Raw genomic sequence first — 49,378 nt, 5'->3', positions numbered from 1 at the left:
CTTCGAACACCTCCCCCAACGGCACAGGAGCCTCGTGCGTTGCGCACACCACCAGCGTCACCCGATCAGTGGCCGCGCTGAAAACACTCACTGACTGGCTGGCGAAGATCGAGACCGGTCGCAGGAAGCCGCCCCGCATCGACATGCTCGCGGAGCTGTCGCGCATCCTGCGAGTGCCGCTCGGAGATCTGCTCGGACAGACCGTCCTCGTGGAGGACGAGCGTCAACAGGACGACGTCCCCGCCGTGCGCGACGCCCTCATGAGCCCGCGTCGGCTGTCCCGTCTCCTCTTCGGGCCGGACGCTGAGGCTCAGCTCCCGACGCCTGTTCCTGTGGCCATGCGCGTGGAGCATGCGTGGAACGACTACCAGGGCGGTCGGCTCGGCAGCGTCATCGCTGCACTGCCCGCCCTGCTTCAGACGGCTCAGGAGCTGGAGGAACGAGCGGCGCGCCGTGGCGATGACCGTGGCGACTGCTGGGCAGTGTCGGCCCGCACGCACCACCTTGCGGCTACGACACTCGCCAAGATCGGCGAGTCGGACATGTCGTGGCTCGCTGCCGAGCGTGCGATGCGAGCCGCTGACGAGTCGGACGACCCGCTCGTGCTGGCGTCCGCCGCACGATCGGGTACGCACGCGCTGCTGGCCAACGGGCGCTATGACGATGCCCTCGAACTGGGCAACACGGCCGCAGCCTGGCTGTCGTCTCAGGTAACCGGTCACAACCCGGCGGCACTCAGCCTGCTGGGAATGATCCACCTGCGTGCAGCCGTCGCGGCGGCGCGCCATCAGGACCGGCCCACCGCAACGGCCCTGCTGAACCGTGCCGAGGAGCTCGCGGACGATCTCGGCTCGGATGAGAACTACTGGCAGACCGGCTTCGGGCCGACGAACGTGCTGCTCCACCGACTGTCCATCGAGCTGGACCTCGACAACGTCTCGTATGTGGTGGAGCGCGGTCGGATCAACGTCGACCACATGCCGCAGGAACGCAGCGTCTCGCACCGTATCGACTTCGCCCGTGCCCTGTCTCTCGCTGGGCATGGTGATGATGCCTTCGCAGAGCTGCGTACGGCAGAACGCACGTCGCCGCAGCTCGTACGCAACAATCCGAGGGTGCGCGAGACGCTGCGAGACCTGATCAAGCAGTCCCCAGTGACGGGCGGCTCGCGTTCGTCGGACGTGTTCGCGATGGCTCAGCGGTGCAGGGCGGTGCAGTGAGTTCAGGCAATCGTGGGGTTCTGGGAGTCGTCGGCTCGGCGGCCGGCGGCGTAGAAGCGTTGCGCACCGGTCTCGTAGAGCCCGCCATGGGCCGCGGATGGCGGGTGGCCGTCACGCTCACGCCAACCGCAGGTCAGTGGCTGCGCACGAGCGGCGAGTGTGAGCGGTTGGAGCAGCTGACCGGCCTGCCCGTGCGTGATGAGCCGCGCGTTCCCGGCGAGGCTCGGCCGCATCCGCCGGTTGAGTGCTATGTGGTCGCTCCCGCGTCCGCCAACATGGTCGCCAAGCTGGCGACCGGCCTCATGGACAACCAGGCGCTGACGCAGGTTGGCGAGGCCATCGGGACTCTCGGTCTCCCCGTCGTGGTCTTCCCGCGGGTGAACGCGGCGCACGCTCGCCACCCCGCGTGGCAAGGCCACATCGACGCTCTCAGGGCGGGAGGGGTGCATCTGGTCTACGGCCCGGATGTCTGGCCGCTGTACGAGCCGAGGGATGCGCCGGCTGGGCGTGAACTTCCATGGGCTGCAGTGCTGGACGCCGTGGATGAGGCCACCCAATGATGGGTCGTCAACCGGCCTGAGCTGCAAGGGAAGAGGACCCGGACAGTCTGTCCGGGTCCTCTGCTGCTTCCGGCTGCATGCTCATTGGCATGTCAGGGATCAATGAGCGAAGCGGTGAGTCGGGCGGCCTAACCGCTGCCGAACTCGCCACGATCAAAGTGAGTATGTGCCGGGCGCGCGTCACGGCTGAACGACTGCTGAGGCGCGCGGACAGGCTCACGGAGCGGGTGGAGTCTCGTTGCCGACGAGGCGTTCAAGACGATCAAGCCGCTCGCCGAGCGTATGAAGCGCGTCGTGAATCGCGCTGAGCTCAGCGGAGAGCGCAGTGAACGCGGGGCTACTGCCCGGCTCGGTGCCGAGCGGCACCGACGGGTCGCGGACGAAGGTTCCGCGGCCCTGCTGGGTAAGCACGAGCCCCTCGTCGCGGAGCTGCCCGTATGCGCTCTGCACGGTCATGAGCTGCACGCCGAGGTCTTTGGCGAGCCTGCGAGCCGCGGGCAGCTGATCGCCCGGTTCGTACGAGCGGTTCGGACCCGTGATCTTCGCGCGGAAATCGGCGGCGATCTCTTTGGCCGTGGGCGTCTGCTTCGGCGCTTCTGGGCTCTGCTCCATGGCTTCGAGAGTAGCTGGACCTAGGTCAATCTCTGTTCTCCCGCCGCCCCTCCTTGACAGGCAGATTGACCTAGGTCAATCTAATCCCGCGGCGCTGGGACTCCCCAGCAAGGTCGCCCACCGCCGCAGTTCTCCCTGCTCCTTCGACTCAGGAGAGCACCATGCGCACCTACATCGGCCATCAACAGGCCATCTCAGCCGAGGACTTCGTGGAACTGGCCCTTGGCACCCCGGTTGAGCTGTGGCTCGGGGTGGAGGGCGAAACCGAGATCGAGCGCGCGGCCCGCCTGGACGCGGCGCGCCACATCCTCGCCGAACCCGAGTACCGCAGCCTGCCGGACGACGTGGCCCGCATCGCCGCCGAGGTGATCGAGGCGCACGCCCCGGAGCTGTTCAACGTCATCCCGCTGGCGCGGCCGGCGAGGCTCCGCCGGTCCTCCCGGAAGGGGGCGGCAGCATGACGTCTGCAACTGAAATGGCGCGGCCGGCGGTGCCGCCGCTGACGAAGCCGGAGATGGGTCTTGCCGGACTAGGCGCGTTAGCAGCGGCCGGTGTGGGTGCCCTGGGGCTGATCGCGTCCTTCGATGCGGTCTCGTCTGCTGCTGCGCGGTGGGGCTTCGGCGAGCCGTGGATGCTGCCGCTCGGGATCGACGTGGCCATTCCGGTGTTCACCGTGGCCAACCTGCTGCTGATCCGGATGGACATGGCGTTGGTTTGGGTGCGGTTCGTGCCCTGGGCGCTGACGCTGGTCACTTGCGGGCTGAACATCGCCGCCGGGCACACGCTGTGGGCCAAGGTCGCGCACGGCACGATGCCGCTGCTGTGGGTGGTGTTCTCCGAGATCGGCGCCCACGTCTACGCCGTACGGATCGGCGCCGCCATCGGCCGGCGGATGGAGAAGGTGCGGTTCTCCCGCTGGATGCTCGCCCCGCTGTCGACGTTCGCCCTGTGGCGGCGGATGACGCTGTGGGAGATCACCTCCTACTCCGAGGCGCTGAAGCGGGAACGTGAGCGGCAGCTGGCCCGCGCCCGGCTGCGGGAGCGGCACGGCCTGCGGTGGCGGTCGAAGACCCCGCGTCCGGAACGCGTGCTGCTGAAGCTGGGCGAGCTGGCCCCGGTGAGCGATGACCTGCCGTCCGTGCCGCAGCAGCCGATAGAGGAGCCGAAGCCGGAGGCACCCAAGGCGCCGCGCAAGCGCCCGGCCGGTGCCAAGGGCAAGACCAAGACGGCCAAGGCGCCGCGGACCCCGGCGGAACTGCTGGCCGAGGCGCGTGAGGCCACGGCCGATTGGGCCGATGACGCGATCAACGCGGAAGCCATCCGGACAACGCTGCACTGCTCGGCTGCCAACTCCCGCGTGCTGCGTGACCTGCTGCTCAGCGAGCGGGCCGAAGGGCGACGCCTGCATTCCGTCGACGGCGACGACGGCGAGACCGAGGGGGCTGCGGCATGAACACCTGGCTGAGCATGCTGGCTGCGGCGGCTCCGGTCGCGTCCGGCTGGACGGCGCACACGCTGTGGCTGCGGCGGCGCCTGAACGTCGCCCGCCGTGACCCGCTGACCGGGCTGCGGACACGGGAGGCGTTCACCCGCCGCGCTACCGCTCTGCTGCGGGACCCGCGGGCGGTCGTGGTGCTGGCCGATGTCGACCGCTTCAAGCAGATCAACGACACCTTCGGCCATGCGGCCGGTGATGCGCTGCTGAAGGCGACCGCGCACCGCCTCGCCCACCACGTCGGCGGTTCCGGCGTGGCCGGGCGGCTCGGGGGCGATGAGTTCGCTGCCGTCCTGATCGATGACCACGGCACCGCTGGTGATCTGCTCGCCGTGCTGCACGGGGTGCTGGCTCGCGCAGTCGACGGCCAGGACCCGGCGGTACGCACCACGGTCTCTCTGGGCTGGGTACGTGCCGCGGACTTCCCGGGCGAGGACCTGTCCGCTCTGCTGCGGCGGGCTGATGAGGCGATGTACGCGGCCAAGCAGGCGCGCGCAGGGGCCCGCCGGGCGGGGCTGGGGTGGCTGTTCGCCACGGTCACCGGGCGGCGCGCCGGCCGCGCCGGGGCCCGGACCGATGCTCCGGTCGTGGGGGTGGCGGCCTGATGTCCGCCTACGGCAAGTGCTTTGACCCGTCCGGCGCTCGGTTCGGGGTCCCCACGTACCCGTGGCGGCTCGCCCCGGACGGCTACGCCACCCGCCGTCAGCTGCGGGCGGCCGGCCTGCGGCCGGGCGGGCAGCCGGTGGCGGCTCAGGTGATGCGCCGCCACCGGGGCCGCAAGTCCGGCTACCAGGTCGCCTACCTCTACCGCGTCGACTGCGCGAAGCCGGTGCGGCCGATGACCTCCCGCAAGTGGGGTGCGCTCGCTCTGGCGATGCTCGCCCGCCGCACCTGCCCCAAGTGCCAGATCACCTACAGCTACTGCATACCGACCTCACTCGGGGTGTGCGTCCTTTGCGCCTACCCCGAGGAACAGTGCGCCGCCTGACCTGTACGGGGCCCGGTCTCAAACCGACCAAAGCAGCGGCCGGGCCCCGCCGTCCCTCTTGAGAGAAGGAACCCTCAGTGAAACACCCCGACGACGACAACGAACTCTTCAACCGGCTGGAAGCCGAGATGGCCGCCGACTCCGACGGGCACGTGGTCGACCTGGACAAGGCTCGGTCGGCTCGCACCGCGTCGGCCGACCGCGCGTCCGACGCGTCGCCCGACTCCGGGGCCGACCGGTCGGCCGACCCGAGCGAGGCAGGGTTGGACGACTCCGGCCCGACGCTGGTCGACCGTCCGGCCCCGGCACAGTCGGGCCCCGGTCTGATCGACCGCATCCGCGACTCCAAGCGGCTGGACGTCCTCCCGGCGTGGGTGAAGTCGGGCCCGGAGTTCGCTGAGGCGATGCGGTGGCTGGCCGGGCACGTCTGGCACACCATTGCTTTTCACACGGTCCGCGTGCCGTTCCTGTACGTGCCCAAGCTGATCTGGCGCTCGCCGCGCGGACTGGCCAACACACTGACGAGGATCGGCCGGTGGGCGGTGGACGCGGAGGGCGAGCCGCTGCGGCAGGCCGAGGCACGTCGGGAGAACTCCGAGCTGTACCTGAAGCTGTCCCGCCAGCGTGACCGCCGGGTGAGGTTGCGGATGCTCCTGACCATCCTCGGGGCCCTGTTCACCCTGGCCATGGGCCTGTACCTGGTCTACGGCGCCGAGCCGAGCACGCAGGTCATCGCCGCCACGATCACCGTGCTGACGCTGGGCTGGCTGGGCGCGCCGGCGGATGCTCCGCTGGCCACCCGCGCGGTCATCAAGACCGAGGTGCAGAAGCTGACCAGCGACATCGTGGTCAAGGCCATGGCGTCCATCGGCATCGGCCAGATCACGTCCGCGGTCGCCAAGGGCCAGGACGGCATCAAGTTCGTCGCCCCGATCACCCGCGAGGGTCCCGGCTGGCGCGCGGACATCGACCTCCCCTTGGGCGTCACGGTCGCCGACGTGGCCGACCGGCGCGCCCGGCTCGCCTCCGGCCTGCGCCGCCCGCTGGGCTGCGTTTGGCCCGACGCCGACCCCAGCGAGCATGAGGGGCGCCTCATCCTCTGGGTGGGGGACCGGGATCTGTCCAAGACCGGTCTCGTCAAGTGGCCGCTCGCCAACGCCTGCAAGCACGACATCTTCAAGCGGATCCCGTTCGGCATCGACCCGCGGGGCCGGGCTCAGTCCGTGCCGATGATCCAGCACAACATCCTGATCGGCTCGCTGCCCGGCCAGGGCAAGACCGCCTCCGTGCGCGTCCTGGCCTGCGGCGCCGCCATGGACCCGTCCGTGGAACTGTGGCTGCACGAGAACAAGGGCACCGGCGACCTCGACTCCCTCGAATGCGTCAGCCACCGGTTCGTATCCGGCATCGACGACGACTCGATCAAGTACGCGGCCGACTCCCTGAAGCTCCTGCGCGAGGAAGTCATGCGCCGCGCGGCTGCGATCAAGAAACTGCCGCGGGACCTGTGCCCGGACAAGCGCATCACCCGCGCCATCGCCGACAAACGCTCGCTCAGGCTGTGGCCGCTGGTCGGCGTGTTCGATGAGTGCCAGAACCTGTTCGGCCACCCCAAGTACGGCAAACAGGCAGGCGACGACGCCGAGTTCATCATCAAGCTCGGCCGCGCCCTCGGCGTGATCCTCATCCTGGCCACACAGCGCCCGGACAAAGATTCACTCCCGACCGGCATCAGCGGCAACGTGTCCATCCGCTTCGCCCTCAAAGTCGCCGGACAGGTCGAGAACGACATGATCCTCGGCACCTCCGCCTACAAGAACGGCGTGCGCGCCACGTCCTTCCGTCCGGAGATCGACGCCGGCAACGGCTACCTCGCCGGCGCGACCGCGCTGCCGGTCGTGGTACGCACCGCCTACCTGGACGACCCGGCCACCAACGCCATCGCCCAGCGCGCCTACGCCCTGCGCAAGGCCGAGGGAACCCTGTCCGGCCACGCACTCGGCGAGGACCCCGAGGCCGTGACCGGCCCGTCCTACGACCTGCTCGCCGACGTCGCCGCGATCGTGCCGCCGTCGGAAGAGCGGGTCTGGAACGAGCGGATCGCCGCCCGGCTGGCAGAGCTGCGCCCGGAGGTCTACGGCGGCTGGAAGGGCGAGAACGTCACCAGCGCGCTCAAGCCGCACGGCATCAAGACCCGCGACGTGGCCGGGACCACCGACGACGGCACCCGCACCACCCGCCGCGGCATCACCCGCGCCGACCTCACGAAGGCGATTGCGGAACGTGACGAAAGGCGGGGCGCCGCCTAAGCCTGGACGGTGCTACCGGTAGCACGTCGCCCTGCTACCGGTAGCACCCCCGCTAGCACCCCACATGGCACCTGATCTGCGATCTAGTGCATAGCACCCCACCTGCGAAAACCCCGAAAATCGCCTGGAAGGACGCCTCATGACCCTCATCGCCCTTGCTATCGCCTGCCTGTTCGTCGTCACGCTCGGTTACAGTGCTCTGTGCGTGGGCAGCCCGTTCGGCACCTGCCGCAAGTGCAACGGCTTCGGTTTCGCCATGGACACCGACCGCAAGGGACGGCCCAAGCGCGGCAAGAGCTGCCGTCGCTGCAAGGCCACGGGTAAGCGGATACGCGCCGGGCGCTGGCTGTTCAACCGCGCCCAGCGGATCTACCGCGAAGGCACCAACTGACGGCGGTCGCAAGACGGCCGACGGCGCCCGTCATGAGACGTACCCCGCTCCGAGCAGGAGCTAGGCGGGCGCAACCGTCGGCCAGCCGCCGGAGCTTGCCAGCACCCCGGGGCCAGACGCATTCAACCCACCCTCCCAGCCCACCGTCAAAGGAGATTCCCGTCATGGCCGTCACGGTCTCGCTCGTGGCCCTGTTCGGACTCGTCCTCTTCTTCTTGCTGCGCTCCAACTCCCTCGGCTACGGCGCTGCGTTCACCGCCGCCGGGTTCGGCTTCTTCCTCGCCTCCACCGGCGCCGCCGGACCCATCAACCAGCTCGCCGCCGCCGTCATCGACGCCCTCCAGCAACTGTGAGGAGTCCAGCCATGAACGAACAGACCATCGCCCCACACTGGCTCGCCATCATCGCGCCCAAGGCCGCGCCCGCCCTCGCCACATCCACCGTGCTGATCCTGGCCCGGATCTGGAACGCCAACGGCGCCGAACACTCCATCGGCAACGCCGTGCTCATGACCGCGCTGTCCCTCGCCGCCGCCGCGGCCGGCGTGTGTGCAAGCATCGGCCGCGCCGGAGACAGCGTCATCGCCGGAACCGCATTCGCCGCCTCCGGCGGGCTCGCCCTCGCCGGAGTCGCCGGATACGCCGACGGACTGTCCCTGCCGCTACTGCTGTGGGTGCTCGCTACCGCCATCGCCTACGGACTGGCCGCGCGGTACTGGCGCACCGACCGCCGCGAACGCATCGCCCACGACCGGCACACCAGCGCGCGCCGCGAGGAACACGCCCACATCGAGCGCGTCGAGGCCCTGCGCGCCGGAGCACAGATCGAGGTGGCCCGTACCGGCGCCGCCTACGCCGAACAGCTTGCCCAAGCCCTCATCACCCGCGCTGCCCTGCCCGGCTTCGACTTCAAGGCCCTGGAAGCCGCCGGGCTGCCCGAACTCCCCTCCACCAGCACCAGCAAGGAGCAGTAACCCATGTTCGAGATCCGCGTCATCTGCGACCCGGCCGACACGGACCGCGTCAGCCAGGCCCTGGCCGCCGCGTTCGACACCAGCCCGGCACGCCAGTACCCCACCCACGACGGCAAGCGCGCCCGGCTGTACGTCACTGCCGACCACCGGCTCGCTCCCGAGCCGTCGTCCGCCGCCACCCACTGGCCCGCCCCGGAAAAGGCGTACGCGCTCGCCCCCAGCATCGTCAGCGAGATCGGATGGACCGCCCGCACGGCGGCCGACAGGCCGTTCTATGACGGGCTGAACCGGGAGTTCTGGCTCCGCAAGGCCGCACTGCTGGACCGGATCGCGTTGAGCGACGAAGCCGACAGCGCCACGAGCGACGCCGCCGACCTCGCCACCCGAGCCGCACAGCGGCTGATGGACCTGGACGACACGGCCGTCATCTGCGACCCGCGCCACTACGTCCGCCAGCAGTACGCCGCTTGGGCCAAGAACCAGTAGCAACGCCGCGGCGGCGGGACTCCCCAGCAAGGTCGCCCGCCGCCGCGGTTCTCCCTGCCCATCCGTAGACAGAACAGGAGAACCCCCAGCATGCCGCACCCGGACGGCTCTGCCCAGCTCACCGCCGCGCTTGACGCAGCGTCGCGTGACTGGCGCGTCTTCCCCCTCATCCCCGGCGACAAGCGCCCGGCCATCTCCGACTGGGAGACCCGCGCCACCACCGACCCGAACCGCATCACCCGTGCGTGGTCCGTCGCCGCCTTCAACGTCGGCATCGCCACCGGCCCCTCCGGCCTGGTCGTCATCGACCTGGACAAGCCCAAGCACCCCGGCGACACCCCGCCGGCCGCTTGGGCCGAGCACGGCGTCACCGACGGCGCCGACGTGCTCGCCGTACTCTGCGAGCGTCACGGCCAGCCCTTCCCCGCCGACACGTACACGGTGCGCACGTGGAGCGGTGGCACGCACCTGTACTTCCTGGCGCCCGAGGGCGAGCCCCTGCGTAACACCGCCGGGGACAGCGCCCGCGGGCTGGGCTGGAAGGTCGACACCCGCGCGTGGGGCGGACTCGTGGTCGGCACTGGCAGCACCTTCGCCGGACACCCGTACGAGGTCACCCGCAACGTTCCCGTGGCGCCCCTGCCGGGCTGGCTCGCCGAACTCCTGCGTCCGGCCCCGCTGCCCCCGCAGACGCCCATCACGGTCGCCCTCACCGGCCGGGGGCGGCGCACCGCCTTCCTCCGCTCCGCGATCAATGGAGAGGTGCAGCGGGTCACCGACTCCGGCCCGCACGAGCACAACAACGCGCTGTACCTCGCCGCGGTTGCCCTGGGACAGCTCGTTGCCGGGGGCGAGCTGAGCGAAGCCGACGTCACCGGCTGGCTCCTCACGGCCGCGCTCCAAGTCGGCCAGGGCGAGCGTGAGGCGCGGCGCACCATCACCTCCGGTCTCAGGGCCGGAGCACGGCGCCCCCGGACGGTCGCCGCATGAGCGCCAGTCCCATCCCCCCCTTGCATCTGTACTCCGTGCCCAGCGACCCCCAACCGGCCTCTACGGTGCCACCGAAGCGGGAGCGCCCGCGGACCGCATGGACGGCCGATCAGCTGATGGCCGCGCACTTCCCCGAACCGAAATGGGCCGTGCCCGGCATCCTCGCCGAGGGCGTCAACGTGCTCGCCGGACCGCCCAAGGTCGGTAAGTCCTGGCTCTCCCTCGGACTGGGCCTGTCCGTCGCGGCCGGCGGCAAGGCGTTCGATTCCGTACCCGTCCAAGGCGGGCCGGTGCTGTACCTCGCCCTGGAAGACACCCCGCGCCGTCTGCAGACCCGTATGGGCAAGCTCCTCGGAGGCCAGCCCGCGCCGGCCGGTCTGACCCTGGTCACCGAATGCCCGCCCTTCCCACAGGGCGGCACCGAGGCCATCGCCCAGTGGCTGGAGCGCAACCCGGACGCGCGCATGGTCGTCATCGACGTGTTCGCCAAGATGCGTGGACAGGCCCCGGCCGGGGTGTCGGCGTACGACGCGGACTACGTTGCCGTCGGCTACGCCAAGCGACTCGCCGACCACTACAACGTGGCCGTCGTCCTCGTCCACCACGTCCGCAAGGCAGGCTCCGAGGACTTCCTCACGGAGGTCTCCGGTACCAACGGCATCGCCGGAGCCGCGGACGCCACGCTTGTACTGAAGCGAGCACGCGGGCAGGCGGACGGCATCTTGCACGTCACTGGCCGCGATGTGGACGAAGCCGAGTACGCCCTCAGCTTCCAACCCGCCTCCGGCGCCTGGCACCTGTTGGACGGCCCGGTCTCCGACCACACCGTTAGCGACACCCGTGCCACGATCCTGCGCTACGTCCGCGCTCACCCCGGAGCCAAGCCGAAGGACATGGCGGACGAGCTGCCGCACGTCGACCTCGACACGATCCGCCGCACGTGCTCCCGCATGGCCGACGCCGGACAGCTCACCAAGGACCCCGGCGGCCGGTACTACCCGGACACCGAGACCCGGACACAGGGCGCCCAAGAGGTGTCCGCACTGTCCGGCTGTCCGGTTACCCCATCTGACCAGCATGAACACCGCGGACAGTCGGAATTGGAGCTGTCCGGCCTGTCCGGCGCCGACGAAGCCGAAGGGATGGCGGAATGAGCGCCCGTACGCGGGACGAGAAGATGACCGTCAAGGAGGTCATCGCTGATCTGAAGGTCGCTCCGTCGACTTTCTACCGGTGGCGCCAGCTCGGGAGGGGGCCCCGCTCGATCAAGCTCCCGAACGGCGACGTGCGGATCCGGCGGTCGGAGTACGAGCGTTGGCTTGCGGAGCGGGAGGACGCTGCGTGAGCACTGAGAACGACACCCCGGCCGGCCGCTCTCGCGGGTCGGCCCGGCCGGGCTACTCCTTCGACGTCAAGCTGTGGAAGGTGTCCAAGACCGGCCGCAAGTCCCGTCCGTGGCGCCTTCGGTGGGTGGTTGCAGGGCAGGTGCACGGCGACACGTTCACCGCGTTGGCTCTCGCGGAGAGCCGACGGTCCGAGTTGTGGCAGGCCATGAACCGGCGTGGTGAAGCGTTTGAGATCGAATCGGGGCTGCCTGAGTCCGAGGTGCGCGCGGCGGCCGAAGCCGCCGAGGCAGCGGACGCCGAACCGGCGTTGCGGTGGTTCGAGTTCTGCCGGAAGTACGTGGCCGGGCGGTGGCGTACGGCTGCGGCCAAGTCCCGTGAGGGCATGGCTGACGGTCTCGCGGCCGTGACGCTCGCCATGGTCAAGCGCGGGGACGACGCTCCCGACGACGAGACTCTTCGGCTGGCCTTCCGATGGGGGATCGTGCCCGCGAACGCGGGGGAGGAGCCGCCGGCCGAACTCAAGGCAGCGTACGACTGGGTCACGACGGCCGACCGGCCGTTGGGCGACTTTATCGATGCTGAGGTGCTCGAGGATGTGCTGTACCGCGTCAGCTACAAGCTGGACGGCACCCCGGCCGCGGGCGACACGTACAAGCGGCGCCGCCGGGCCCTGAACGCCGCTCTCGAACACGCTGTGGCCACAGGGAAGCTTCCGGAGAACCCGCTGCAGCGGACCCGCCGGAAGCACGTCGGCTCCAATGACGTGGTGGACCGGCGCGTCCTGGTGAACGCCGTACAGGCCCGGCAGTTGCTCACGTCCGTCTCCTACGTCGGTTCGTGGGATCGCTGCCGTGGGCGGCGCCTGGTGGCCTTCTACGCGGTCCTGTACTACGCGGGGCTCCGGCCCGCTGAGGCGGTCGGGCTACGGCTGTCGGATTGCCACCTGCCAGAGAAGGGCTGGGGCACGCTGACGCTCCGGGAGACACGCCCCGTCTCCGGCAAGCAGTGGACCGACTCCGGGGAGCGCCACGACCGGCGGGGCCTGAAGGCGCGCGAGGCGTCCACCGACCGGCCGGTCCCCATTCCGCCGGTCCTGGTCACCATCCTCCGGGCCCACCTAAAGGAGTTCGGGACCGCCAAGGAAGGGCGTGTGTTCGGCAACGAGCGCGGGGGAGTGGTCGGCTCATCCACCTACTGGCGCGTGTGGGAGGAAGCGCGGGAGTACGCCCTACCGCCGGCGCGCATCGACTCGCCGTTGGCCGGGCGCCCGTACGATCTGCGGCACGCCTGCATCACGCGGTGGCTGAACGCTGCAGTGCCCATCGCTGAGGTGGCCCGGCGGGTCGGCAACTCCCCAGAGGTGATCCACCGCCGGTACCACGGCTGCATCGACGGCCACGAAGAAGCCGCCAACGCCAAGATCACGAAAGCGCTCGAGGAGGAGGGTGACGCAATGTAGCTGACTCGCCGACCCTTTGTCTCTGGGGGTGGTCCGTATTTTCCCGGATCCACCCCCAACCGTAAAGTTGGGCCCCCGAAGATGGCCATCCATGCCCAGGTCAGGACTGATTCCCCGAGTGGCGATCTATCCGTCTTGCTGTTTACCTGGAGAAAAGCAAGAAGCATGGGGGCGTCATGCCGAGAAAAGTGAGGATGGAAACGAGGCCGCACGGACGAGTGGCCTGGTCCGCTGTGGCTCGGCAAGCCTTGCAGATACAGCAGCCCCCCACCGAGCGGGAGCCCCTCTTGTGGCGAGAGAGTAAAGAATACAAGGACTGGATGGAGATCAAGCGAGGCGCCTCCAAGGTTCTTGTTTATTCGGCGGCGCCCATGATCTGGATTGCCGTGCTCCTGACTCCGTTTACGCTTCAAGTCGGAGAGCGGACTTGGCCTCGCACGATCCTTTTGTCTATTCAAGTTGCCATATTTTTCGGGGCGATGATCATCCTCTTGATCGGAACGTTCGGGTATATGGCCGCCAGGCGAGCTTTTGATGATCGAGTTAGGCAGACCAGCTCTGCTGCGACTGAAGAGGCTGTGGAGCGGTTGCGGAGGAGTCAGAGGATAAGGCTGGCTGACCTATTTGTGATAAATAGGCGGCAGCTGGACGAGTATCAGGCAGTGAGTATCGCTGAGCAGCATTCTGCTTTTCGGAATGCCCAGATCGCGTCTGCTATTGGTTTTATTTTCTTGGTTATTGGCGTTGGGCTATCTTTCGGTGCAGACAAAGACGCTAAAATCTATACGAGTGCAGGGCTGGCAGGGCTCGGTTCCTTGCTTAGTGGGTTCGTGTCGGGGGTATTCTTCAAGCACTATACGGCCACGACTAAGCAGCTTCAAAGCTACTATACCGAACCTTTTAGGATGGGGCAGATTCTAACCGCCGAGCGAATTGCCTGCCTAGACGATCGCGGGGGTATTGACGGAGAAGTCGCAACCCGACTTCGCCAACACATAGTAGAGACGCTTGTCGACCAGTTGCCTGCGCCGTTTGCTGTGCCCGGAGGCAAGAGCAGGCAGGCTAAGAGGCTCAGAAACGAGAAGGGTGTGGGCCGGAAAAGCTCAGCCCAAGGTTCGACCGCGCCCGAGGTGACAGGGCCTGCCCGCATCCATCGGAAGAGGTGAGCGGAGCCCCGCTTGCCCAAGGGGCATGCGTGAGATGTGTGTCGGAGGTGTGTCGTGAACACTGAGAGACAACGAGAGAGGGCGGGAGTCAGTGAGACTGACTCCCGCCCTCTTCTGTCGGCATCCGCCCTGGTCAGCGCGTGATTTCTGCTGATCTTCGGCGAGTGCCCCCGGCAGGATTCGAACCTGCGCACACGGCTCCGGAGGCCGTTGCTCTATCCCCTGAGCTACGGGGGCGTGTCGGCTGCGGAGCTCTTCGCTCGCGGCGACGGGTAGAACATTAGCAGGTCCGGCGGGGTGATCAGGAACCCGATTCCTGGGTGGGCGACAGGACCGGTCCGCGTTGGGTGACAGGACCGGTCCCGGTAGGGGGTGGAGTTCCCCTGTACGGGGTGGAAGTGGGGAAAACCCGGACGCGATGGCCGGTCCGGACCTACTCTCGAGTTGTGCCAGGCGCCTCGGGCCGGGTGCTTGTTGTGGACGACAACAAGGTCATCCGGCAGTTGATCAGGGTCAATCTTGAGCTGGAAGGGCTCGAGGTCGTGACCGCGGCCGATGGTGCCGAATGTCTGGATGTGGTGCACCAGGTGCGGCCCGATGTCGTGACGCTCGACGTCGTCATGCCCCGGCTGGACGGCCTGCGCACCGCAGCGCGCCTGCGCGCCGATCCCCGTACCCACCATCTGCCCCTCGCCATCATCAGCGCGTGCACGCAGTACGAGGTCGACACCGGCCTCGACGTCGGCGTGGACGCCTTCCTCGCCAAGCCCTTCGAACCCGCCGAACTCGTACGGCTCGTCAAGCACCTGATCGAGCGTGGGAGCGGTGAGGACGGAGGAGACGGGGGAGAGGGAGGGCGCCGAGGCGGAGGTGGGGGCGGCGACGGGGATGGAGATGGTGACGGGGACGCGGACGGGGATGACGACGGGGGCATGGGCGGCGGCGCATCCGTTCCTTCCGCTCAGCCTCCCGTCCCACACTGAGAACCACTTCTCCTACCCATCCCCTTCCTCCCCTACGCTTGTCCCGTGACCCCCGTCGAGCTGTCCCGCACCGTGCTGCACGCGGTGCGTCGTGCTGTCGACGACGGGGAGCTGAGTGTGACCGTGCCCGAGCGGGCCGTGGTGACCGAGCCGGGGCCCGGGGGGTGCGGGGACTACGCCACCACCATCGCCCTGCAGCTCGCCCGGCCGGCCGGGCACCCGCCGCGGCGGGTCGCCGAGATTCTGCGGCCCCGGCTCGCCGGCGCCGACGGTATCCAGGACGTCGTCATCACCGGCCCCGGCTTCCTCAACATCAGCCTCGACGCCCAGGCCGATCCCGTCACCGGGCTCGTCCGGGCGATCCGGGACCGTGGTGCCGAGTACGGGCACGGTGACGCCCTCGCCGGGCAGGTCGTCGCGCTCCGGGTGCCGTACGAGGTCCGTGCCGAGGTGGTCGCCGACGCCGTCGTACGCATCGTCGCGACGCAGGGCGCGCGCGGGACCGTCGAGCACGGTGAGCCCGTCAACCTGCGGCCCGTGCCCGCGCCCGAGGACCCCGCGCCGCTCGGGCCCGACGCCGCCCAGTGGGCCCTGCTCCACCCCGCCCCGCACGACCGGCCCAGGATCACCGCCGACCACCTGGTCCAGCGGGAGGGCAATCCGCTGTTCCGGGTGCGGTACGCCCACGCCCGCATCCGGTCCCTCAGCCGCAACGCCGCCCGCCTGGGCTTCACCGCCGATCCCGGGCCGGTCGACACCGGCACGAGCAACGGCAGCGCCGTCGGTGCCGGTCCCGGCACCGACACCGGCACCAACATCCCTCTCCTCACCCCCCTCGCCGACCACCCCCGCATCCTCGCCGCGGCTGCCACCCACCGTGCCCCGGACCGGCTTGCCCGGCATCTCGTCACCGTCGCCGATGCCGTGCTGCCCTTTCTGCCCTGTGTGCTTCCCCGCGGCGAGGAGAAACCCTCGGCCGCCCACCGCGCCCGGCTCGCCCTTGCCGAAGCCGCCGGGACGGTGCTGGCCGGTGGCCTGTCCCTGCTCGGCATCGACGCACCCGAACACCTCTGAGGACGCTCGCGAGAGACGCCCCGGAGAGAGACAGAGAGTCTGAGAGCCACCGTCATGAGCCGTTCCGCCCATCCCGCCGGGCCCCGCCACGCCGACGTCCTGCCCGAGGGGCACTACGCCGCGCCGCCCGCCGACCTCAACGCCCTCGACCAGAAGGTCTGGGCCCAGACCGTCGTGCGTGACGCCGACGGTGTCGTGACCGTCGGCGGTGTCGCTGTCAACCGGCTCGCGGAGGAGTACGGCACCCCCGCCTACATCCTCGACGAGTCCGACTTCCGGGCACGCGCGCGTGCGTGGCGCACCGCCTTCGGTGCCGGTGCCGATGTCTTCTACGCCGGCAAGGCGTTCCTCTCCCGCGCCGTCGTGCGGTGGCTGCATGAGGAGGGGCTCAATCTGGACGTGTGCTCCGGCGGGGAGCTGGCCACCGCCCTGTCCGCCGGGATGCCCGCCGAGCGCATCGCCTTCCACGGCAACAACAAGTCCGTCCAGGAGATCACCCGGGCCGTCGAGGCCGGTGTCGGGCGGATCGTGCTCGACTCCTTCCAGGAGATCGTGCGGGTCGCCCACATCGCGCAGTCCCTGGGCAAGCGGCAGAAGGTCCAGATTCGGATCACCGTGGGGGTGGAGGCTCATACGCATGAGTTCATCGCCACCGCCCATGAGGACCAGAAGTTCGGGATCCCGCTGGCCGGCGGGCAAGCCGCCGAGGCCGTACGGCGGGCTCTGCAGCTCGACGGGCTCGAACTGATCGGGATCCACTCGCACATCGGGTCGCAGATCTTCGACATGTCGGGGTTCGAGGTCGCCGCGCATCGCGTCGTCGGGCTGCTCAAGGACATTCGCGACGAGCACGGGGTCGAGCTGCCCGAGATCGATCTGGGCGGCGGTCTCGGTATCGCCTACACCAGTGCCGACGATCCGCGTGAGCCGCACGAGATCGCCAAGGCGCTCACCGAGATCGTCGGCCGGGAGTGCGAGACCGCCAGGCTGCGCACGCCGCGGATCTCCGTCGAGCCCGGGCGCGCCATCGTCGGGCCGACCGCCTTCACGCTCTACGAGGTCGGCACCGTCAAGCCGCTCGACGGGCTGCGGACGTACGTCTCCGTCGACGGCGGCATGTCCGACAACATCCGGACCGCCCTCTACGACGCCGAGTACAGCGTCGCCCTCGTCTCGCGCACCAGCGACGCGGAGCCGATGCTCGCGCGTGTCGTCGGCAAGCACTGCGAGAGCGGGGACATCGTGGTCAAGGACGCGTTCCTGCCCGCCGACCTGGCGCCGGGCGACCTGATCGCCGTACCGGCCACGGGCGCGTACTGCCGGTCCATGGCCAGCAACTACAACCATGTGCTGCGGCCGCCGGTCGTCGCCGTACAGGACGGCGAGGCCCGGGTGATCGTCCGGCGCGAGACGGAGGAGGACCTCCTGCGTCTCGATGTCGGGTGATTCCGGAAGGAACGCCGGGGCGGAAGATCTGCGGTTTTCCGCCCCCGTACAAATGAAATAGATGTCTCACGATCCGGACGAAGGGTAGAAACTCCCGTCCGGTGAGTGAGACTGGTCCAACCGTAGACGGTATGAGGAAACGAGGTCGGATGATGCGTACGCGTCCGCTGAAGGTGGCGCTGCTGGGCTGTGGAGTGGTCGGCTCAGAGGTGGCGCGCATCATGACGACGCACGCCGACGACCTCGCGCAGCGGATCGGCGCCCCGGTGGAGCTGGCCGGGGTCGCCGTACGGCGGCCCTCCAAGGTGCGCGAGGGCATCCCCGCGCAGCTCGTCACCACCGACGCCACCGCCCTCGTCAAACGCGGGGACATCGACGTGGTGGTGGAGGTCATCGGGGGGATCGAGCCCGCCCGGACCCTCATCACCACCGCCTTCGAGCACGGGGCCTCCGTCGTCTCCGCCAACAAGGCGCTGCTCGCCCAGGACGGCGCCGCCCTGCACGCCGCGGCGGAGGAGAACGACAAGGACCTCTACTACGAGGCCGCCGTCGCCGGTGCCATCCCGCTGATCCGCCCGCTGCGCGAGTCCCTCGCCGGCGACAAGGTCAACCGGGTGCTGGGCATCGTCAACGGCACCACCAACTTCATCCTCGACAAGATGGACTCCACGGGGGCCGGCTACCAGGAGGCGCTCGACGAGGCCACCGCCCTCGGGTACGCGGAGGCCGACCCGACCGCGGACGTCGAGGGGTTCGACGCCGCCGCCAAGGCCGCCATCCTCGCCGGGATCGCCTTCCACACGCGCGTGCGCCTCGACGACGTCTACCGCGAGGGCATGACCGAGGTCACCGCCGCCGACTTCCGCTCGGCGAAGGAGATGGGCTGCACCATCAAGCTGCTCGCCATCTGCGAGCGCTCGAAGGACGGTGGCTCCGTCACCGCGCGCGTGCACCCCGCGATGATTCCGCTGACCCACCCGCTCGCCTCCGTGCGCGGCGCGTACAACGCCGTCTTCGTGGAGTCCGACGCGGCTGGGCAGCTCATGTTCTACGGCCCCGGCGCCGGCGGTTCCCCGACCGCCTCCGCCGTGCTCGGCGACCTCGTCGCCGTCTGCCGCAACCGGCTCAACGGCGCAACGGGGCCCGGTGAGTCGTCGTATGCCGCCCTGACCGTCTCGCCCATGGGCGAGGTCGTCACGCGCTACCACATCAGCCTCGACGTCGCGGACAAACCGGGTGTTCTCGCCCAGGTCGCGACCGTGTTCGCGGAGCACGGGGTGTCGATCGATACGGTGCGCCAGCAGGGCAAGGACGGCGAGGCCTCCCTCGTCGTCGTCACCCACCGCGCGTCCGACGCCTCCCTGTCCGGGACCGTCGAGGCGCTGCGCAAGCTCGACACCGTGCGGGGTGTCGCCAGCATCATGCGGGTTGAAGGAGAGTAACCAGCAATGACCCACCAGTGGCGCGGAATCATCGAGGAGTACCGGGACCGGCTGCCGGTATCCGACACCACGCCGGTCGTGACGCTCCGCGAGGGCGGCACGCCGCTCGTGCCCGCGCAGGTGCTCTCCGAGCGCACGGGCTGTGAGGTCCACCTGAAGGTGGAGGGGGCCAACCCCACCGGATCCTTCAAGGACCGGGGCATGACCATGGCCATCAGCAAGGCGAAGGAGGAGGGGGCCAAGGCGGTCATCTGCGCCTCCACCGGCAACACCTCCGCCTCCGCCGCCGCCTACGCGGTGCGGGCCGGCATGGTTTCGGCCGTTCTCGTGCCGCGGGGCAAGATCGCCCTCGGCAAGATGGGCCAGGCCCTGGTGCACGGCGCGAAGATCCTCCAGGTCGACGGCAACTTCGACGACTGCCTGACGCTCGCTCGAAGCCTGAGCGAGAACTACCCGGTGGCGCTGGTCAATTCGGTCAACCCGGTGCGCATCGAGGGCCAGAAGACGGCCGCCTTCGAGATCGTGGACATGCTCGGCGACGCACCCGACATCCATGTCCTGCCGGTGGGCAACGCGGGCAACATCACCGCCTACTGGAAGGGCTACAAGGAGTACGCCGCCGACGGCATCGCCTCCAGGACCCCCCGGATGTGGGGCTTCCAGGCCTCCGGCAGCGCCCCGATCGTGCGCGGCGAGGTCGTCAAGGACCCGTCGACCATCGCCACCGCCATCCGCATCGGCAACCCCGCCTCCTGGCGGTACGCCCTCGCCGCGCGGGACGAGTCGGGCGGCGCCATCGACGAGGTGACGGACCGTGAAATCCTGCGCGCCTACCGCCTGTTGGCCGCGCAGGAGGGCGTCTTCGTGGAGCCCGCCTCCGCCGCTTCCGTGGCCGGTCTGCTGAAGGCCGCCGAGCAGGGCAAGGTCGACCCGGGCCAGAAGATCGTGTGCACGGTCACCGGCAACGGTCTGAAGGACCCCGACTGGGCCGTCGCCGGCGCCCCGCAGCCGGTCACCGTGCCGGTCGACGCGGCCGCCGCGGCCGAGCGCCTCGGCCTCGCCTGAGCGCCCGCACCCGGGTTTTTCCCTGACAGGGTGCACAGGGGGCTTACGACACGCATCGTGCGCCTCCTGTGCGCCCTATGTCGCCACAGAACCTTCCTTCGATAGGCTGTACTGAACCCGCCGCTCGCATATGCCCGCGCATATGGGCGACGTCGCGCCGTCTGCGCGGCCTGAGGGTCTTCACGTACGTATCGAATGTCATCGAATGTCTTCGACAGTCACGCAGCTCAAGGAGAGTCAACGAGCGATGGCCGGTCCAGCGTTCCGCGCCGCCGCCGTCCGGGTGCGCGTTCCCGCCACCAGCGCCAATCTCGGCCCGGGCTTCGACGCCCTCGGCCTCGCGCTGGGGCTCTACGACGACGTGGTCGTCCGGGTGGCCGACTCCGGGCTGCACATCGACATCGCGGGGGAGGGCAGCGAGACCCTGCCGCGTGACGAGTCTCACCTCCTCGTCCGCTCCCTGCGCACCGCCTTCGATCTGCTGGGCGGACAGCCCCGCGGCCTGGAAATCGTCTGCGCCAACCGCATTCCGCACGGCCGGGGCCTGGGCTCCTCCTCCGCCGCCATCTGCGCCGGCATCGTCGCCGCCCGCGCCGTGACCATAGGCGGCGAGGCCCGCCTGGACGACGCGGCACTGCTGGAACTGGCCACGGAGATCGAGGGTCATCCGGACAACGTGGCCGCGTGTCTGCTCGGCGGATTCACCCTGTCCTGGATGGAGTCCGGCGCCGCCCGGGCGATCAGGATGGAGCCCGATGATTCCATCGTTCCGGTGGTTTTCGTGCCCGGAAAGCCGGTGCTGACCGAAACCGCGCGAGGCCTGCTGCCCCGCACCGTGCCGCACGTCGACGCGGCTGCCAACGCGGGCCGTGCCGCCCTGCTCGTCGAGGCCCTCACCCGGCGCCCCGAGCTGCTGCTGCCCGCCACCGAGGACCGCCTCCACCAGGAGTACCGCGCCCCGGCCATGCCGGAGAGCGCCGCGCTGGTGGAGCGGCTGCGCGCCGACGGCATTCCGGCCGTCATCTCGGGCGCGGGACCCACCGTCATGGCGCTGGCCGACGCCGCCAGTGCCGACAAGGTCGCCCACCTCGCAGGTGCGGGCTGGGCTGCGAACCGGCTGGACCTCGATGTCCAGGGAGCGAGCGTGCTGCCGCTTGCGACCTGACACACGGTTGCCGGATTTCGAGAGGGGGAATGTTTGTTGGATCCGGTAGTGTTAATCTCAAGTCTGCACCCGACCCCACCATGGCGAGGTGCCTCGTGTCCCAGTCCGGGACAGACATTCTTCCGGGAGCCTCCCACGCCACTCCGTGTTCCGTGCGCCGTACCTGGGCAGTACGACGTATGCGGACACTGAGCGGGCCGCCGGGCACGCTTCGGAATCGGTGCTACCACGCCAAGTGACACTGGGTGTCACGGCTCGCGGAAGCGCCATCACCGCACATTTCTTCCGCCGCTTTGGCGGACCACCGCCCCGGCACGGTTCACGGAAGACAGGACCGTAGCCGGACAGCACAACCGGTCGCCGAGCCAGACAGGCCGACGTCCGCTCCAGGGAAGGACCCTTCGTGAGCGACACCACCGATCTGATGGGCGCACGTGTCGAGGAGACCGCTGCCGCGCCCGCCACGGACGCCTCCGCGCCTGCCACCGGTGCCGGCTCCCGGCGGCGCCGCGGTACCGGCCTTGAGGGCATGGTGCTGGCCGAGCTGCAGCAGGTCGCCTCGGGCCTCGGCATCAGGGGCACCGCGCGGATGCGCAAGAGCCAGCTGATCGAGGTCATCAAGGAGGCGCAGGCCGCCGGTGGGGGTGCCCCCTCCGGGGGAGCCGCCGCCAAGGCCGAGACCGCCACCGAGACCAAGCCCAAGCGCCGCGCCACCTCCAAGGCCCGTACGGGTGCGGCCGCCGTCGACGGCGAGAAGAAGGCCGAGGCCCCCGCCGAGAAGGCCGTGGCCCAGCAGCAGATCGAGATCCCCGGCCAGCCGGCCTCCGACGACGCCCCGACCGAGCGCCGTCGCCGCCGCGCCACCGCCGAGGCGGGTGCGCCCGCCGCGAGCAGCGCCGAGACCGTCGCCGCCGAGGCCAAGGCCGAGCCCAAGGCCGAGACGCCCGCCCAGCAGGCGCAGGGCGACGCCGGTGACGCCGAGGGCCGTGGCCGCCGCGACCGCCGTGAGCGCGGCCGCGACCGCGACCGGGACCGCCGTAACAAGGGCGACGACCAGCAGGGCGGCCAGCAGCGTCAGCAGCAGGGCCAGCAGCAGGGCGGCGGCCGCCAGGACCGGGACCGGGACCGGCAGCAGCAGGACGACGACGACTTCGAGGGCGGCCGCCGTGGCCGTCGCGGCCGCTACCGTGACCGCCGTGGCCGCCGTGGCCGCGACGACGTCGCCGAGCCGCAGCTGGCCGAGGACGACGTCCTGATCCCCGTCGCGGGCATCCTGGACATCCTCGACAACTACGCCTTCATCCGGACCTCCGGCTACCTGCCGGGCCCGAACGACGTGTACGTCTCCCTCGCCCAGGTCCGCAAGAACGGCCTGCGCAAGGGTGACCACGTCACCGGTGCGGTCCGCCAGCCGAAGGAGGGCGAGCGCCGCGAGAAGTTCAACGCGCTGGTCCGCCTCGACTCCGTCAACGGCATGGCGCCCGAACACGGCCGTGGCCGCCCGGAGTTCAACAAGCTGACCCCGCTCTACCCGCAGGACCGCCTCCGCCTGGAGACGGACCCGGGCGTGCTCACCACCCGCATCATCGACCTGGTCTCGCCGATCGGTAAGGGCCAGCGCGGTCTGATCGTGGCCCCGCCGAAGACCGGCAAGACCATGATCATGCAGGCGATCGCCAACGCGATCACGCACAACAACCCCGAGTGCCACCTGATGGTCGTCCTCGTCGACGAGCGTCCGGAAGAGGTCACCGACATGCAGCGGTCGGTCAAGGGCGAGGTCATCTCCTCGACCTTCGACCGTCCGGCCGAGGACCACACCACGGTCGCCGAGCTGGCCATCGAGCGCGCCAAGCGGCTCGTCGAGCTGGGCCACGACGTCGTCGTCCTGCTGGACTCCATCACGCGTCTGGGCCGCGCCTACAACCTGGCGGCGCCGGCCTCCGGCCGCATCCTGTCCGGTGGTGTCGACTCGACCGCCCTGTACCCGCCGAAGCGCTTCTTCGGTGCGGCCCGCAACATCGAGGACGGCGGCTCGCTCACCATCCTCGCCACCGCCCTGGTGGACACCGGGTCCCGCATGGACGAGGTGATCTTCGAGGAGTTCAAGGGCACCGGCAACATGGAGCTGAAGCTCGACCGGAAGCTCGCCGACAAGCGCATCTTCCCGGCGGTGGACGTGGACGCGTCCGGCACCCGCAAGGAAGAGATCCTGCTCGGCAGCGAGGAGCTGGCCGTCGTCTGGAAGCTCCGTCGTGTGCTGCATGCGCTGGACCAGCAGCAGGCCATCGAGCTGCTGCTGGACAAGATGAAGCAGACCAAGTCGAACGTCGAGTTCCTGATGCAGATTCAGAAGACGACGCCGACGCCCGGCAACGGCGACTGACGGTTCCCCAAGGGATCGAAGGCCCGCCCCCTGTCCATCAGCGACAGGGGGCGGGCCTTCGGCGCTGAGAGGGGGCGGGAGCGCAACACGCGTCCCTTCCCTCTCGACTGTCCCTGGGGGTCCTCCCTTGCCCAAGCCCCTGCCCGGCCGGCACAGACGTCGGATACGTCTCGGCCTGCCGCTCGGTACCGCCGTCGCCGCCGCGCTCATGACCACCTCCGCTGGTGCGGCCACCGCGCTGCCGAAGCCATCCGCTGCCGAAGCCGTCCGCCGCCGCGCCGACCGTCGGCCAGCCGTCCCAGGCCGCGCTGGAGTGGAACCACCCGTCGTACAACGCGACGACCATCGACAACGACATCGCCGTCCGCACCCTGGACGTCCCGGTCAAGGCCACGCCGATGCCTGCGCGCACATCGCCGACACCAACCTGAGCTACTCCGACGGCAAGGCCGACCTGCTGGCCCGCCGGTCCGGCACCGGCGACCTGTACCTGTACAAGGGCACCTGCCAGGCGGCCAGAGAGATCTTTGCCACAAGAATCTCGGTTGGTACCGGTTTCCAGCAGTACGGCATCTGGGACTGAAACCGCAGGTGAGCGCCGTACGCCCGTAACGATCGACTACCCAGTGTGCCCATCGCTGTACGCGATGGACACACTGCGTTGTGCAACTCTTTCCCGAGTTTCTCCGTCTGACCATGCGGAGCGACGATGGAGCGGTACCGACCGCGCCCGACCCTGAAAGCAGGGGATAACCGACACCGACGAGACCTAGGAGCGATGTGTCCGCCGAGAGCACGCCGGAGCCCGTCATACCCGAGCCGGGCGGGAGTGGCCCCCGCAAGGGCGGCAAGGGCCGCCGCCGCAAGGCCCCCAGCGGGAGCCGCAGGGCTCTGCGGGTCACGGCCTGGACTCTCGCGGGCGTGGTCGTCCTGGGCGGTGCCGGCATCGGGTACGTCTACTTCAAGCTCAACGGCAACATCAAGAGCGTCGACATCGACCAGGCCCTCGGCAACGACCGGCCCAGGAAGATCGACAACGGCTCCGAGAACATCCTGGTCCTCGGCTCGGACAGCCGCTCCGGCTCCAACAAGAAGCTCGGCGGCGGCGTCGACGACGGCAGCGCCCGCTCCGACACGGCGATGATCGTCCACGTCTACGAGGGCCACAAGAAGGCCAGCGTGGTCTCCATCCCCAGGGACACCCTGGTCGACCGTCCGGTCTGCACCGACACCAAGGGCACCACGCACCCGGCCGCGAGCGGCGCGATGTTCAACGAGTCCTACGGCACCGGCGGCGCGGCCTGCGCGGTGAAGACCGTCGAGTCGATCACCGGCATCCGCATGGACCACTATCTGGAGGTCGACTTCGAGGGCTTCCAGAGGCTCATCGACGACCTCGGCGGGGTCCCGGTCACCACGACGAAGAACATCGACGACCCGCAGAGCCACCTGAGCCTAAAGGCCGGCACCCACACCCTCACCGGGGAGCAGGCCCTGGGCCTGGTCCGCACCCGGCACGGCGTCGGCGACGGCTCCGACCTAGGCCGCATCCAGCTCCAGCAGGCCTTCGTCAAGGCGCTGATCAACCAGGTCGAGCACGTCGGCGTCTTCACCAGCCCCAAGAAGCTGTACGACCTCGCCGACACCGCCACCAAGACCGTCACCACCGACTCCGACCTCGGCTCGGTCAACTCCCTGATCGACTTCGCCGACGGCCTCAAGGGCATCGGCTCGAACCACATGACCATGGTCACCATGCCGGTCCAGTATGACCCGGCCGACCCCAACCGGGTGGTCATGGCCAGGTCCAAGGCCCAGCTGGTCTGGGACGCCCTGAAGAACGACCGCCCGATTCCGAAGGCGGCCACCGAAGGCACGGCGACGGGCGAAGCCAAGGGCGTCGTGACTCCCTGAGGGGCGATTCCCCGGGCCGACACCCCCGGGGAATAGAAATCACCGGCCCCCGGTTTTGGGGGATGGCCCCAGTCCTGGCAGACTGGTACGTCGGCTCCGGTTCACGCTCCCGCATCCCGCGGCAGCGACCCGGCGCCCTCCCGAAACCTAGGAGACACCTTGAAGCGCGACATCCACCCCGCGTACGTCGAGACGCAGGTCAGCTGCACCTGTGGCGCGTCGTTCACCACCCGTAGCACCATCGAGTCCGGCACCATCCGGGCCGAGGTCTGCTCCGAGTGCCACCCGTTCTACACGGGCAAGCAGAAGATCCTCGACACCGGTGGCCGTGTGGCCCGCTTCGAGGCCCGCTTCGGCAAGGCTGCCGCCGGCTCCAAGAAGTAGCGAGCCCCATATCGCCGGTCCACGGCCACACCCTCGTGGGGGTGTGCCCGGGACCGGCGTTTTTGGTCGCCCGCCAGCCTTTCACCCGCAGTACAGGAGCCCAAGATGTTCGAGGCCGTCGACGAACTCGTCGCCGAACACGCCGATCTGGAGAAGAAGCTCGCCGATCCGTCGGTCCACGCCGACCAGGCGAACGCGCGCAAGCTGAACAAGCGCTACGCCGAGCTGACCCCGATCGTCGCCACGTACCGCTCCTGGAAGCAGGCCGGCGACGACATGGAGACCGCACGCGAGCTGGCCGCCGACGACCCCGACTTCGCCGCCGAGGTCAAGGAGCTGGACAAGCAGCGCGAGGAGCTGACCGAGAAGCTGCGCCTCCTGCTGGTCCCGCGCGACCCGAGCGACGACAAGGACGTCATCCTGGAGATCAAGGCGGGCGCGGGCGGCGACGAGTCGGCCCTGTTCGCGGGCGATCTGCTGCGCATGTATCTGCGCTACGCCGAGCGCGTCGGCTGGAAGACCGAGATCATCGACGCCACCGAGTCCGAGCTGGGCGGCTACAAGGACGTCCAGGTCGCCGTGAAGACCAAGGGCGGTCAGGGCGCCACCGAGCCCGGCCAGGGCGTGTGGGCCCGGCTGAAGTACGAGGGCGGTGTGCACCGTGTGCAGCGCGTGCCGGCCACCGAGTCCCAGGGCCGTATCCACACCTCCGCCGCCGGTGTCCTCGTGACCCCCGAGGCCGAGGAGGTCGACGTCGAGATCAACCCGAACGACCTGCGGATCGACGTCTACCGGTCCTCCGGCCCGGGCGGCCAGTCCGTCAACACCACCGACTCCGCGGTGCGCATCACGCACCTGCCGACCGGAGTCGTCGCCTCCTGCCAGAACGAGAAGAGCCAGCTGCAGAACAAGGAGCAGGCTCTGCGTATCCTGCGCTCCAGGCTGCTCGCCGCGGCGCAGGAGGAGGCCGAGCGGGAGGCCGCCGACGCCCGTCGCAGCCAGGTCCGCACGGTCGACCGCTCCGAGAAGATCCGCACCTACAACTTCCCCGAGAACCGCCTCTCGGACCACCGCGTCGGCTTCAAGGCGTACAACCTGGACCAGGTCCTGGACGGCGACCTCGACGCGGTCATCCAGGCCTGCGTCGACGCCGACTCGGCGGCGAAGCTCGCGGCCGCGTAAGACACGTACGCACGTACGTCCGCACGTACGGGCACGACACGGAGGACTCGCGTGAACCTGCTGCTCGCGGAGGTGGCCCAGGCCACCCAGCGGCTGGCCGACGCCGGCGTGCCCTCGCCGCGCAACGACGCGGAGGAGCTGGCCGCGTTCGTGCACGGCGTGAAGCGCGGCGAACTGCACTCCGTGAAGGACGCGGACTTCGACGCCCGGTACTGGGAGGTCATCGCCCGGCGCGAACAGCGCGAGCCGCTGCAGCACATCACCGGCCGGGCCTACTTCCGGTATCTGGAGTTGCAGGTCGGGCCGGGCGTCTTCGTGCCCCGGCCGGAGACCGAGTCCGTGGTCGGCTGGGCCATAGACGCCGTACGCGCGATGGACGTCGTCGAGCCGTGCATCGTCGACCTGTGCTCCGGCTCCGGCGCCATCGCGCTCGCCCTCGCCCAGGAGGTCCCGCGCTCCCGGGTGCACGCCGTGGAGCTGTCCGAGGAGGCCCTGGTGTGGACCCGCAAGAACGTGGCGGGCTCCAGGGTGGACCTGCGCCAGGGCGACGCCCTCACCGCCTTCCCCGACCTGGACGGCCAGGTCGACCTCGTCATCTCCAACCCGCCGTACATCCCGCTGACGGAGTGGGAGTACGTCGCCCCGGAGGCCCGCGACTACGACCCGGAGCTGGCCCTGTTCTCCGGCGAGGACGGCCTCGACCTCATCCGCGGCCTGGAGCGCACCGCACACCGGCTGCTCCGCCCGGGCGGGGTCGTCGTGATCGAGCACGCCGACACCCAGGGCGGCCAGGTGCCGTGGATCTTCACCGAGGAGCGGGGCTGGGCCGACGCGGCCGACCACCCCGACCTCAACAACCGCCCCCGGTTCGCGACCGCCCGCAAGGCGCTGCCGTGAGCACCCCGACGACTTACATCCCGCAGTACGTGTACGAGGAGGCCCGCTAGACATGGCACGGCGATACGACACCAACGACGCGACCGACCGCGCGACGGGTCTGCGCGAGGCCGCGTCCGCCGTCCGCCGGGGCGAGCTGGTGGTGCTGCCGACCGACACGGTGTACGGCATCGGCGCCGACGCGTTCTCCTCCGAGGCCGTCGCCGAGCTGCTCGCCGCCAAGGGCCGGGGCCGCACCATGCCCACCCCTGTCCTCATCGGCTCCCCGAACACCCTGCACGGCCTGGTCACGGACTTCTCCGAGCTGGCCTGGGAGCTGGTCGACGCCTTCTGGCCGGGCGCCCTCACGCTGGTCGCCAAGCACCAGCCGTCCCTGCAGTGGGACCTCGGCGACACCCGCGGCACGGTGGCCGTCCGCATGCCCCTGCACCCGGTCGCCATCGAGCTGCTCACCGAGGTCGGCCCGATGGCCGTCTCCTCCGCCAACCTCACCGGCCACCCGGCGCCGGAGGACTGCGACGCCGCGCAGGAGATGCTCGGCGACTCCGTCTCCGTCTACCTCGACGGCGGCCCGACCCCCGGCAACGTCCCGTCGTCCATCGTCGACGTCACCGGCCGGGTGCCGGTGCTGCTGCGCGAGGGCGCGATCTCCCCGGACGAGCTGCGGAAGGTCGTACCCGACCTCGAGGTGGCGAATTGACGGCCCCTGAGGCGGGGCGTGGCATAGGCATCGGGGAGCGTCTCGCGGAGCAGACGACGACGTTCGGCCTTCCGCGTGACACCTTCCGCATCCTCCATGTCAGCACCGGCAACGTGTGCCGCTCGCCCATCACCGAACGGCTGACCCGCCATTTCGTGGCGGAGCGGCTCGGCGCGCTCGGCGGCGGGCTGATCGTGGAGAGCGCGGGCACCTGGGGCCACGAGGGCGCGCCGATGGAGGCCAACGCGGAGACCGTGCTGGCCGACTTCGGCGCGGACGCCACCGGATTCGTCGGCCGGGAGCTGCTCGACGAGCATGTGATCAGGGCCGACCTGGTGCTCACGGCGACCCGCGACCATCGCGCCCAGGTCATCTCCATGGGCCACTCGGCGGGCCTGCGCACCTTCACCCTGAAGGAGTTCACCCGGCTGGTCCGCGCGATAGACCCGGCCACGCTGCCGCCCCTGGAGGACGGCGTGGTGGTGCGCGCCCGCGCCCTGGTGCGCGCGGCGGCGGCCCTGCGGGGCTGGCTGCTGGCCCCGACCGCAGAGGCGGACGAGGTGTACGACCCGTACGGCGCCCCGCTCACCTTCTTCCGGTCCATCGGGGACGAGATACACCAGGCGCTGGATCCCGTGGTGACGGCGCTGACGGGGGTCCCGGCGCGGACGTAGACGCGGTCGGACGTCACACCGGGCGCCCCCGCCGCCCCCGGCCTACATTGGAGCTACCTCTCCGCCGATGCCCGGGAGCCCACCATGGCGGTCACGTCTGCTCCAGAGACCGACGTCCTGCTGCGACAGGACCCCGAGCTGGCCGACATCCTGCTCGCGGAGCTGCGCCGGCAGTCGACATCGCTCCAGTTGATCGCCGCCGAGAACTTCTGCTCGCCGGCCGTGCTCGCCGCCCTCGGGTCGCCGCTCGCCAACAAGTACGCCGAGGGCTATCCCGCCGCCCGGCACCACGGCGGCTGCGAGATCGTGGACCTCGCCGAACGCGCCGCCATCGACCGCGCGAAAGCCCTCTTCGGCGCCGAACACGCCAACGTCCAGGCCCACTCGGGCTCCTCGGCCGTCCTCGCCGCCTACGCCGCCCTGCTGCGCCCCGGCGACACCGTCCTCGCCCTCGGCCTGCACTACGGCGGTCATCTCACCCATGGCTCGCCGTCGAACTTCTCGGGCCGCTGGTTCGACTTCGTGGGGTACGGCGTGGACGCGGAGACCGGGCTCGTCGATCACGACCAGGTGCGGCACCTGGCCCGCAACCACCGGCCCAAGGCGATCGTCTGCGGGTCCATCGCGTACCCCCGCCACTTCGACTACGCCTTCTTCCGGGAGGTCGCCGACGAGGTCGGGGCCTATCTGATCGCCGACGCCGCGCATCCGATCGGGCTGGTCGCGGGCGGCGCGGCGCCGAACCCGGTGCCGTACGCCGACATCGTGTGCGCGACCACCCACAAGGTGCTGCGCGGACCGCGCGGCGGGATGATCCTGTGCGGAAGCGAACTGGCCGAGCGGGTCGACCGGGCGGTGTTCCCGTTCACCCAGGGCGGCGCGCAGATGCACACGATCGCCGCGAAGGCCGTGGCGTTCGGCGAGGCGGCAACACCGGCGTTCGGCGTGTACGCCCATCAGGTGGTCGCCAATGCGCGGGTGCTGGCCGCCCAGCTGGCCGCCGAGGGCCTCGCCGTCATCACCGGCGGCACGGACACCCACCTGATCACCGTCGACGCCGGCCCGCTCGGCGTGGACGGGCGCACCGCACGCGGCCGGCTCGCCGGCGCCGGGATCGTCCTGGACTGCTGTGCGCTGCCGCACGGCGACGGCCGCGGGCTGCGCCTGGGCACGGCCGCGGTGACCACCCAGGGCATGGAGGAGGCGGAGATGGTGCGGATCGCGGCGCTGATGGCGGCCGTGCTGCGCGGTGCGACGGACCCGGCCGCGGCACGGGACGAGGTGCGCGTTCTCACAGGTGGTTTTCCGCCGTATCCGGGGTGAACAGGGGTAGGCGCTGCCCCGAGACCCCGAAGTGGGCCATGGTCCACAGCCACACATGCAACCATCGTGGCTACCCGGAAGTCCCCATCCATATACGTCCATCGCTAGGGTGTGGGGCTGTGATGGCCAGCGAGACCTGTGGGGAAGCCCGTGCGTGAATACCTGCTGACGCTCTGCATCACGGCCGCGGTGACGTATCTGCTGACAGGGCCGGTACGGAAGTTCGCGATCGTGGCTGGGGCGATGCCGGAGATCCGGGCACGTGACGTGCACCGGGAGCCCACTCCGCGCCTCGGCGGTATCGCCATGTTCTTCGGCCTGTGCGCGGGCCTGCTGGTCGCGGACCACCTGACCAACCTCAACGAGGTCTTCGCGAAGTCGAACGAGCCGCGGGCCCTGCTCTCCGGCGCGGCCCTGATCTGGCTGATCGGCGTCCTGGACGACAAGTTCGAGATCGACGCGCTGATCAAGCTGGGCGGCCAGATGATCGCCGCGGGTGTGATGGTGATGCAGGGTCTGACGATCCTGTGGCTGCCCGTCCCCGGCGTCGGCAATGTGGCGCTGACCCAGTGGCAGGGCACGCTGCTGACCGTCGCGCTCGTCGTCATCACGATCAACGCGGTGAACTTCGTGGACGGCCTGGACGGCCTCGCGGCCGGCATGGTCTGCATCGCGGCCGGAGCGTTCTTCCTGTACGCCTACCGGATCTGGTACTCGTACGGCATCGAGGCGGCCGCTCCCGGCACGCTGTTCGCGGCCATCCTGATGGGCATGTGCCTGGGCTTCCTGCCGCACAACATGCATCCCGCGCGGATCTTCATGGGCGACTCGGGCTCGATGCTGATCGGGCTGGTGCTGGCCGCCGGTGCGATCTCGATCACCGGACAGCTCGACCCGGACGCGCTGAACCTGTACGCGGGCTCGGAGAAGGCGGCGGTGCACCAGACGGTGCCGGTCTACATCCCGCTGCTGCTGCCGCTGACGATCATCGCGGTGCCGGCGGCGGACCTGGTGCTCGCGATCGTCCGCCGGACCTGGCGCGGTCAGTCCCCGTTCGCCGCGGACCGCGGGCATCTGCACCACCGGCTGCTGGAGATCGGCCACTCGCACAGCCGGGCGGTGCTGATCATGTACTTCTGGTCGGCCCTGATCGCCTTCGGCGCGCTGGCGTACTCGGTCAACTCGGCCTCGATGTGGATCGTGCTCGGCGTGGTGTTCCTCAGCGCGGTCGGTCTGGTCCTGCTGCTGCTCCCGCGCTTCACGCCGCGGGTGCCGGTGTGGGCGCAGCGGTTCGTGCCGCCGCGCTACCGCCGCCGGCGCCGTGCGGCCGAAGCCGCTGTGGCAGCTGTGGCCATGGCTGCGGGCGAGCCGGAGGAGACCCAGGAGGCGGTTCGGACGACCGGCGAACGGGCCCCCGTGCCCGCCGGGGTCTCGGGCGTCAACGGGGCGACCGCGATCGGCCCCCGTTCGCGTTTCCTTGATCGCCAGTAAGCCGATCAGGGTAAGAATCTGACTAGAGCATTGCCCATTCATGGGGGTGCAAAGCCGCCATTACCAGACAAGTGGGCGCGGTTTTTGCACAGACGCGCACTGTCAGTCTCATGTGTGACAGCAAGCACACCTACCAGGTAAAGACCTCATCAAATAGTTTGTGATACGGTTCACGAGAACCCCGGATAGGGCCGAAGGACCGTAGTGCGACGGTCCATTGGTGTGAGGTCTCGATCACTCAGCCCGGGACTACGCTCGTCCATGACGACACCCTGCCCCCTGTGAAAGCGGAGTTGCCGCCATGCCGTCCAAAGACGCCCGGAACCTTCTGCAGATCGCTGTGCCCACAGCGGTCGCAGGTGTGATCGCTGTCGCCGTGAGCGCAGCGGTCGCGGGGGGCAAGGGTGCGCTCGGCGCGGCGGTCGGCACGGTGCTCGCCATGCTGTTCATGGGCATCGGCCTGTACGTGCTGCAGTGGACGGCAAAAACGCTCCCCCAGCTCTTCCAGGCGATGGGCCTCATGCTCTACATGGCCCAGCTGCTGCTCCTCTTCATCTTCGTCGCCGTCTTCAAAGGCACGTCCCTCTTCAATCCGAAGGCGTTCGCCGTGGGGATCGTGGTCACCGCTGTCGTGTGGATGGCCGCGCAGGCCCGCGCGCACATGAAGGCCAAGATCTTCTACATCGATCCGGACTCCGCGAAGAGTGACAAGCCCGAGAAGACAGGGCCGTCGTCGTGAGGGGTAGGGGCGGGATAAAGGCTTGTGAGATCTCCTGCTATCGTCCGGTGCCAACTGCGGCATCGCGGGCGCGGGCACCTGAGCTGACGCCTGCTCAATCGCGAGGCTCGATGCCCCTCAGCCGCCCCCACATCCGTAACACCAGTCCGGTGCCGATCCGCGGCCGTGTGCCGCGCCGACACAACGAGGTTGCCGTACCCATGCGTCACGCCGAAGGAGCCCGCGGTGAGTGCTGACCAGACCCAGCTCGCCTTTGACTGGAGTTGTCGGATCATGTCCGACAACGGGTGTGGCTTCCCGGCTCCGGGCCTGCACTCCTTCCTCTTCAAGCCGCTCGGCACGGTCGGCGGCTTCGAGTTCAACAAGGTGATGCTGCTCGCGCTCGTCACCTCCGTGCTCGTCGTCGCCTTCTTCTGGACCGCCTTCGGCAAGGCCAAGGTCGTCCCGGGCAAGCTGCAGATGATCGGCGAGGCCGGCTACGACTTCGTGCGCCGCGGAATCGTGTACGAGACCCTCGGCAAGCGCGAGGGCGAGAAGTGGGTGCCGTTCATGGTCTCCCTCTTCTTCTTCGTCTGGATCATGAACATCTGGTCCGTGATCCCGCTGGCGCAGTTCCCGGTCTCCTCGGTCATCGCCTTCCCGATGGTGCTGGCCGCGATCGTCTGGATCCTCTGGGTCGGGCTGACCTTCAAGCGCCACGGCTTCGTCGGGTTCTTCAAGAACATCACCGGCTACGACAAGTCGCTGGGCGGCGTGCTGCCGCTGGTCATGGTCATCGAGTTCTTCTCGAACCTGCTGGTCCGCCCCTTCACGCACGCCGTGCGACTCTTCGCCAACATGTTCGCCGGTCACCTGATGCTGGTGATGTTCACCGTCGCCTCCTGGTACCTGCTGAACAGCTGGATGATCCCGGCCGCCGGTGTCTCCTTCGTGATGACCATGGCCATGATCTGCTTCGAGCTTTTCGTCCAGGCCGTCCAGGCGTACGTCTTCGTACTGCTGGCGTGCTCGTACGTTCAGGGCGCTCTCGCCGAGCACCACTGAGCCACACCCCACCCCCGCTCGTCCGGTGGCCAACCCCCACCGGTCCGTAAAGAGAAGGAAGATTCAGCATGGCTGCCACTGAGACCCTCGCCGCTGTCTCCGGTTCCATCGGTTCCGTCGGTTACGGCCTCTCGGCTATCGGCCCCGGCATCGGCGTCGGCATCATCTTCGGTAACGGCACCCAGGCCCTCGCCCGCCAGCCCGAGGCTGCCGGTCTGATCCGCGCCAACCAGATCCTCGGCTTCGCCTTCTGTGAGGCGCTCGCCCTCATCGGCATCGTGATGCCGTTCGTGTTCGGTGTGAAGTAAGACTTCCCCGACACGTATCGACGAAAGGCACTGATGTGATCGCCAACCTGGTGCAGCTGGCGGCCGAGGAGAAGCAGAACCCGCTGATCCCGGCCGGTCCCGAGCTGCTCGTCGGCACCATCGCCTTCGCCATCGTGTTCTTCTTCTTCTGGAAGAAGCTGCTTCCGAACATCAACAAGGTTCTGGAGGAGCGCCGAGCGGCGATCGAAGGCGGTATCGAAGAGGCCGACGCCATGAAGGTCGAGGCCCAGAGCGTCCTGGAGCAGTACAAGGCCCAGCTCGCCGAGGCCCGGCACGAGGCCGCGCGCCTGCGCCAGGAGGCGCAGGAGCAGGGTGCCGCGCTCATCGCCGAGATGCGGGCCGAGGGCCAGCGGCAGCGCGAGGAGATCGTCGCCGCCGGTCACACCCAGATCGAGGCCGACCGCAAGGCCGCCGCGCAGACGCTGCGTCAGGACGTCGGCAAGCTCGCCACCGACCTGGCCGGCAAGCTCGTCGGCGAGTCCCTCGAGGACCATGCCCGCCAGAGCCGTGTGATCGACCGCTTCCTCGACGAGCTCGAGGAGAAGGCCGAGGCCACGCGATGAACGGAGCGAGCCGCGAGGCCCTGGCAGCCGCACGTGAGCGTCTCGACGCGCTGACGGACTCCACGTCCGTGGACGCCGCGCAGCTCGCGGACGAGCTGGCGGCCGTCACCGCGCTGCTCGACCGTGAGGCCGGCCTGCGCCGGGTCCTCACCGACCCGGCGCAGCCCGCGCAGGCCAAGGCGGAACTGGTCCAGCGTCTGATCGGCGCCCAGGTCAGCGGTGCCGCCGCCGACCTGGTGGCCGGGATGGCGCGCTCCCGCTGGTCGCAGCCCCGCGACCTGGTGGACGCGCTGGAAGAGCTGGCGAGCATCGCCGACCTCACGGCCGCGGAGAAGACGGGCACCCTCGACGACGCCGAGGACGAGCTGTTCCGGTTCGGCCGGATCGTCTCCTCCAGCACCGAGCTGCGCGCCGCGCTGACCGACCGTGCCGCCGGCACGGCGGCCAAGACCGAGCTGCTGCACCGCCTGCTCGGCGGACGGGCCAAGCCGGTCACCGAGCGACTGGTGACGCGCCTTGTGACCGCGCCGCGTGGACGTAGCCTGGAAGCGGGACTGGAGTCCCTGTCCAAGCTCGCCGCCGAGCGCCGGGACCGCATGGTCGCCGTCGTCACCTCGGCGGTTCCGCTGAGCGACGGCCAGAAGCAGCGCCTCGGCGCCGCACTCGCCAAGCTCTACGGCCGCCGGATGCACCTCAACCTGGACGTGGACCCCGAGGTCGTCGGCGGCATCCGGGTACAGGTCGGTGACGAGGTCATCAACGGCTCCCTCGCGGACCGGCTGGACGAGGCCGCCCGTCGCATGGCGAGCTGAGCGAAGCTCGGCAGTCGACAAAAGCAGTCAGAAGAAGCAGTACGTACTTACGGCCCATGTTGGGCCGTGCAGAGGATTCACCTCTTTCAGGGGGGAGTCCCCATCCCCCCAAAGTGAAACTTCGGGCCCAACAAGGAGAGCAGGGAACCCAGATGGCGGAGCTCACGATCCGGCCGGAGGAGATCCGGGACGCGCTGGAGAACTTCGTCCAGTCGTACAAGCCGGACGCGGCCTCGCGCGAGGAGGTCGGTACGGTCACCCTTGCCGGCGACGGCATCGCGAAGATCGAGGGTCTTCCCTCGGCCATGGCCAACGAACTGCTGAAGTTCGAGGACGGCACCCTCGGCCTCGCCCTCAACCTCGAGGAGCGCGAGATCGGTGCCATCGTCCTCGGTGAGTTCAGCGGCATCGAGGAGGGGCAGCCGGTCACGCGCACCGGTGAGGTCCTCTCCGTCGCGGTCGGCGAGGGCTACCTCGGCCGCGTTGTCGACCCGCTCGGCAACCCGATCGACGGCCTCGGCGAGATCGAGACGTCCGGCCGCCGTGCGCTGGAGCTGCAGGCCCCCACGGTCATGCAGCGCAAGTCGGTGCACGAGCCGATGGAGACCGGCTACAAGGCCGTCGACGCGATGACCCCGATCGGCCGTGGTCAGCGTCAGCTGATCATCGGTGACCGCCAGACCGGCAAGACCGCCCTGGCCGTCGACACGATCATCAACCAGCGTGACAACTGGCGCACCGGCGACCCGAAGAAGCAGGTCCGCTGCATCTACGTCGCCATCGGCCAGAAGGGCTCCACCATCGCCGGCGTGCGCCGCGCGCTGGAGGAGAACGGCGCCCTGGAGTACACGACCATCGTCGCCGCCCCGGCGTCCGACCCGGCCGGCTTCAAGTACCTGGCGCCGTACACCGGTTCGGCCATCGGCCAGCAGTGGATGTACGAGGGCAAGCACGTCCTCATCATCTTCGACGACCTGTCGAAGCAGGCCGACGCCTACCGCGCCGTGTCCCTGCTGCTGCGCCGCCCGCCGGGCCGTGAGGCCTACCCGGGTGACGTCTTCTACCTGCACTCCCGGCTGCTGGAGCGCTGCGCCAAGCTCTCCGACGACATGGGTGCCGGCTCGATGACCGGTCTGCCGATCGTCGAGACCAAGGCCAACGACGTCTCGGCGTTCATCCCGACCAACGTCATCTCCATCACCGACGGCCAGTGCTTCCTGGAGTCGGACCTGTTCAACGCCGGTCAGCGTCCCGCGCTGAACGTCGGTATCTCCGTCTCCCGAGTCGGTGGTTCCGCGCAGCACAAGGCGATGCGCCAGGTCTCCGGCCGCCTCCGTGTGGACCTCGCCCAGTTCCGTGAGCTGGAGGCGTTCGCCGCCTTCGGTTCCGACCTGGACGCGGCCTCGAAGGCGCAGCTGGAGCGCGGTTCGCGCATGGTCGAGCTGCTGAAGCAGGACCAGTACCAGCCGATGGCCACCGAGGACCAGGTCGTCTCCGTCTGGGCCGGCACCAACGGCCGTATGGACGACGTGCCGGTCGCCGACATCCGCCGCTTCGAGAAGGAACTGATCGACTTCCTGCACCGGAAGCACCAGGGCCTGATGACCTCCATCAAGGAGGGCGCCAAGATGTCGAGCGACACCATCCAGGCGATCGATGACGCGGTGGCCGAGTTCAAGAAGCAGTTCGAGACCTCGGACGGCAAGCTGCTCGGCGAGGACACCCCTGCCGCTGCCGCCAAGTGACGTAAGGAAGGGACCTGACTCATGGGAGCCCAGCTCCGGGTCTACAAGCGTCGCATCCGATCCGTCAGCGCGACCAAGAAGATCACCAAGGCGATGGAGATGATCGCCGCCTCGCGCGTCGTCAAGGCGCAGCGCAAGGTGGCCGCCTCCACGCCGTACGCGACCGAGCTGACGCGCGCGGTCACGGCGGTCGGCACCGGCTCGAACACCAAGCACCCGCTCACCACGGAGACGGAGAACCCGACCCGTGCCGCGGTCCTGCTCCTCACGAGCGACCGTGGCCTCGCCGGCGCCTTCAACTCCAACGCCATCAAGACGGCGGAGCAGCTGACCGAGCGCCTGGAGCGCGAGGGCAAGCAGGTCGACACGTACATCGTCGGCCGGCGCGGTGTCGCCCACTACAACTTCCGTGAGCGCACCATCGCGGAGTCGTTCACGGGCTTCACGGACGAGCCGTCGTACGCGGACGCCAAGAAGGTCGCGGCGCCCCTGATCGAGGCGATCGAGAAGGACACGGCCCAGGGTGGTGTGGACGAGCTCCACATCGTCTTCACCGAGTTCGTCTCGATGATGACGCAGACGGCGCTGGACGCCCGGCTCCTGCCGCTGCGTCTCGAAGAGGTCGCCGAGGAGGCTCACCCCAAGGGGGAGATCCTCCCGCTGTACGACTTCGAGCCCTCGGCGGAGGACGTCCTCGACGCCCTGCTGCCGCGCTACGTGGAGAGCCGCATCTACAACGCGCTGCTCCAGTCGGCCGCTTCGAAGCACGCCGCCACGCGGCGCGCGATGAAGTCGGCCACCGACAACGCGGGCGAGCTGATCAACACGCTCTCCCGTCTTGCCAACGCGGCCCGCCAGGCCGAAATCACCCAGGAAATCAGCGAGATCGTCGGTGGCGCGAGCGCCCTGGCCGACGCGACCGCGGGGAGTGACCGATAAATGACCACCACTGTTGAGACCGCGGCGGCTACGGGCCGCGTCGCCCGGGTCATCGGCCCGGTCGTCGACGTGGAGTTCCCCGTCGACGCGATGCCGGAGATCTACAACGCCCTTCACGTCGAGGTCTCCGACCCGGCGAACGCGGGCGAGAAGAAGACGCTGACCCTGGAGGTCGCCCAGCACCTGGGTGACGGCCTGGTCCGCACCATCTCCATGCAGCCGACCGACGGTCTGGTCCGCCAGGCCGCGGTCACCGACACGGGCGCGGCCATCTCCGTCCCCGTCGGTGACTTCACCAAGGGCAAGGTGTTCAACACCCTCGGTGAGGTGCTGAACGTCGACGAGTCCTACGACGGCGAGCGCTGGCCGATCCACCGCAAGGCCCCGAACTTCGACGAGCTCGAGTCCAAGACCGAGATGTTCGAGACGGGCGTCAAGGTCATCGACCTGCTCACCCCGTACGTCAAGGGCGGCAAGATCGGCCTGTTCGGCGGCGCCGGCGTCGGCAAGACGGTGCTCATCCAGGAGATGATCTACCGTGTCGCCAACAACCACGACGGTGTCTCCGTGTTCGCCGGTGTCGGTGAGCGCACCCGTGAGGGCAACGACCTCATCGAGGAGATGACCGACTCGGGCGTCATCGACAAGACCGCGCTGGTCTTCGGTCAGATGGACGAGCCCCCGGGCACCCGTCTGCGCGTCGCGCTGGCCGGCCTCACCATGGCCGAGTACTTCCGTGACGTCCAGAAGCAGGACGTGCTGTTCTTCATCGACAACATCTTCCGCTTCACGCAGGCCGGCTCTGAGGTCTCCACCCTGCTCGGCCGTATGCCGTCCGCGGTGGGTTACCAGCCGAACCTGGCCGACGAGATGGGCCTCCTGCAGGAGCGCATCACCTCGACCCGCGGTCACTCGATCACCTCGATGCAGGCGATCTACGTCCCCGCCGACGACCTGACCGACCCGGCCCCGGCGACCACCTTCGCCCACCTCGACGCGACGACGGTTCTCTCCCGTCCGATCTCCGAGAAGGGCATCTACCCGGCCGTGGACCCGCTGGACTCGACGTCCCGGATCCTGGACCCCCGCTACATCGCGGCGGACCACTACAACGCGGCCATGCGTGTGAAGAACATCCTGCAGAAGTACAAGGACCTGCAGGACATCATCGCGATCCTCGGTATCGACGAGCTCGGCGAGGAGGACAAGCTGGTCGTCCACCGTGCCCGTCGCGTGGAGCGCTTCCTGTCCCAGAACACCCACGTCGCCAAGCAGTTCACCGGCGTGGACGGTTCGGACGTGCCGCTCGACGAGACGATCGCCGCGTTCAACGCGATCTGCGACGGCGAGTTCGACCACTTCCCGGAGCAGGCGTTCTTCATGTGCGGTGGCCTCGAGGACCTCAAGGCCAACGCCAAGGAGCTGGGCGTCTCCTGAACTCCCTGAGTTCGGGTGAGGGGGCGGGCGCGTCCCGCCCCCTCACTCACGCCTACTAGAATTGACCCCAACACCCGGCGCCCCTGCCGGGTGGTGACCCGAGGAGCCACCCTTGGCTGCTGAGCTGCACGTCGAGCTGGTCGCTGCCGACCGCCAGGTCTGGTCCGGTGAGGCCACCCTGGTCGTCGCGCGCACCACGTCCGGCGACATCGGCGTCATGCCCGGTCACCAGCCGCTGCTCGGTGTGCTGGAGTCGGGCCCGGTGACCATCCGTACGAGTGATGGTGGAACGGTCGTCGCCGCGGTGCACGGCGGTTTCATCTCGTTCGCGGACAACAAGCTGTCGCTGCTGGCCGAGATCGCCGAGCTGTCGGACGAGATCGATGTCCAGCGCACGGAGCGGGAGCTGGAGCGCGCGAAGGCGGAGGGCGACGCCGCCGCCGAGCGTCGCGCGGACGTCCGCCTTCGGGCGGCGGCGGCGCGCTAGACGCTCCGCGCTCCGCACTGTGCGGTGACGTGACTCAGCCGCGGCTGGGACCTTTCGGTCCCCGCCGCGGCTGAGGTGAATGTGGGTATTTTTTACGTTTCATTACCTGGGAGACGAGGAGGTCGGTGCCGATGGTCCTCGCTCTGACTGTGTGCGGAATCGTGGTCGCGCTCGTGGTGGTGGGACTGTTCCTGTTCGGACTGCGCCGCAGACTCATCCAGCGCTCCGGCGGCACCTTCGACTGTTCCCTGCGCTGGGACGTGGCCGAGAAACCCGACGCCAACGGCAAGGGCTGGTCCTACGGCGTCGCCCGCTACAACGGCGACCGCATCGAGTGGTACCGCGTCTTCTCCTACGCCCCCCGCCCCCGCCGCACCCTGGAGCGCGCGCAGATCGAGGTGGCCGGCCGCCGGCTGCCCGAGGGCGAGGAGGAACTGGCACTGCTGTCCGACGCGGTGGTCCTCGCCTGTACGCACCGGGGCACGCGCCTGGAACTCGCCATGAGCGAAGACGCGCTGACCGGATTCCTCGCGTGGCTGGAGGCAGCCCCGCCCGGACAGCGAGTGAATGTGGCGTAGCCGCATTCACTCGCTGGGTGGGGGTCCCCCCGGACGAAGTCCGGGGCAGCGTCAACGTCGCCTAGGCGCTCTCTCTACAGGTTGCCGCTGATGGCGTTCACCAGCTCGCCGTCGCTGGTGTCGCCGCTGAACTCCCAGAAGAACGCGCCGCCGAGCCCCTGGGACCTGGCCCAGCTCATCTTTCCGGCGATGGTCGACGGGGTGTCGTACGACCACCAGTTGCTGCCGCAGTGGGCGTACGCGGTGCCGGCGACGGTGCCGGTGACGGGGCAGGACGTCTTGAGCACCTTGTAGTCCTCGATGCCCTGCTCATAGGTGCCGGCCGCGGGTCCGGTGGCCGTGCCGCCCGGGGCGTCCTGGGTGACGCCGGTCCAGCCGCGGCCGTAGAGGCCGATGCCGATGAGCAGCTTGGACGCGGGGACGCCGATGGACTTGTACTTGGCGATCGCGTCGGCCGTGTCGAACCCGGCCTTCGGGATGCCGCTGTACGAGGTGAGCGGGGAGTGCGGGGCGGTCGGACCCTTCGCGTCCCAGGCGCCGAAGAAGTCGTACGACATCACGTTGTACCAGTCGGCGTACTGTGAGGCGCCCGCGTAGTCCGCTGCCTCGATCTTGCCGCCGGAGGAGCCGTCGGCGGTGACCGCGGCGGTGACCAGCTTGCTCGTACCGAACTTGGCGCGCAGCGCGGCCAGCACGTTCTTGAAGGCCGCCGCCCCGCTGGTGTCGCAGGACAGGCCGCAGGCGTTCGGGTACTCCCAGTCGATGTCGATGCCGTCGAAGACATCGGCCCAGCGCGGGTCCTCGACCAGGTTGTAGCAGGAGTCGGCGAACGCGGTCGGGTTGGCGGCGGCCTGCGCGAACCCGCCGGACCAGGTCCAGCCGCCGAAGGACCACAGCACCTTGAGGTTCGGATACTTGGCCTTCAGCTCGCGCAGCTGGTTGAAGTTGCCGCGCAGCGGCTGGTCCCAGGTGTCGGCGACGCCGCTCACCGACTGGTCGGCGGTGAAGGCCTTGTCGTAGTCCGCGTAGGAGTCGCCTATCGCGCACTGGCCGTTCGTCACGTTGCCGAAGGCGTAGTTGATGTGCGTGATCTTCGCCGCCGAGCCGGACGTCACCAGGTTCTTGACGTTGTAGTTGCGGCCGTAGATGCCCCACTCGGTGAAGTAGCCGAGCTTGACCTTGTCGCCGGTGGTCGGGGGAGTGGTGGTGCCGCCGGTGGTGTGCACCTTGACCGCGCCGCTGACCGGGCCGGTCTGGTCGGCGGTGTCACGGGCCTGCACGGTGTAGGAGTAGTCGGTGCCGGCGCTCAGGCCGCTGTCGGTGTACGACGTGGTGGTCACCGTGGAGACGACCTTGCCGTCGCGCAGGACGTCGTAGTTCTTCACGCCCTTGTCGTCGGTGGCCGCGCCCCAGGAGAGCTTGACCGAGGTGTCGGTGATGTTCGAGGCGGTCGGGGTGCCGGGGGTGCTCGGGGGCGCGTCGCCCGGGGCCGTCGTACCGTCACAACTGTCGCCGTTGAGCTTGCAGTTGCTCGGTGAGCCTGGTCCCGAGCCGTTGAAGCCGAAGGAGACGGAGGCGCCAGGGGCGAGGGTGCCGTTGTAGGACTTGTTCTTGGCGGTCCAGTGGTTGCCGGAGCTGGTGACGTCCGCGTCCCAGGCGGAGGTGACGGACGTACCCGAGGGGAAGTCCCACTCGACGGTCCAGGAGCTGATGCTGGAGGTACCGGTGTTCTTGATGGTCCACTGACCGCCGAAGCCGGTTCCCCAGTCGCTGGTCTTGGTGAAGCTCGCTGTCTCGTTGGTCGCGGCCTGGGCGGGGCTCGCGAGACCGACGAGGCCGGCCAGGGGGAGCACCAGGCTCGCGAGGCCTGCCGCGGCTCTGTGTCTGAAGCGCATGCTGCGCCTCCTCAGGTATGTGGGGATGTCAGGGGCATGACTGAGCCATCACGCCCACGGTGCTGCGAGAGTAGAAAGGTCTGGACCACCGGTCAATAGGTCTGGACCAATTTTCCGCACGGCTTCCTCGGCCCTCGCTAGATCCCCAACTCCTGTGCCAGTACGGCCGCTTGGACCCGGCTGCGCAGCTCCAGCTTGGCCAGCAACCGGCTCACATGCGTCTTCACCGTGCCCTCCGCCATCTGCAGACGCCCGGCGATCTCGGCGTTCGACAGTCCCTGACCGACACAGGACAGCACCTCCCGCTCGCGCCGGGTCAGCCCGTCGAGCACGGCCGGATCGGTCTTCGGCTCCCGTACCGGGCGGGCCGCGAACTCGGTGATCAGCCGCCGCGTCACGGCCGGCGCGACGATCCCCTCCCCGCGCGCCACCGTCCGCACCGCCTCCAGCAGATCCCGCGCCTCGGTGTTCTTCAGTAGAAACCCCGCCGCCCCCGCCCGCAACGCCCCGAAGACGTACTCGTCCAGATCGAAGGTGGTCAGCACCAGCACGTCCGCGAGCCGCTCCGCGACGATCCGCCGGGTCGCCGACACCCCGTCCAGGCGTGGCATCTGCACGTCCATCAGCACCAGGTCCGGCCGCAGCAGCCGGGCCAGCTCCACCGCCCGCTCGCCGTCCGCAGCCTCGCCGACCACCTCGATGTCGGGTGTGCTGCGCAGGATCAGGACGAGTCCGGCTCGCACGGCGGACTGGTCCTCGGCGACAAGGACGCGGATCACGGTGGGTCTCCTTCGGTTTCGGTTCCGGCGAGGGGAAGGGCGGCGCGCACGGTCCACAGCCCGGCCGCGGGCCCGGCCGAGAAGGTACCGCCGAGCAGTGCCGCCCGCTCCCGCATCCCGGTCAGCCCCGAGCCCGAGCCGGGCGCGCGCGGGGTGTCACCGGGCCGGTAGGGGCTGGTGACCGTCACCTGCAGGGTGCCGTCGGCCTGCCGCAGGTCGACCCGGACGGGCCCCGGCGCCGCGTGCTTGAGCGCGTTGGTCAGCGACTCCTGCACCATCCGGTACGCGGCCAGCTCCACCGGCACCGGCACCCGGCCGTGACCGGCGTCGAGGCGGACCTCCAGGCCGTTGGCGCGAGCCCCCTCGACCAGGGCGGCGAGCCCGTCGAGCGTCGGCGTGGCGGCCGGCTCCCGATCGCCGCTGCCGTCCCGCAGGATGCCGATCAGCTTCCGCATCTCGGCCAGCCCCGCCACGCTGTTCTCCCGGATCACGCTCAGCGCGTCGCGGGAGGTCTGCGGATTGTCGAGGGACAGCGCGGCCGTGGAGTGGATGGCGATCGCGGACAGATGGTTGGCGACCATGTCGTGCAACTCCCTTGCCACCCGCGCCCGTTCGGACGTGACCGCCTGTGCGCGGTCCATCTCGGCGAGCAGCGCGGTCTGTTCGGCGCGCAGCCGGGCGGCCTCGGCGGCATCCCGGTGGTTGCGCACCACCCAGCCGGTCGCGGCCGGCGCGAAGGCGATCACGCCCACGCCCACCCCGATCAGCAGCGCCTGCGGATCCCGCCCCAGGGCGGCCGGCACGACTCCGCCGAGCACGGTCAGCAGTCCGGTGATCCAAGGGATACGGCGGGCGGAGGACGGGGTGCCGTACAGCACGGCCGCGTACACCAGATCGGTGTACAGCACGACCGTGACGACGTTGCCGATGGTCACCGTGTCCAGGGTCAGCGCGAGTGTGCCGGCCAGCAGACCGATGCGGGGCCGGGTGCGGCGCAGCGGCTCGCACCCGGCGGTGATCGCCAGCGGCACCAGCGGGGCCCAGGGCGCCGCCCACTGCACGAGCGGGTCCGCGGGTACGCGCGGATGGATTCCCAGCAGCCACAGCAGCGTCCCGCCGAGCAGTCCGCCCACGGCGATCCGTACGTCGTCGCGGTGCGGGCGGGGGAGCGGGAGGGCCATGCGTCCATCCAACACGGCCCGCGGCGCGCCCGCGTGCTCCCCGGGCACGGTCCTGGACTGCGACTTTCGCTTACGCCGCATTCGCCCTCGCCGACGACGAACCGTGCCTTCGCGGCCGGGACCCTGGAGAGATGGACGAGGGGAGCGAACCGTGATCGTCGGGTTGGTCATCGCCTGCGAGGTGGCGTTCTGGGTGTTGCTGGCGGCCGGACTGGCCTTCCGGTACGCCCTGCGGATGCCCCGCACCGGACTGGCGCTGCTGCTGTGCGAGCCGCTGCTCGAGGTCGTGCTCTTCGTCGTGACCGCCATCGACCTGCGGAACGGTGCACAGCCGGACTGGCGGCACGGTCTGGCCGCCGTCTACATCGGCTTCACGGTCGGGCTCGGCCACTCGACGGTCACATGGGCCGACGCCCGGGTCGCCCACCGCTTCACCGGCGGCCCGCCCCCCAAGAAGCCGCCCCGGCACGGCACGGCCCGCGCCGTCCACGAATGGAAGGTCGCGGGCCGCTGGATCCTGGCCTGTGTGGTCGCCCTCGCGCTGCTCCAGGCCGCCGTCTGGTACGTCGGCTCCGCCGGCCACACCGGTTCGCTGCGCCAGTGGCAGCTGCGGATGCTGTGGCTGATCGGCATCAACGTGATCATCGCCGGCAGCTACACGCTGTTCCCGAAGCGCGAGCGCTAACGCTCCCCGCCCGGCACCCACAGGACATCGCCGACCTCCTTGTTCGCCGTCCGGGCCAGGATGAACAGCAGGTCGGACAGGCGGTTGAGATAGGTGGCCGTCAGGGGGTTCATGGTGTCGCCGTGGGACTCCAGGGCCGCCCAGGTGGAGCGCTCGGCGCGGCGTACGACCGTGCAGGCCTGGTGGAGGAGGGCCGCGCCGGGGGTGCCGCCGGGCAGGATGAAGGAACGGAGTTTCTCCAGCCGCTCGTTGAAGCGGTCGCAGTCCGCCTCCAGCTTGTCGATGTAGAACTGCTCCACCCTCAGCGGCGGGAACTCGGGGTTCTCCACCACCGGCGTCGACAGATCCGCACCCACGTCGAACAGGTCGTTCTGGACCCGTGTGAGGACCGTGACGACCTCCGTGTCCAGGCCGCCCAGCGCGATCGCGCCGCCGATCACCGCATTGGCCTCGTTGGTGTCCGCGTACGCGGAGATCCTGAGGTCCGTCTTGGGCACCCGGCTCATGTCGCCGAGGTGGGTGGTGCCCTTGTCGCCGGTCCTGGTGTAGATGCGCGTCAGATTGACCATAAGGCCAGCGTAGTTACGCCCCGGCCGTCCGGAACACTCGTGTGCCCACCGTCACCGCCAGCGCCGTGAATCCGATGGCGACGAGGGCGCCGTAGAGCATGTGCGCACCGGCGTAGTGGCCGACGTAGGCGTCGCGCACCGCGTCCACCAGGTAGCGGAACGGGACGAAGTGCGAGAGCACGTCCAGCCAGGCGGGTGCGAGGGTCATCGGGAGCATCAGGCCGGACAGCAGCATCGACGGCATCGACACAGTGTTGATCAGCGGGCCGAACTCCTGCGGGGTGCGGACCTTCATCCCGAGCGCGTACGACAGCGAGGCCAGCGAGAGCGTGAGCAGGGCGACGAACACGAAGCCGATCAGGATGCCCGCCAGCGGTGCGCGCAGCCCCATCACCAGCGCGGCCAGCACCAGCAGCACCGCCTGGAAGACGAAGACCGTGGCGTCGCGCAGCACCCGCCCGAGCAGCAGGGCGAGCCGGCTGACGGGGGTCACGCGCATCCGCTCCACCACCCCCTGGCTCTTCTCGATGATCACCGTGAAGCCCGCGAACAGGGCGCCGAACAGGCCGAGTTGGAGCAGCAGGCCCGGCACGAGCACCTGCCAGGAACTCCCCGTGCCACCGAGCGGCAGATGGGTGAGCAGCGGGCCGAAGAAGAGGAGGTAGAGGAGCGGGGTGAGCACGCCGAAGAGCAGCGCGAAGCGGGAGCGCAGCGACTGGCGCAGATAGCGGCCGTAGATGAGGGCCGTGTCGTTCAGCAGCATCTTCTGTGGATCCCTAGACGGCTACGGGGGCGGGGGCGGCCGGGGAGGGCCCGCGCCCGGTGATGGCGAGGAAGGTGTCCTGGAGAGTGGCGTCGAGCGAGCCGCCGTGCTTCAGCTTGAGCGCGCTCGGCGTGCCCTCGGCGGCGACCGTGCCCCGGTCCACGATCACCAGGCGGTCGGCGAGGGCGTCGGCCTCGTCCAGGTAGTGGGTGGTCAGGAAGACGGTCGTACCGTGCTCGTCGCGCAGCCGGCGGACCAGGTCCCACAGGTCGGCGCGGCTGCCCGGGTCCAGGCCGGTCGTCGGCTCGTCCAGGAACAGCACTTTCGGGCGGTGGGTGAGCGCCATCGCGATGTCCAGCCGGCGGCGCTGACCGCCGGAGAGGGCACCGGCCCTGCGGTCGAGGAACCCGGTGAGGTCCAGTTCCCGCGCCAGCTCCTCGGCCCGCGCCCGTGCCTCGGCCTTCGGCAGGCGGTACATCCGTCCCTGGGTGACCAGCTCCTCCCGCACGGTGATCTGCGGATCGACGCCACCGGACTGGGCGACGTACCCGCTCGCCGCGCGCACGCCGGCCGGGTCCGTCGCCAGATCGTGCCCGGCGACGGTCGCGGCGCCGCCGGTCGGCTTCAGCAGGGTGGTGAGCATCCGCAGGGTGGTGGTCTTGCCGGCGCCGTTGGGTCCGAGGAAGCCGAGGATCTCGCCCTCCCGGACGGCGAGGTCGATGCCGCGCACGGCCTGAACCGGCCCGGCCTTGGTCTGGAAGGTGCGGGCGAGTCCCGCCGCGCTGATGACTGCTGCCATGCCCACAGAAAAACAGAGTCCCTGAAATTTTGCAATGACTCCAAGTTTTCTCGGGCGCCAAGTTTTCATCACCCCCAGCGAAGCTAGGATGCGGGGCATGGCAGAGGGGCTCAGGGAGCGGAAGAAGCGGCAGACCAGGCAGTACATCTCGGATGTCGCCACGGGTCTGTTCATCGGGCGCGGCTTCGACGCGGTGACGGTCGCGGAGATCGCCGAGGCGGCGAACGTCTCCGTGAACACCGTCTACAACTACTTCCCCGCCAAGGAAGACCTCTTCTTCGACCGCTCCGCCGGCATGGTCGACCGCCTCGCCCGCTGGGTCCGGGGCCGGCCCGAGGGCGAGTCGGCCGCCGCCGCCGTCCTGCGCGAGCTGCGCGAGGAGGTCGAGGCGGTCTCCCCCCGGGTCGGGCTGCTGTCCGGCTACGCCGCCTTCATGAAGGTCATCGAGGAGGCCCCCGCACTGCGCTCCCGCCTCTGGGCGCTCGCCCAGGAGGTCCAGGCCAACCTGGAGCAGGTCCTTCGGGAGGAGACCGGCGCGGCCGACGGCGACGAACTGCCCTATCTGATGGCCGGTCAGATCGGCTGGATCCACAGCACGGTCATGGCGGCCATCGGGCGCGAGATGGTCAAGGGCCGCGAACCGCGCGAAGTGTCCCGAGAGGTACTCGTCCTCCTCGACGACATCGAGGACCTGCTGAGCGAGAGGGTCCTCGGCTATGCGGTGCGCGCACAGAACCAGCCACCGACAGGCCGGGCCTGATCACCGTGCCGCTTCCGTCGTGAAGAGCGCGGCGGCGCCGATTCAACCTATTGGGCGGAAAAGCCGGTTCTGTTCCCGCGGTGCCGGTGCACGCGCCGACCGGGAAGGCCGCTGCGCGCACACCGGCCGAACGGCGCCGGAAAGGCGCCCAATTGGGTGCTTCCTGCGGCTGCCGGTGTGATGTCCGTCAATTGAGACGTGACGCGCGTTACTTACCGGTCACACAGCGGCTCCGGAGCGCTATGGTCCGCCGGAGAAGCAGACTTGGAGCGCGTTCAAGGGAGTCGGAGTGGCACGGAAGCTCGCCGTCATCGGGGCCGGTCTCATGGGGTCCGGTATCGCTCAGGTCGCCGCGCAGGCGGGCTGGGACGTCGTCCTGCGCGACGTCACCGACGAGGCACTGAAGCGCGGCACCGACGGCATCAAGGCCTCGTACGACAAATTCGTGAGCAAGGGGAAGATGGAGGCGCACGACGCCGACACCGCCCTGGCCCGCATCACCGCCACCACCGACCTGGACGCCGCCGCCGACGCTGACATCGTCGTCGAGGCCGTCTTCGAGAAGCTGGAGGTCAAGCACGAGATCTTCCGTGCGCTCGACAAGATCGTGCGCCCGGAGACCGTGCTCGCCTCCAACACCTCCGCCATCCCGATCACCAAGATCGCGGCGGCCACCGAGCACCCCGAGCGTGTCGTCGGCGTCCACTTCTTCTCGCCGGTGCCGATGATGCAGCTCGTCGAGCTGGTCCGCGGCTACAAGACGAGCGACGAAACCCTCGCCGCCGCACGGGAGTTCGCCGAGTCCGTCGGCAAGACCTGCATCGTCGTCAACCGGGACGTCGCCGGCTTCGTGACCACCCGGCTCATCTCCGCCCTCGTGGTGGAGGCGACCAAGCTCTACGAGTCCGGGGTCGCCACCGCCGAGGACATCGACCTCGCCTGCAAGCTGGGCTTCGGCCACGCCATGGGCCCGCTCGCCACCGCCGACCTGACCGGCGTGGACATCCTGCTGCACGCCACCGGCAACATCTACACCGAGTGCCAGGACGAGAAGTTCGCCCCGCCGGAGCTGATGCGCCGGATGGTGGATGCCGGTGACATCGGCCGCAAGAGCGGGCAGGGCTTCTACACGTACTGATCCCACCCCGCACGC

Annotated in this window: 52 protein-coding genes and 1 tRNA gene; 45 read left to right on the top strand and 8 right to left on the bottom strand. The window is 69.5% G+C overall.

Annotation, left to right across the window (positions count from 1 at the left end; translation table 11 throughout):
* Window positions 1-1,220: transcriptional regulator (locus tag AB0L75_RS34265; protein ID WP_365189036.1), on the top strand; the 1,220-nt coding region annotated here is incomplete at its 5' end.
* Window positions 1,202-1,780, top strand: coding sequence for a flavoprotein (locus AB0L75_RS34260; protein WP_365189034.1), 579 nt, complete (start codon window positions 1,202-1,204; stop codon window positions 1,778-1,780). The genes AB0L75_RS34265 and AB0L75_RS34260, both read left to right, overlap by 19 nt.
* A 216-nt stretch (window positions 1,781-1,996) precedes the next feature.
* On the opposite strand, the gene AB0L75_RS34255 is transcribed toward AB0L75_RS34260, so the two are convergent.
* A complete protein-coding gene (locus tag AB0L75_RS34255; protein ID WP_365189031.1) occupies window positions 1,997-2,392 on the bottom strand; it encodes a winged helix-turn-helix domain-containing protein in 396 nt (131 codons plus the stop codon).
* A 161-nt stretch (window positions 2,393-2,553) separates the two neighbouring features.
* On the opposite strand from AB0L75_RS34255, the gene AB0L75_RS34250 reads away from it, so the two are divergent.
* The 14 genes from AB0L75_RS34250 (at window position 2,554) to AB0L75_RS34185 (ending at window position 13,995) form a co-directional block, all read left to right on the top strand.
* Window positions 2,554-2,853, top strand: coding sequence for a hypothetical protein (locus AB0L75_RS34250; RefSeq protein ID WP_365189028.1), 300 nt, complete (start codon window positions 2,554-2,556; stop codon window positions 2,851-2,853).
* Window positions 2,850-3,845: a DUF2637 domain-containing protein gene (locus tag AB0L75_RS34245; RefSeq protein ID WP_365189025.1), complete on the top strand. Its 996-nt coding sequence runs from the start codon at window positions 2,850-2,852 to the stop codon at window positions 3,843-3,845. Before AB0L75_RS34250 ends, AB0L75_RS34245 begins: the two co-directional genes overlap by 4 nt.
* Window positions 3,842-4,492 (top strand): GGDEF domain-containing protein, encoded by a 651-nt coding sequence (locus AB0L75_RS34240; RefSeq protein WP_365189023.1) that lies wholly within the window; start codon window positions 3,842-3,844, stop codon window positions 4,490-4,492. The genes AB0L75_RS34245 and AB0L75_RS34240 overlap by 4 nt, the downstream gene beginning before the upstream one ends.
* The gene (locus AB0L75_RS34235) at window positions 4,492-4,875 is read left to right on the top strand and encodes an RRQRL motif-containing zinc-binding protein (protein WP_365189020.1); all 384 of its coding nucleotides are present in this window, start codon (window positions 4,492-4,494) and stop codon (window positions 4,873-4,875) included. The genes AB0L75_RS34240 and AB0L75_RS34235 overlap by 1 nt, the downstream gene beginning before the upstream one ends.
* 77 nt (window positions 4,876-4,952) lie before the next feature.
* Entirely contained in the window at window positions 4,953-7,184 is a 2,232-nt protein-coding gene (locus AB0L75_RS34230; RefSeq protein WP_365189018.1) for a cell division protein FtsK, read from the top strand.
* Between the two features lie 139 nt (window positions 7,185-7,323).
* Window positions 7,324-7,575 carry a hypothetical protein gene (locus AB0L75_RS34225; protein WP_365189016.1) on the top strand — a complete coding sequence of 84 codons (252 nt, stop codon included), beginning with the start codon at window positions 7,324-7,326 and terminating at the stop codon, window positions 7,573-7,575.
* Window positions 7,576-7,739: 164 nt separating this feature from the next.
* Entirely contained in the window at window positions 7,740-7,928 is a 189-nt protein-coding gene (locus AB0L75_RS34220; RefSeq protein ID WP_365189014.1) for a hypothetical protein, read from the top strand.
* Window positions 7,929-7,939: 11 nt separating this feature from the next.
* Window positions 7,940-8,548, top strand: a complete 609-nt coding sequence (locus AB0L75_RS34215) for a hypothetical protein (protein WP_365189011.1) — start codon at window positions 7,940-7,942, stop codon at window positions 8,546-8,548.
* A 3-nt stretch (window positions 8,549-8,551) separates the two neighbouring features.
* Window positions 8,552-9,034, top strand: coding sequence for a hypothetical protein (locus AB0L75_RS34210; protein WP_365189009.1), 483 nt, complete (start codon window positions 8,552-8,554; stop codon window positions 9,032-9,034).
* 90 nt (window positions 9,035-9,124) lie between these two features.
* Window positions 9,125-10,024 carry a bifunctional DNA primase/polymerase gene (locus AB0L75_RS34205; RefSeq protein ID WP_365189007.1) on the top strand — a complete coding sequence of 300 codons (900 nt, stop codon included), beginning with the start codon at window positions 9,125-9,127 and terminating at the stop codon, window positions 10,022-10,024.
* Window positions 10,021-11,178 carry an AAA family ATPase gene (locus AB0L75_RS34200; RefSeq protein WP_365189004.1) on the top strand — a complete coding sequence of 386 codons (1,158 nt, stop codon included), beginning with the start codon at window positions 10,021-10,023 and terminating at the stop codon, window positions 11,176-11,178. The genes AB0L75_RS34205 and AB0L75_RS34200 overlap by 4 nt, the downstream gene beginning before the upstream one ends.
* Window positions 11,175-11,369: a helix-turn-helix domain-containing protein gene (locus AB0L75_RS34195; protein ID WP_359842204.1), complete on the top strand. Its 195-nt coding sequence runs from the start codon at window positions 11,175-11,177 to the stop codon at window positions 11,367-11,369. The genes AB0L75_RS34200 and AB0L75_RS34195 overlap by 4 nt, the downstream gene beginning before the upstream one ends.
* On the top strand, window positions 11,366-12,829 hold the full coding sequence (locus AB0L75_RS34190) for a tyrosine-type recombinase/integrase (protein WP_365189001.1): 1,464 nt from the start codon (window positions 11,366-11,368) through the stop codon (window positions 12,827-12,829). Before AB0L75_RS34195 ends, AB0L75_RS34190 begins: the two co-directional genes overlap by 4 nt.
* Window positions 12,830-13,149: 320 nt before the next feature.
* Entirely contained in the window at window positions 13,150-13,995 is an 846-nt protein-coding gene (locus AB0L75_RS34185) for a hypothetical protein (protein ID WP_365188999.1), read from the top strand.
* 165 nt (window positions 13,996-14,160) lie between these two features.
* On the opposite strand, the gene AB0L75_RS34180 is transcribed toward AB0L75_RS34185, so the two are convergent.
* Window positions 14,161-14,232 (bottom strand) — tRNA-Arg (locus tag AB0L75_RS34180).
* A 209-nt stretch (window positions 14,233-14,441) separates the two neighbouring features.
* Between AB0L75_RS34180 and AB0L75_RS34175 the strand changes: the two genes are divergently transcribed.
* The 26 genes from AB0L75_RS34175 (at window position 14,442) to AB0L75_RS34050 (ending at window position 40,794) form a co-directional block, all read left to right on the top strand.
* Entirely contained in the window at window positions 14,442-14,978 is a 537-nt protein-coding gene (locus tag AB0L75_RS34175) for a response regulator (protein WP_365188997.1), read from the top strand.
* Between the two features lie 45 nt (window positions 14,979-15,023).
* A complete protein-coding gene (gene nrtL / locus AB0L75_RS34170) occupies window positions 15,024-16,052 on the top strand; it encodes an ArgS-related anticodon-binding protein NrtL (protein WP_365188994.1) in 1,029 nt (342 codons plus the stop codon).
* A 54-nt stretch (window positions 16,053-16,106) separates the two neighbouring features.
* Entirely contained in the window at window positions 16,107-17,498 is a 1,392-nt protein-coding gene (gene lysA, locus AB0L75_RS34165) for a diaminopimelate decarboxylase (protein WP_365188991.1), read from the top strand.
* A gap of 149 nt (window positions 17,499-17,647) precedes the next feature.
* Window positions 17,648-18,940, top strand: coding sequence for a homoserine dehydrogenase (locus AB0L75_RS34160; protein ID WP_365188988.1), 1,293 nt, complete (start codon window positions 17,648-17,650; stop codon window positions 18,938-18,940).
* A 6-nt stretch (window positions 18,941-18,946) separates the two neighbouring features.
* Window positions 18,947-20,005 carry a threonine synthase gene (thrC, locus tag AB0L75_RS34155; protein ID WP_365188985.1) on the top strand — a complete coding sequence of 353 codons (1,059 nt, stop codon included), beginning with the start codon at window positions 18,947-18,949 and terminating at the stop codon, window positions 20,003-20,005.
* Window positions 20,006-20,252: 247 nt separating this feature from the next.
* On the top strand, window positions 20,253-21,170 hold the full coding sequence (thrB, locus tag AB0L75_RS34150) for a homoserine kinase (protein ID WP_351023705.1): 918 nt from the start codon (window positions 20,253-20,255) through the stop codon (window positions 21,168-21,170).
* Window positions 21,171-21,573: 403 nt separating this feature from the next.
* Window positions 21,574-23,556, top strand: coding sequence for a transcription termination factor Rho (rho, locus tag AB0L75_RS34145; RefSeq protein ID WP_365188982.1), 1,983 nt, complete (start codon window positions 21,574-21,576; stop codon window positions 23,554-23,556).
* A 208-nt stretch (window positions 23,557-23,764) separates the two neighbouring features.
* Window positions 23,765-24,139: a hypothetical protein gene (locus AB0L75_RS34140; protein WP_365188979.1), complete on the top strand. Its 375-nt coding sequence runs from the start codon at window positions 23,765-23,767 to the stop codon at window positions 24,137-24,139.
* A 197-nt stretch (window positions 24,140-24,336) separates the two neighbouring features.
* The gene (locus AB0L75_RS34135; protein ID WP_365188977.1) at window positions 24,337-25,470 is read left to right on the top strand and encodes an LCP family protein; all 1,134 of its coding nucleotides are present in this window, start codon (window positions 24,337-24,339) and stop codon (window positions 25,468-25,470) included.
* Window positions 25,471-25,629: 159 nt separating this feature from the next.
* A complete protein-coding gene (gene rpmE / locus AB0L75_RS34130) occupies window positions 25,630-25,854 on the top strand; it encodes a 50S ribosomal protein L31 (RefSeq protein ID WP_014675000.1) in 225 nt (74 codons plus the stop codon).
* A 105-nt stretch (window positions 25,855-25,959) separates the two neighbouring features.
* Window positions 25,960-27,036, top strand: a complete 1,077-nt coding sequence (prfA, locus tag AB0L75_RS34125; RefSeq protein WP_365188975.1) for a peptide chain release factor 1 — start codon at window positions 25,960-25,962, stop codon at window positions 27,034-27,036.
* Window positions 27,037-27,087: 51 nt separating this feature from the next.
* Window positions 27,088-27,933: a peptide chain release factor N(5)-glutamine methyltransferase gene (gene prmC, locus AB0L75_RS34120; protein ID WP_365188973.1), complete on the top strand. Its 846-nt coding sequence runs from the start codon at window positions 27,088-27,090 to the stop codon at window positions 27,931-27,933.
* Window positions 27,934-27,985: 52 nt separating this feature from the next.
* Entirely contained in the window at window positions 27,986-28,633 is a 648-nt protein-coding gene (locus AB0L75_RS34115) for an L-threonylcarbamoyladenylate synthase (protein WP_365188971.1), read from the top strand.
* Window positions 28,630-29,307, top strand: a complete 678-nt coding sequence (locus AB0L75_RS34110) for a protein-tyrosine-phosphatase (RefSeq protein ID WP_365188969.1) — start codon at window positions 28,630-28,632, stop codon at window positions 29,305-29,307. Before AB0L75_RS34115 ends, AB0L75_RS34110 begins: the two co-directional genes overlap by 4 nt.
* 84 nt (window positions 29,308-29,391) lie before the next feature.
* Entirely contained in the window at window positions 29,392-30,630 is a 1,239-nt protein-coding gene (glyA, locus tag AB0L75_RS34105) for a serine hydroxymethyltransferase (protein WP_365188966.1), read from the top strand.
* A 150-nt stretch (window positions 30,631-30,780) separates the two neighbouring features.
* Window positions 30,781-32,121, top strand: coding sequence for an MraY family glycosyltransferase (locus tag AB0L75_RS34100; RefSeq protein ID WP_365188963.1), 1,341 nt, complete (start codon window positions 30,781-30,783; stop codon window positions 32,119-32,121).
* A gap of 301 nt (window positions 32,122-32,422) precedes the next feature.
* Window positions 32,423-32,860, top strand: coding sequence for a hypothetical protein (locus AB0L75_RS34095; RefSeq protein WP_365188961.1), 438 nt, complete (start codon window positions 32,423-32,425; stop codon window positions 32,858-32,860).
* Window positions 32,861-33,133: 273 nt separating this feature from the next.
* Entirely contained in the window at window positions 33,134-33,904 is a 771-nt protein-coding gene (gene atpB, locus AB0L75_RS34090) for a F0F1 ATP synthase subunit A (protein WP_365189047.1), read from the top strand.
* 68 nt (window positions 33,905-33,972) lie between these two features.
* On the top strand, window positions 33,973-34,212 hold the full coding sequence (locus tag AB0L75_RS34085) for an ATP synthase subunit C (RefSeq protein ID WP_003992984.1): 240 nt from the start codon (window positions 33,973-33,975) through the stop codon (window positions 34,210-34,212).
* A gap of 35 nt (window positions 34,213-34,247) precedes the next feature.
* The gene (locus tag AB0L75_RS34080; RefSeq protein WP_365188960.1) at window positions 34,248-34,796 is read left to right on the top strand and encodes a F0F1 ATP synthase subunit B; all 549 of its coding nucleotides are present in this window, start codon (window positions 34,248-34,250) and stop codon (window positions 34,794-34,796) included.
* Window positions 34,793-35,608: a F0F1 ATP synthase subunit delta gene (locus tag AB0L75_RS34075; RefSeq protein ID WP_365188958.1), complete on the top strand. Its 816-nt coding sequence runs from the start codon at window positions 34,793-34,795 to the stop codon at window positions 35,606-35,608. Before AB0L75_RS34080 ends, AB0L75_RS34075 begins: the two co-directional genes overlap by 4 nt.
* 152 nt (window positions 35,609-35,760) lie before the next feature.
* Window positions 35,761-37,353 (top strand): F0F1 ATP synthase subunit alpha, encoded by a 1,593-nt coding sequence (gene atpA, locus AB0L75_RS34070; RefSeq protein ID WP_365188956.1) that lies wholly within the window; start codon window positions 35,761-35,763, stop codon window positions 37,351-37,353.
* 21 nt (window positions 37,354-37,374) lie between these two features.
* Window positions 37,375-38,292 carry a F0F1 ATP synthase subunit gamma gene (locus AB0L75_RS34065; protein WP_365188954.1) on the top strand — a complete coding sequence of 306 codons (918 nt, stop codon included), beginning with the start codon at window positions 37,375-37,377 and terminating at the stop codon, window positions 38,290-38,292.
* Window positions 38,293-39,729 (top strand): F0F1 ATP synthase subunit beta, encoded by a 1,437-nt coding sequence (gene atpD / locus AB0L75_RS34060; RefSeq protein ID WP_365188951.1) that lies wholly within the window; start codon window positions 38,293-38,295, stop codon window positions 39,727-39,729.
* 112 nt (window positions 39,730-39,841) lie between these two features.
* Window positions 39,842-40,216, top strand: a complete 375-nt coding sequence (locus tag AB0L75_RS34055; RefSeq protein WP_031171909.1) for a F0F1 ATP synthase subunit epsilon — start codon at window positions 39,842-39,844, stop codon at window positions 40,214-40,216.
* 131 nt (window positions 40,217-40,347) lie between these two features.
* Window positions 40,348-40,794 (top strand): DUF2550 domain-containing protein, encoded by a 447-nt coding sequence (locus AB0L75_RS34050; protein WP_076095079.1) that lies wholly within the window; start codon window positions 40,348-40,350, stop codon window positions 40,792-40,794.
* 74 nt (window positions 40,795-40,868) lie between these two features.
* On the opposite strand, the gene AB0L75_RS34045 is transcribed toward AB0L75_RS34050, so the two are convergent.
* The 3 genes from AB0L75_RS34045 to AB0L75_RS34035 all read right to left on the bottom strand — a co-directional run bounded on the left by AB0L75_RS34045 (window position 40,869) and on the right by AB0L75_RS34035 (window position 44,649).
* Complete coding sequence (locus tag AB0L75_RS34045; protein ID WP_365188947.1) at window positions 40,869-42,689, bottom strand: glycoside hydrolase family 18 chitinase; 1,821 nt, start codon at window positions 42,687-42,689, stop codon at window positions 40,869-40,871.
* Between the two features lie 137 nt (window positions 42,690-42,826).
* Window positions 42,827-43,468 (bottom strand): response regulator transcription factor, encoded by a 642-nt coding sequence (locus tag AB0L75_RS34040; RefSeq protein ID WP_365188944.1) that lies wholly within the window; start codon window positions 43,466-43,468, stop codon window positions 42,827-42,829.
* The gene (locus tag AB0L75_RS34035) at window positions 43,465-44,649 is read right to left on the bottom strand and encodes a histidine kinase (protein WP_365188941.1); all 1,185 of its coding nucleotides are present in this window, start codon (window positions 44,647-44,649) and stop codon (window positions 43,465-43,467) included. Before AB0L75_RS34035 ends, AB0L75_RS34040 begins: the two co-directional genes overlap by 4 nt.
* 151 nt (window positions 44,650-44,800) lie before the next feature.
* On the opposite strand from AB0L75_RS34035, the gene AB0L75_RS34030 reads away from it, so the two are divergent.
* On the top strand, window positions 44,801-45,334 hold the full coding sequence (locus tag AB0L75_RS34030) for a hypothetical protein (protein WP_365188938.1): 534 nt from the start codon (window positions 44,801-44,803) through the stop codon (window positions 45,332-45,334).
* On the opposite strand, the gene AB0L75_RS34025 is transcribed toward AB0L75_RS34030, so the two are convergent.
* From AB0L75_RS34025 to AB0L75_RS34015, 3 genes are read right to left on the bottom strand one after another with little or no spacing between them, the layout of a single operon-like run.
* Window positions 45,331-45,903, bottom strand: a complete 573-nt coding sequence (locus AB0L75_RS34025; protein ID WP_365188935.1) for a cob(I)yrinic acid a,c-diamide adenosyltransferase — start codon at window positions 45,901-45,903, stop codon at window positions 45,331-45,333. The genes AB0L75_RS34030 and AB0L75_RS34025 overlap by 4 nt on opposite strands.
* A 13-nt stretch (window positions 45,904-45,916) precedes the next feature.
* Window positions 45,917-46,666: an ABC transporter permease gene (locus AB0L75_RS34020; RefSeq protein WP_365188932.1), complete on the bottom strand. Its 750-nt coding sequence runs from the start codon at window positions 46,664-46,666 to the stop codon at window positions 45,917-45,919.
* A gap of 13 nt (window positions 46,667-46,679) precedes the next feature.
* Window positions 46,680-47,465, bottom strand: coding sequence for an ATP-binding cassette domain-containing protein (locus AB0L75_RS34015; RefSeq protein WP_365188929.1), 786 nt, complete (start codon window positions 47,463-47,465; stop codon window positions 46,680-46,682).
* A gap of 97 nt (window positions 47,466-47,562) precedes the next feature.
* On the opposite strand from AB0L75_RS34015, the gene AB0L75_RS34010 reads away from it, so the two are divergent.
* Together AB0L75_RS34010 and AB0L75_RS34005 are read left to right on the top strand one after the other, a co-directional pair.
* A complete protein-coding gene (locus AB0L75_RS34010; RefSeq protein WP_365188926.1) occupies window positions 47,563-48,225 on the top strand; it encodes a TetR/AcrR family transcriptional regulator in 663 nt (220 codons plus the stop codon).
* A 289-nt stretch (window positions 48,226-48,514) separates the two neighbouring features.
* Window positions 48,515-49,363 (top strand): 3-hydroxyacyl-CoA dehydrogenase family protein, encoded by an 849-nt coding sequence (locus AB0L75_RS34005; protein ID WP_365188924.1) that lies wholly within the window; start codon window positions 48,515-48,517, stop codon window positions 49,361-49,363.
* Window positions 49,364-49,378: the final 15 nt, after the last annotated feature.

The organism is Streptomyces sp. NPDC052101 (assembly GCF_040680235.1).
Taxonomy (GTDB): domain Bacteria; phylum Actinomycetota; class Actinomycetes; order Streptomycetales; family Streptomycetaceae; genus Streptomyces.
Note: the sequence above shows the minus strand (reverse complement) of the source record. Positions and strands in the feature narration are given on the sequence as shown.

Bases quoted from the DNA above. Each gene is read 5' to 3' on its own strand.
- AB0L75_RS34255 (WP_365189031.1), bottom strand. From the start codon at position 2,392: ATGGAGCAGAGCCCAGAAGCGCCGAAGCAGACGCCCACGGCCAAAGAG.
- AB0L75_RS34250 (WP_365189028.1), top strand. From the start codon at position 2,554: ATGCGCACCTACATCGGCCATCAACAGGCCATCTCAGCCGAGGACTTC.
- AB0L75_RS34245 (WP_365189025.1), top strand. From the start codon at position 2,850: ATGACGTCTGCAACTGAAATGGCGCGGCCGGCGGTGCCGCCGCTGACG.
- AB0L75_RS34240 (WP_365189023.1), top strand. From the start codon at position 3,842: ATGAACACCTGGCTGAGCATGCTGGCTGCGGCGGCTCCGGTCGCGTCC.
- AB0L75_RS34235 (WP_365189020.1), top strand. From the start codon at position 4,492: ATGTCCGCCTACGGCAAGTGCTTTGACCCGTCCGGCGCTCGGTTCGGG.
- AB0L75_RS34225 (WP_365189016.1), top strand. From the start codon at position 7,324: ATGACCCTCATCGCCCTTGCTATCGCCTGCCTGTTCGTCGTCACGCTC.
- AB0L75_RS34220 (WP_365189014.1), top strand. From the start codon at position 7,740: ATGGCCGTCACGGTCTCGCTCGTGGCCCTGTTCGGACTCGTCCTCTTC.
- AB0L75_RS34215 (WP_365189011.1), top strand. From the start codon at position 7,940: ATGAACGAACAGACCATCGCCCCACACTGGCTCGCCATCATCGCGCCC.
- AB0L75_RS34210 (WP_365189009.1), top strand. From the start codon at position 8,552: ATGTTCGAGATCCGCGTCATCTGCGACCCGGCCGACACGGACCGCGTC.
- AB0L75_RS34205 (WP_365189007.1), top strand. From the start codon at position 9,125: ATGCCGCACCCGGACGGCTCTGCCCAGCTCACCGCCGCGCTTGACGCA.
- AB0L75_RS34200 (WP_365189004.1), top strand. From the start codon at position 10,021: ATGAGCGCCAGTCCCATCCCCCCCTTGCATCTGTACTCCGTGCCCAGC.
- AB0L75_RS34195 (WP_359842204.1), top strand. From the start codon at position 11,175: ATGAGCGCCCGTACGCGGGACGAGAAGATGACCGTCAAGGAGGTCATC.
- AB0L75_RS34185 (WP_365188999.1), top strand. From the start codon at position 13,150: ATGGAGATCAAGCGAGGCGCCTCCAAGGTTCTTGTTTATTCGGCGGCG.
- lysA (WP_365188991.1), top strand. From the start codon at position 16,107: ATGAGCCGTTCCGCCCATCCCGCCGGGCCCCGCCACGCCGACGTCCTG.
- AB0L75_RS34160 (WP_365188988.1), top strand. From the start codon at position 17,648: ATGATGCGTACGCGTCCGCTGAAGGTGGCGCTGCTGGGCTGTGGAGTG.
- thrC (WP_365188985.1), top strand. From the start codon at position 18,947: ATGACCCACCAGTGGCGCGGAATCATCGAGGAGTACCGGGACCGGCTG.
- thrB (WP_351023705.1), top strand. From the start codon at position 20,253: ATGGCCGGTCCAGCGTTCCGCGCCGCCGCCGTCCGGGTGCGCGTTCCC.
- AB0L75_RS34140 (WP_365188979.1), top strand. From the start codon at position 23,765: ATGACCACCTCCGCTGGTGCGGCCACCGCGCTGCCGAAGCCATCCGCT.
- prfA (WP_365188975.1), top strand. From the start codon at position 25,960: ATGTTCGAGGCCGTCGACGAACTCGTCGCCGAACACGCCGATCTGGAG.
- AB0L75_RS34115 (WP_365188971.1), top strand. From the start codon at position 27,986: ATGGCACGGCGATACGACACCAACGACGCGACCGACCGCGCGACGGGT.
- glyA (WP_365188966.1), top strand. From the start codon at position 29,392: ATGGCGGTCACGTCTGCTCCAGAGACCGACGTCCTGCTGCGACAGGAC.
- AB0L75_RS34095 (WP_365188961.1), top strand. From the start codon at position 32,423: ATGCCGTCCAAAGACGCCCGGAACCTTCTGCAGATCGCTGTGCCCACA.
- atpB (WP_365189047.1), top strand. From the start codon at position 33,134: ATGTCCGACAACGGGTGTGGCTTCCCGGCTCCGGGCCTGCACTCCTTC.
- AB0L75_RS34085 (WP_003992984.1), top strand. From the start codon at position 33,973: ATGGCTGCCACTGAGACCCTCGCCGCTGTCTCCGGTTCCATCGGTTCC.
- AB0L75_RS34075 (WP_365188958.1), top strand. From the start codon at position 34,793: ATGAACGGAGCGAGCCGCGAGGCCCTGGCAGCCGCACGTGAGCGTCTC.
- atpA (WP_365188956.1), top strand. From the start codon at position 35,761: ATGGCGGAGCTCACGATCCGGCCGGAGGAGATCCGGGACGCGCTGGAG.
- AB0L75_RS34065 (WP_365188954.1), top strand. From the start codon at position 37,375: ATGGGAGCCCAGCTCCGGGTCTACAAGCGTCGCATCCGATCCGTCAGC.
- atpD (WP_365188951.1), top strand. From the start codon at position 38,293: ATGACCACCACTGTTGAGACCGCGGCGGCTACGGGCCGCGTCGCCCGG.
- AB0L75_RS34050 (WP_076095079.1), top strand. From the start codon at position 40,348: ATGGTCCTCGCTCTGACTGTGTGCGGAATCGTGGTCGCGCTCGTGGTG.
- AB0L75_RS34045 (WP_365188947.1), bottom strand. From the start codon at position 42,689: ATGCGCTTCAGACACAGAGCCGCGGCAGGCCTCGCGAGCCTGGTGCTC.
- AB0L75_RS34035 (WP_365188941.1), bottom strand. From the start codon at position 44,649: ATGGCCCTCCCGCTCCCCCGCCCGCACCGCGACGACGTACGGATCGCC.
- AB0L75_RS34025 (WP_365188935.1), bottom strand. From the start codon at position 45,903: ATGGTCAATCTGACGCGCATCTACACCAGGACCGGCGACAAGGGCACC.
- AB0L75_RS34020 (WP_365188932.1), bottom strand. From the start codon at position 46,666: ATGCTGCTGAACGACACGGCCCTCATCTACGGCCGCTATCTGCGCCAG.
- AB0L75_RS34015 (WP_365188929.1), bottom strand. From the start codon at position 47,465: ATGGCAGCAGTCATCAGCGCGGCGGGACTCGCCCGCACCTTCCAGACC.
- AB0L75_RS34010 (WP_365188926.1), top strand. From the start codon at position 47,563: ATGGCAGAGGGGCTCAGGGAGCGGAAGAAGCGGCAGACCAGGCAGTAC.